This is a genomic window from Streptomyces sp. NPDC051555 (assembly GCF_044454405.1).
Classification (GTDB): Bacteria; Actinomycetota; Actinomycetes; order Streptomycetales; family Streptomycetaceae; genus Streptomyces.
Genome location: NZ_JBITDP010000001.1, coordinates 436,416 through 491,422, shown reverse-complemented (window position 1 = coordinate 491,422; position 55,007 = coordinate 436,416). Strand labels below are relative to the sequence as shown.

General features: G+C 74.9%; 50 protein-coding genes and 1 riboswitch (2 of these 51 cut by a window edge). Of the genes, 14 read left to right on the top strand and 36 right to left on the bottom strand.

Annotation, left to right across the window (positions count from 1 at the left end; all coding sequences use genetic code 11):
- On the top strand, positions 1 to 198 hold the 3' portion of the coding sequence (locus ACIBEA_RS02080; protein ID WP_399256918.1) for a chaplin. The gene continues 81 nt to the left of window position 1, outside the view; the window shows 198 of its 279 coding nt (coding positions 82-279); the start codon falls outside the window, past its left edge; the stop codon is at positions 196 to 198.
- A gap of 90 nt (positions 199 to 288) precedes the next feature.
- On the opposite strand, the gene ACIBEA_RS02075 is transcribed toward ACIBEA_RS02080, so the two are convergent.
- From ACIBEA_RS02075 to ACIBEA_RS02065, 3 genes are all read right to left on the bottom strand, one after another.
- Entirely contained in the window at positions 289 to 1,155 is an 867-nt protein-coding gene (locus ACIBEA_RS02075; protein ID WP_399256915.1) for a tyrosinase family protein, read from the bottom strand.
- Positions 1,156 to 1,221: 66 nt separating this feature from the next.
- Positions 1,222 to 1,596 (bottom strand): tyrosinase family oxidase copper chaperone, encoded by a 375-nt coding sequence (locus ACIBEA_RS02070; protein WP_399256913.1) that lies wholly within the window; start codon positions 1,594 to 1,596, stop codon positions 1,222 to 1,224.
- A 99-nt stretch (positions 1,597 to 1,695) separates the two neighbouring features.
- The gene (locus ACIBEA_RS02065; RefSeq protein WP_399256911.1) at positions 1,696 to 2,307 is read right to left on the bottom strand and encodes a trimeric intracellular cation channel family protein; all 612 of its coding nucleotides are present in this window, start codon (positions 2,305 to 2,307) and stop codon (positions 1,696 to 1,698) included.
- Positions 2,308 to 2,488: 181 nt separating this feature from the next.
- Here ACIBEA_RS02065 and ACIBEA_RS02060 point away from each other — a divergent pair, with 181 nt between their 5' ends.
- Both ACIBEA_RS02060 and ACIBEA_RS02055 read left to right on the top strand, forming a co-directional pair.
- Positions 2,489 to 2,908 (top strand): SRPBCC family protein, encoded by a 420-nt coding sequence (locus ACIBEA_RS02060; RefSeq protein WP_399256909.1) that lies wholly within the window; start codon positions 2,489 to 2,491, stop codon positions 2,906 to 2,908.
- A gap of 5 nt (positions 2,909 to 2,913) precedes the next feature.
- A complete protein-coding gene (locus ACIBEA_RS02055) occupies positions 2,914 to 3,333 on the top strand; it encodes a MarR family winged helix-turn-helix transcriptional regulator (RefSeq protein WP_399256907.1) in 420 nt (139 codons plus the stop codon).
- A 44-nt stretch (positions 3,334 to 3,377) separates the two neighbouring features.
- Here the strand turns inward: ACIBEA_RS02055 and ACIBEA_RS02050 are convergent, their stop codons facing one another.
- From ACIBEA_RS02050 to ACIBEA_RS02025, 6 genes are all read right to left on the bottom strand, one after another.
- Positions 3,378 to 4,277: a geranyl diphosphate 2-C-methyltransferase gene (locus ACIBEA_RS02050; RefSeq protein WP_399256905.1), complete on the bottom strand. Its 900-nt coding sequence runs from the start codon at positions 4,275 to 4,277 to the stop codon at positions 3,378 to 3,380.
- A gap of 14 nt (positions 4,278 to 4,291) precedes the next feature.
- A complete protein-coding gene (locus tag ACIBEA_RS02045) occupies positions 4,292 to 5,716 on the bottom strand; it encodes a family 2 encapsulin nanocompartment cargo protein terpene cyclase (protein WP_399256903.1) in 1,425 nt (474 codons plus the stop codon).
- A 137-nt stretch (positions 5,717 to 5,853) separates the two neighbouring features.
- The gene (locus ACIBEA_RS02040) at positions 5,854 to 7,266 is read right to left on the bottom strand and encodes a family 2B encapsulin nanocompartment shell protein (protein WP_399256901.1); all 1,413 of its coding nucleotides are present in this window, start codon (positions 7,264 to 7,266) and stop codon (positions 5,854 to 5,856) included.
- A 215-nt stretch (positions 7,267 to 7,481) separates the two neighbouring features.
- Positions 7,482 to 8,522: a tryptophan--tRNA ligase gene (trpS, locus tag ACIBEA_RS02035; RefSeq protein WP_399256899.1), complete on the bottom strand. Its 1,041-nt coding sequence runs from the start codon at positions 8,520 to 8,522 to the stop codon at positions 7,482 to 7,484.
- A gap of 235 nt (positions 8,523 to 8,757) precedes the next feature.
- On the bottom strand, positions 8,758 to 8,880 hold the full coding sequence (locus ACIBEA_RS02030; protein WP_399256897.1) for a hypothetical protein: 123 nt from the start codon (positions 8,878 to 8,880) through the stop codon (positions 8,758 to 8,760).
- Positions 8,881 to 9,058: 178 nt separating this feature from the next.
- Positions 9,059 to 9,949: a helix-turn-helix domain-containing protein gene (locus tag ACIBEA_RS02025; RefSeq protein ID WP_399256895.1), complete on the bottom strand. Its 891-nt coding sequence runs from the start codon at positions 9,947 to 9,949 to the stop codon at positions 9,059 to 9,061.
- 326 nt (positions 9,950 to 10,275) lie between these two features.
- Here ACIBEA_RS02025 and ACIBEA_RS02020 point away from each other — a divergent pair, with 326 nt between their 5' ends.
- Complete coding sequence (locus ACIBEA_RS02020) at positions 10,276 to 11,397, top strand: DUF5954 family protein (RefSeq protein WP_399256893.1); 1,122 nt, start codon at positions 10,276 to 10,278, stop codon at positions 11,395 to 11,397.
- 4 nt (positions 11,398 to 11,401) lie between these two features.
- Here ACIBEA_RS02020 and ACIBEA_RS02015 read toward each other — a convergent pair whose 3' ends face one another.
- Together ACIBEA_RS02015 and ACIBEA_RS02010 are read right to left on the bottom strand one after the other, a co-directional pair.
- Positions 11,402 to 13,003 carry a TROVE domain-containing protein gene (locus ACIBEA_RS02015; RefSeq protein WP_399256891.1) on the bottom strand — a complete coding sequence of 534 codons (1,602 nt, stop codon included), beginning with the start codon at positions 13,001 to 13,003 and terminating at the stop codon, positions 11,402 to 11,404.
- A 204-nt stretch (positions 13,004 to 13,207) separates the two neighbouring features.
- Positions 13,208 to 13,843, bottom strand: coding sequence for a TetR/AcrR family transcriptional regulator (locus tag ACIBEA_RS02010; RefSeq protein ID WP_399256889.1), 636 nt, complete (start codon positions 13,841 to 13,843; stop codon positions 13,208 to 13,210).
- A 93-nt stretch (positions 13,844 to 13,936) separates the two neighbouring features.
- On the opposite strand from ACIBEA_RS02010, the gene ACIBEA_RS02005 reads away from it, so the two are divergent.
- Complete coding sequence (locus ACIBEA_RS02005; RefSeq protein ID WP_399256887.1) at positions 13,937 to 15,163, top strand: alpha/beta fold hydrolase; 1,227 nt, start codon at positions 13,937 to 13,939, stop codon at positions 15,161 to 15,163.
- Between the two features lie 58 nt (positions 15,164 to 15,221).
- On the opposite strand, the gene ACIBEA_RS02000 is transcribed toward ACIBEA_RS02005, so the two are convergent.
- The 4 genes from ACIBEA_RS02000 to ACIBEA_RS01985 all read right to left on the bottom strand — a co-directional run bounded on the left by ACIBEA_RS02000 (position 15,222) and on the right by ACIBEA_RS01985 (position 18,928).
- On the bottom strand, positions 15,222 to 16,424 hold the full coding sequence (locus ACIBEA_RS02000) for a hypothetical protein (protein ID WP_399256885.1): 1,203 nt from the start codon (positions 16,422 to 16,424) through the stop codon (positions 15,222 to 15,224).
- A gap of 131 nt (positions 16,425 to 16,555) precedes the next feature.
- Positions 16,556 to 17,740 (bottom strand): RNA polymerase sigma factor, encoded by a 1,185-nt coding sequence (locus ACIBEA_RS01995; protein WP_399256883.1) that lies wholly within the window; start codon positions 17,738 to 17,740, stop codon positions 16,556 to 16,558.
- 7 nt (positions 17,741 to 17,747) lie between these two features.
- Positions 17,748 to 18,155 (bottom strand): YciI family protein, encoded by a 408-nt coding sequence (locus tag ACIBEA_RS01990; RefSeq protein WP_399256881.1) that lies wholly within the window; start codon positions 18,153 to 18,155, stop codon positions 17,748 to 17,750.
- A gap of 197 nt (positions 18,156 to 18,352) precedes the next feature.
- Positions 18,353 to 18,928 (bottom strand): TetR/AcrR family transcriptional regulator, encoded by a 576-nt coding sequence (locus ACIBEA_RS01985; protein ID WP_399256879.1) that lies wholly within the window; start codon positions 18,926 to 18,928, stop codon positions 18,353 to 18,355.
- A 70-nt stretch (positions 18,929 to 18,998) separates the two neighbouring features.
- Between ACIBEA_RS01985 and ACIBEA_RS01980 the strand changes: the two genes are divergently transcribed.
- The gene (locus ACIBEA_RS01980; protein WP_399256877.1) at positions 18,999 to 19,586 is read left to right on the top strand and encodes a dihydrofolate reductase family protein; all 588 of its coding nucleotides are present in this window, start codon (positions 18,999 to 19,001) and stop codon (positions 19,584 to 19,586) included.
- Positions 19,587 to 19,607: 21 nt separating this feature from the next.
- On the opposite strand, the gene ACIBEA_RS01975 is transcribed toward ACIBEA_RS01980, so the two are convergent.
- Positions 19,608 to 20,342 carry an RICIN domain-containing protein gene (locus ACIBEA_RS01975; RefSeq protein ID WP_399256875.1) on the bottom strand — a complete coding sequence of 245 codons (735 nt, stop codon included), beginning with the start codon at positions 20,340 to 20,342 and terminating at the stop codon, positions 19,608 to 19,610.
- Positions 20,339 to 20,782, bottom strand: coding sequence for a hypothetical protein (locus ACIBEA_RS01970; protein ID WP_399256873.1), 444 nt, complete (start codon positions 20,780 to 20,782; stop codon positions 20,339 to 20,341). Before ACIBEA_RS01970 ends, ACIBEA_RS01975 begins: the two co-directional genes overlap by 4 nt.
- 159 nt (positions 20,783 to 20,941) lie before the next feature.
- Between ACIBEA_RS01970 and ACIBEA_RS01965 the strand changes: the two genes are divergently transcribed.
- Together ACIBEA_RS01965 and ACIBEA_RS01960 are read left to right on the top strand one after the other, a co-directional pair.
- Positions 20,942 to 21,793 (top strand): LysR family transcriptional regulator, encoded by an 852-nt coding sequence (locus ACIBEA_RS01965; protein ID WP_399256871.1) that lies wholly within the window; start codon positions 20,942 to 20,944, stop codon positions 21,791 to 21,793.
- Positions 21,794 to 22,074: 281 nt separating this feature from the next.
- Complete coding sequence (locus ACIBEA_RS01960) at positions 22,075 to 22,419, top strand: hypothetical protein (protein ID WP_399256869.1); 345 nt, start codon at positions 22,075 to 22,077, stop codon at positions 22,417 to 22,419.
- A 33-nt stretch (positions 22,420 to 22,452) separates the two neighbouring features.
- Here the strand turns inward: ACIBEA_RS01960 and ACIBEA_RS01955 are convergent, their stop codons facing one another.
- From ACIBEA_RS01955 to ACIBEA_RS01945, 3 genes are read right to left on the bottom strand one after another with little or no spacing between them, the layout of a single operon-like run.
- The gene (locus ACIBEA_RS01955; protein WP_399256867.1) at positions 22,453 to 23,565 is read right to left on the bottom strand and encodes an acyl-CoA dehydrogenase family protein; all 1,113 of its coding nucleotides are present in this window, start codon (positions 23,563 to 23,565) and stop codon (positions 22,453 to 22,455) included.
- Positions 23,562 to 24,743: an acyl-CoA dehydrogenase family protein gene (locus tag ACIBEA_RS01950; RefSeq protein WP_399256865.1), complete on the bottom strand. Its 1,182-nt coding sequence runs from the start codon at positions 24,741 to 24,743 to the stop codon at positions 23,562 to 23,564. Before ACIBEA_RS01950 ends, ACIBEA_RS01955 begins: the two co-directional genes overlap by 4 nt.
- Positions 24,740 to 25,714, bottom strand: coding sequence for an NADPH:quinone oxidoreductase family protein (locus tag ACIBEA_RS01945; RefSeq protein ID WP_399256863.1), 975 nt, complete (start codon positions 25,712 to 25,714; stop codon positions 24,740 to 24,742). Before ACIBEA_RS01945 ends, ACIBEA_RS01950 begins: the two co-directional genes overlap by 4 nt.
- Before the next feature lie 250 nt (positions 25,715 to 25,964).
- On the opposite strand from ACIBEA_RS01945, the gene ACIBEA_RS01940 reads away from it, so the two are divergent.
- Complete coding sequence (locus ACIBEA_RS01940) at positions 25,965 to 26,906, top strand: SDR family oxidoreductase (protein WP_399256861.1); 942 nt, start codon at positions 25,965 to 25,967, stop codon at positions 26,904 to 26,906.
- Between the two features lie 12 nt (positions 26,907 to 26,918).
- On the opposite strand, the gene ACIBEA_RS01935 is transcribed toward ACIBEA_RS01940, so the two are convergent.
- Together ACIBEA_RS01935 and ACIBEA_RS01930 are read right to left on the bottom strand one after the other, a co-directional pair.
- Positions 26,919 to 27,752, bottom strand: coding sequence for an enoyl-CoA hydratase/isomerase family protein (locus ACIBEA_RS01935; RefSeq protein ID WP_399256859.1), 834 nt, complete (start codon positions 27,750 to 27,752; stop codon positions 26,919 to 26,921).
- 62 nt (positions 27,753 to 27,814) lie between these two features.
- Positions 27,815 to 28,582, bottom strand: coding sequence for a PIG-L deacetylase family protein (locus ACIBEA_RS01930; RefSeq protein ID WP_399256857.1), 768 nt, complete (start codon positions 28,580 to 28,582; stop codon positions 27,815 to 27,817).
- 62 nt (positions 28,583 to 28,644) lie between these two features.
- Here ACIBEA_RS01930 and ACIBEA_RS01925 point away from each other — a divergent pair, with 62 nt between their 5' ends.
- Complete coding sequence (locus ACIBEA_RS01925) at positions 28,645 to 29,637, top strand: MBL fold metallo-hydrolase (RefSeq protein ID WP_399256855.1); 993 nt, start codon at positions 28,645 to 28,647, stop codon at positions 29,635 to 29,637.
- On the opposite strand, the gene ACIBEA_RS01920 is transcribed toward ACIBEA_RS01925, so the two are convergent.
- The gene (locus ACIBEA_RS01920; protein WP_399256853.1) at positions 29,551 to 29,808 is read right to left on the bottom strand and encodes a hypothetical protein; all 258 of its coding nucleotides are present in this window, start codon (positions 29,806 to 29,808) and stop codon (positions 29,551 to 29,553) included. The two genes, ACIBEA_RS01925 and ACIBEA_RS01920, sit on opposite strands and share 87 nt — an antisense overlap.
- 159 nt (positions 29,809 to 29,967) lie before the next feature.
- Here ACIBEA_RS01920 and ACIBEA_RS01915 point away from each other — a divergent pair, with 159 nt between their 5' ends.
- Positions 29,968 to 30,231 carry a hypothetical protein gene (locus ACIBEA_RS01915; protein ID WP_399256851.1) on the top strand — a complete coding sequence of 88 codons (264 nt, stop codon included), beginning with the start codon at positions 29,968 to 29,970 and terminating at the stop codon, positions 30,229 to 30,231.
- Between the two features lie 59 nt (positions 30,232 to 30,290).
- Here the strand turns inward: ACIBEA_RS01915 and ACIBEA_RS01910 are convergent, their stop codons facing one another.
- The 3 genes from ACIBEA_RS01910 to ACIBEA_RS01900 form a co-directional block, all read right to left on the bottom strand.
- Positions 30,291 to 31,601 carry an alpha/beta fold hydrolase gene (locus ACIBEA_RS01910; protein WP_399256849.1) on the bottom strand — a complete coding sequence of 437 codons (1,311 nt, stop codon included), beginning with the start codon at positions 31,599 to 31,601 and terminating at the stop codon, positions 30,291 to 30,293.
- A 169-nt stretch (positions 31,602 to 31,770) separates the two neighbouring features.
- Positions 31,771 to 32,856, bottom strand: coding sequence for an S-(hydroxymethyl)mycothiol dehydrogenase (locus tag ACIBEA_RS01905; protein ID WP_399256848.1), 1,086 nt, complete (start codon positions 32,854 to 32,856; stop codon positions 31,771 to 31,773).
- 85 nt (positions 32,857 to 32,941) lie between these two features.
- Entirely contained in the window at positions 32,942 to 33,955 is a 1,014-nt protein-coding gene (locus ACIBEA_RS01900; RefSeq protein WP_399256846.1) for a LysR substrate-binding domain-containing protein, read from the bottom strand.
- Between the two features lie 71 nt (positions 33,956 to 34,026).
- Here ACIBEA_RS01900 and ACIBEA_RS01895 point away from each other — a divergent pair, with 71 nt between their 5' ends.
- Together ACIBEA_RS01895 and ACIBEA_RS01890 are read left to right on the top strand one after the other, a co-directional pair.
- Complete coding sequence (locus ACIBEA_RS01895) at positions 34,027 to 35,073, top strand: dihydrodipicolinate synthase family protein (RefSeq protein ID WP_399256844.1); 1,047 nt, start codon at positions 34,027 to 34,029, stop codon at positions 35,071 to 35,073.
- Between the two features lie 285 nt (positions 35,074 to 35,358).
- Positions 35,359 to 35,605, top strand: a riboswitch (cyclic di-AMP (ydaO/yuaA leader).
- A gap of 4 nt (positions 35,606 to 35,609) precedes the next feature.
- Entirely contained in the window at positions 35,610 to 36,413 is an 804-nt protein-coding gene (locus ACIBEA_RS01890) for a transglycosylase SLT domain-containing protein (RefSeq protein ID WP_399256842.1), read from the top strand.
- Here the strand turns inward: ACIBEA_RS01890 and ACIBEA_RS01885 are convergent.
- From ACIBEA_RS01885 to ACIBEA_RS01855, 7 genes are all read right to left on the bottom strand, one after another.
- Positions 36,407 to 38,287: a hypothetical protein gene (locus ACIBEA_RS01885; protein WP_399256841.1), complete on the bottom strand. Its 1,881-nt coding sequence runs from the start codon at positions 38,285 to 38,287 to the stop codon at positions 36,407 to 36,409. The genes ACIBEA_RS01890 and ACIBEA_RS01885 overlap by 7 nt on opposite strands.
- 41 nt (positions 38,288 to 38,328) lie before the next feature.
- Positions 38,329 to 42,210 (bottom strand): DUF5682 family protein, encoded by a 3,882-nt coding sequence (locus ACIBEA_RS01880; RefSeq protein ID WP_399256839.1) that lies wholly within the window; start codon positions 42,208 to 42,210, stop codon positions 38,329 to 38,331.
- Positions 42,207 to 43,382, bottom strand: coding sequence for an AAA family ATPase (locus ACIBEA_RS01875; protein WP_399256837.1), 1,176 nt, complete (start codon positions 43,380 to 43,382; stop codon positions 42,207 to 42,209). The genes ACIBEA_RS01880 and ACIBEA_RS01875 overlap by 4 nt, the downstream gene beginning before the upstream one ends.
- A gap of 29 nt (positions 43,383 to 43,411) precedes the next feature.
- Positions 43,412 to 48,562 (bottom strand): DNA-binding protein, encoded by a 5,151-nt coding sequence (locus tag ACIBEA_RS01870; protein ID WP_399256835.1) that lies wholly within the window; start codon positions 48,560 to 48,562, stop codon positions 43,412 to 43,414.
- Complete coding sequence (locus ACIBEA_RS01865; protein WP_399256833.1) at positions 48,559 to 49,464, bottom strand: DUF4132 domain-containing protein; 906 nt, start codon at positions 49,462 to 49,464, stop codon at positions 48,559 to 48,561. Before ACIBEA_RS01865 ends, ACIBEA_RS01870 begins: the two co-directional genes overlap by 4 nt.
- A 151-nt stretch (positions 49,465 to 49,615) precedes the next feature.
- A complete protein-coding gene (locus ACIBEA_RS01860; RefSeq protein WP_399256831.1) occupies positions 49,616 to 51,256 on the bottom strand; it encodes a glycoside hydrolase family 20 protein in 1,641 nt (546 codons plus the stop codon).
- A gap of 28 nt (positions 51,257 to 51,284) precedes the next feature.
- On the bottom strand, positions 51,285 to 52,502 hold the full coding sequence (locus ACIBEA_RS01855) for an MFS transporter (RefSeq protein ID WP_399256829.1): 1,218 nt from the start codon (positions 52,500 to 52,502) through the stop codon (positions 51,285 to 51,287).
- A 206-nt stretch (positions 52,503 to 52,708) separates the two neighbouring features.
- On the opposite strand from ACIBEA_RS01855, the gene ACIBEA_RS01850 reads away from it, so the two are divergent.
- A complete protein-coding gene (locus tag ACIBEA_RS01850; protein WP_399256827.1) occupies positions 52,709 to 53,164 on the top strand; it encodes a MarR family winged helix-turn-helix transcriptional regulator in 456 nt (151 codons plus the stop codon).
- Here ACIBEA_RS01850 and ACIBEA_RS01845 read toward each other — a convergent pair.
- The 3 genes in view from ACIBEA_RS01845 to ACIBEA_RS01835 are tightly spaced (at most 28 nt apart) and all read right to left on the bottom strand, a layout consistent with a single transcriptional unit that may run on beyond the window.
- Entirely contained in the window at positions 53,142 to 53,945 is an 804-nt protein-coding gene (locus ACIBEA_RS01845; RefSeq protein WP_399256825.1) for a hypothetical protein, read from the bottom strand. The two genes, ACIBEA_RS01850 and ACIBEA_RS01845, sit on opposite strands and share 23 nt — an antisense overlap.
- A complete protein-coding gene (locus ACIBEA_RS01840) occupies positions 53,942 to 54,670 on the bottom strand; it encodes an RNA polymerase sigma factor (RefSeq protein WP_399256823.1) in 729 nt (242 codons plus the stop codon). The genes ACIBEA_RS01845 and ACIBEA_RS01840 overlap by 4 nt, the downstream gene beginning before the upstream one ends.
- Positions 54,671 to 54,698: 28 nt before the next feature.
- Positions 54,699 to 55,007, bottom strand: partial view of an LAETG motif-containing sortase-dependent surface protein gene (locus ACIBEA_RS01835; RefSeq protein WP_399256821.1) — the 3' portion only. It continues 180 nt past the right edge of the window; only the last 309 of its 489 coding nucleotides appear in the window; its start codon lies off the right edge, out of view; it ends in the stop codon at positions 54,699 to 54,701.

The following is a 55,007-nucleotide window of genomic DNA, read 5'->3' as shown; positions in this document are numbered from 1 at the left end:
GATGCCGGAGCGCACGGTGCGGCGGTCGGCTCCCCCGGTGTCCTCTCGGGCAACCTGCTCCAGGTTCCGGTCCACGTTCCGATCAACGTCTGCGGCAACACCGTCAACGTGATCGCCCTGCTGAACCCGGCCTTCGGCTCCACCTGCGTCAACGCGTCGGGCGGCGGCCACCACACCGAGGGCGGCTACGGCGGCTGATCACCGGCCACCGCATGACGGCCGTTTCGTGAGGAGGGCCCCCGCCGACCGGCGGGGGCCCTCCTTCGTGTCGGGACGCGTAGCGGCGGGTCAGACCTCGTAGCGGTAGAGGCCGACGTGGCCCAACATCTCGCGCGGCGGGATGCCCCACGGCGGCATCGGCTCGTCCAGGGCGATCACCCGGCCGTGCTGGAGGTCGTACTCCGGCGGCGGGGTCGCGGGCAGGTAGCCGGAGTCGGGGTGGCGCTGCTGCCAGCGGTCCCAGACCAGGTCGACGAAGGCGTGGTGCAGCCAGAACACCGGGTCGTTGGGGGCCGTGCCGCCCGTCATGTGCCCGCCGACCCACTGGTGGACCTTGTTGTGGTTGCGCCAGCGCTCGCTCTTGGGCGCGGCCCAGCCCTCCAGCTTGTTGCGGAAGCCGCCCGCCCGCGCCGTGGAGTCCCAGGGGTCCGTGTCGTAGACCGGGTCGTCGAGCGCCGTCCGCAGTTCGGCGGCGGTGGGCAGCGTGATGGGGTTCTGCGGTCGGCCGAGGTTGCGGGTGAGGAAGCGGGACTCGGTGACGCCGACGGTGACCGTCCAGTTGCCGCCCGCGTGGGCGAAGGGGCCGGTCATCACCTGGTGGTCGCCGTCCCGGCCGGTGCCGCCGAGGAAGTCCTCGGCCCAGAGGGAGGAGACGGGACTGCTGTCGGCGGTCCAGTCCCAGTACGGGATGGAGACCCCGGAATCCACCTCCCGCAGTTGCTTCTCGAACTCCAGCAGGTAGCGCCGGTGCCACGGGAAGAACGACGGTGACATGTGGCCGACCCGCAGTTTGCGGTCCCGGTCCGGCACGAAGTACTTGTCGTGGGTGCGCACGAACGCGTCGTAGGTTCCGTTGCGCTTGAGCTCCAGCACGGCGGCCGTGAACCGCTTCTTCTGCGCGCTGGTGAGGTTCTTCTGGTTCTGCCGGGTGTACACGCCGGTGTCCTCCCCTTTCCCGTGGTCGGCGTCGGGTACGGCCGTCCGGTCCGGCCGCGCCGGGTCTCAGCCGTGGTGCGGGGCGCCGGCCGCGAGCGCCAGTTGGGCGGTGCCCAGCTCGTCGACGGCCGCCCGGGCCAGCTCGATGGGCGTCGCGAAGGACTCGAAGTGGTTGACCCCGCTGAGGTAGCTGCCGTCCGCGCGCCGCATGACATGCAGCGGGCGCCCGTCGATCCGGATCGCGGTCCGGCCGATCGCGATGTGCCGGCCCCGGTACGTCTCCTCCGCGAGCGGGGCGGGGGTCACCGTCTGCACCGGGCGCCGGGCGCGCAGTACGGGCGCCAGTGCGGCCGCGGTGGCGGCGACCACCGCGGCCGTGAAGACCGTGCGCAGGGCCGCGCGCCGCGTCGGCGGAGCGGTGGGGCCGGTGGCCGCGTGCATGCGTTCTCCCTCGATCGGTGGCTGCGTCACGGGGTCTAACGCCGCGCGGCGGGCGAGGTCACCGCCGCGGGGAGCGGCCCGCCGGAACGGCCGCCCGGATCAGCTGCCGACGCGCTGGAGGCGGGGCAGGTGGAGGTCGCCGAAGACCGCCGCCATGCGCAGGGCGAAGACCAGGCCCGCCGAGACCACGATCGCCACGGTGGCCGAGGCTCCGGTCCAGTGCAGGAGCAGGTAGCAGCCGGCTCCGGCGAGCGCCGCCGTCGCGTAGACCTCCTCGCGCAGCAGCAGCGGCGGGAACTCGCCGCACAGCACGTCCCGGACGACCTCGCCGGTGACCCCGGTCAGGACGGCGAGGATGAGGACGGCGACGGGGGTGACGTGGGCGTCGATGGCGGCGCGCGCCCCGATGACGGTGACCACGGCGAGGCCGACGGCATCGACCACCATCAGCGTCCGCTGGGGCAGTTCCCATCGGCGCAGGTAGAGCATGGTGGCCGCGGCGACCGACGCGATGAGGACGAGGAGCACCCAGTCGTGGGTCCAGTAGAGGGGGTGCCGGTCGAGGATCAGGTCCCGTAGGGTGCCGCCCGAGATGCTGGCGGCGAAGGCGAGTACGAAGCCGCCGAAGGGGTCCATGTTGGCGCGGTGCGCGGCCAGCACGCCGGAGGCCGCAAAAGAGGAAATGCCGAGCAGGTAGAGGGCGTGCAGCACGGCGCCTCCTTCACGGGGCGGGGGCGGGACGGGGTGATCCGTCGAGGATGCCGGAGCGTCGAGCCCCTGCGCATCGGCCGTTCGGCCACGCCACGGCTCGGCCCTCTCGACAGATAGTCTGCGCGCAGATAGTCTGTGCACAGATAAAAAACACGGCACGACGACGTCCGAGGAGACACCCATGTGGGACTACGAGCACAGCCTGGACACCGACGCCCCCGCCGAGGCGATCTGGGCGCTCTGGGCCGACGTACCGAACTGGGGGACCTGGAACGGCGAGATAGAGCGCATCGACTTCGAGGGTCCCTTCGCGGTCGGGGCCGGGATCACCATGACCCCGCCCGGGGACTGCCCCGTGGAACTGCGGGTCACCGACCTGGTCTCCGGCGAGTCCTTCACCGACGAGGCACGCGTGGGCGGGCTCGTCCTGCGCACGGCCCACACCCTCGCTCCGCTCCCCGAGGGCCGGACCCGTATCGTCTACCGGATGGAGATCACCGGTACGGGCGCCGACGAGGTCGGCCCGCAGATCGGCCCCGGCATCACGGCCGACTGGCCCGAGACGATGGCCGCGCTCACCGCGCTGGCCGCCCGGGGCTGAGGGCGGTGCAGCCCGGCGAGAGCCCCGGCTTCCTGCTCTGGCACGCCACGCTGCGCTGGCAGCGCGGCATCGCGGCGGCCCTGGCTCCGCTGGGCCTGACGCACGTCCAGTTCGTGCTGCTCGCCTGCACCTGGTGGATGAACGGCCAGGGCGAGCGCCCCAATCAGCAGGCACTCGCCCGGCAGGCGGGCACCGACGTGAAGATGACCTCGCAGGTGTTGCGGACCCTGGAACAGAAGGATCTGGTCGCCCGCGAGGTCGATCCGGCCGACAGCCGCGCCAAGCGACTGCACGTGACCGACCTCGGCGCCGAGCTGGCGCCGCGCGCGATCGCCGCCGTCGAGGAGGTGGACGCGGGCTTCTTCGGCCCGGTCCCGCTCGACGACACCCTCACGCTGCTCGGCCGCCTCGCCCACCCGGCCTAGCCGCGGCCCGGCCGGTCGGGCGCCGTCGGGCGGACGCGGGTCGCTCAGATGCGGTCGGCCGCGATCAGGACGTACTGGAAGGAACCGTCCCGGTAGGAGTTGATGAAGGCCTCCTCGATGCCGGTGACCAGCGAGGAGGTGGCCCTCAGCTCCCAGTACGGCAGGGTCTCGGGCGTCAGGTCGATCACGGCCTGGGGGACGAGGCGGTTGTCGGCCATCGCCTTGAGGTACTCCCGGCGGGAGTGGATGTTGCACTCGAAGTGGGCGTTGATCTGGGAGACCCACTTCGAGGGCTGGCCGTAGCGCGGGTTCCAGCAGCCGGTGATCGTCACGTACCGGCCGCCCACCCGCAGCACGCGGGAGTGCTCGGCGAAGAGGTCGTCCAGGTCGACGTACATGCTCGACTCGTTGTTCCACGAGGCCGCGGCGCTGCCGGTCTCGAAGGGGGTGCGGAGCATGTTGCAGACCCGGGCGCGGACGTGGTCCTGGATGCCGAGTTCGGCGGCGCGCTGGTTGCCGAACTCGGCCTGCTTCGCCGACAGGGTGACGCCCTCGACCTTGCAGCCGAAACGTTGATGCGCCATGACCATCGAGCCGCCGCGGCCGCAGCCGGCGTCCACGAGGGTGTCCTCGGAGCCGATGGCGCCGAGGTTGTCCAACAGGACCTCGGCCTGCGCCGACTCCAGCCGGTGCAGCTCGGCGATCAGCCGCTTCTCGTATGCGCTGTCACCCGTGTCCCCCAGGGCGGCGCGGTCGACGTCGCCGATGCCGTAGTGGTGGTGGTACAGGCCGTCGACGTCACCGAGGCGCAGGTTCACGGGCCTGGCCTCGTGGTCCCAGTAACGGGCGATGTCCCCCTGGTAGGCGGTCGCCGGAGACGGGATGAACACGGAGCCGCTGACGGAGGTCGCGGTCGTGGCGGTGGTGAAATCGGTACCGGTCATGAAGAGTTCCGTCCTTACCAGAAATCGGGCAGGCTGTAGCGGTAGGTGTTGGTCTGGTGCCAGTAGTGGTTGCCGTCGACCCACGCGGCCACGCCGCGCAGGAAGCGCAGCACGCTCGGCGCGGGGCAGCCGGCGGCCAGGGCGGCGGCTTCGGATTCGAAGTCGCGCATGAGGTCGTTGTGCACCTCGACCGCCTTGAGGTACGCGTCCCGCTCGGAGGCGCCCTCGCGGTCGGCGATCACCACGGGCAGGTTCAAGTGCCGCCCGGGACTGGCGAGTTCCTTGGTGTACGAGTACAGGTCGTTGACGATGGTGGTGGCGTTCCCGGCGAGTGCGATGACCCGCTGCATGGCGGGCTGCGCGTGGAGGTCCGCGGGCAGTTCGTAGCCGCCGACGGTGTCCGTGATGGTCGGGCAGGGGCGGAAGTTGTTGAACTGACGCATCGCCAGGTACTCCCACACCTCCGGCACGTGCTCCGTCTGGGCCCAGGCCGCCTCGGCGAGGTAGCCCATGTGCAGCCGGGCCATGTCGTGCCGGAACCGGTCGGCCTGGGACGGCGTGCACTGCCCCAGGAGGTACTGCATGGCGGAGCGGTAGGCGCGCCGCGGCGCGTCCGCCGAGAGGGAGTCCGCCCACTGCGGCTGGTACTCCTTCGTCGTGTGGAGGGGATCGAGTGCGGTGTGGGCCAGCAGGAGCCGTCCACCGAGGCCGATGGGCGAGCCGCCGTGGTCCTCGCAGTAGACGTCGTCGACCGCGTTCTCGGCGACCATCAGCCGCGTGGCGACCATCAGGTGTTCGACGGTGGGGGCGTCCGGGTGGCAGGCGACCATGTAGCGCCCGACGGAGAAGCCGTCGAACTGGTCCTCCCATTCGTCCGGGTAGAGATCGACCTCGTCCAGCGCCCACGCCTTGATCCGACGGCTGACCTCTGCCACGCGTGCCGGATCGGGCTCCGGCACGGGGTGGTGGTAGAGGCCGGGGATCGGCGTGCCGGCGACCGGGTCCGGGTGCGTTGCGGCCTCCGGCGTCGGTGTCAGGTACAGGCCCGCCGTGCCCAGGCCGCTCGGGCCGCGCAGGAGCCGCTCCAGGGCGGCCTCGACTCCGGCCACCGACCCGGCGGCGGAGACCTCCGGGGTCGGGTCCGGCCGCACGTCCGGGACCAGGTCCGGGGACGGGTCCACCGGGACGGGCACCGCCGCGGGCGCCGGCGCCGGTACGTCCCCTACGTCCACGGGTAGGGTCCCCGCGGACAGGCCGGGGACGGACGGCGGACCCGGGAGGGAGGGTTGCGTGGGAGTCGGGACGGCGGGCGCGGCGACGGGCGCGTCGGTGGTGGGATCCTGCGCGGACGCCAGGGCGGCTGCCAGGACGTGGGCGCCGAAGCGTGCCGCCGCACCGGGCAGGCTCGACTGCAGGGGGGAGAGCCCGGGCTCGGGCATCCGTAACTCCTTGGGTGACGTGGAGGGGCTGCCCGGGATCCGGGCATGCCGGTCCGGCCCGCGGGGGTCCGGGGCAGCTCGGGGATCCCGGGCAGCCGTGACCCTCGGGGGACGTCGGACGGGTGTTTCTGTCGCGCCTAGTCGCGCCGGCGCGCGATCTGCACGTTCTCCAGGACGCCGAGGGCGTCGGGGACCAGGATGGCGGCGGAGAAGTAGGTGGTGACCAGGTAGGAGATGATCGACCGCTCGTCGATGCCCATGAAGCGCACCGACAGACCCGGCTCGTACTCCTCCGGCAGGCCCGTCTGGTGCAGGCCGATGACGCCCTGATTGTCCTCGCCGGTGCGCATGCAGAGGATCGAGCTGGTGTTCTCCTTGGTGATCGGGATCTTGCCGCAGGGCAGGATCGGCACCCCGCGCCAGGCCGGGACCTGCTGACCGCCGAGGTCGACGTGGTCCGGGTAGAGCCCGCGCGCGTTCCACTCCCGCCCGATGGCGGCGATCGTCCGCGGGTGGGCGAGGAAGAACTTGGAGCCGCGGCGGCGACAGAGCAGGTCGTCGAGGTCGTCCGGGGTGGGAGGACCGGAGTGGGTCTGGATCCGCTGCTTGAAGGCCGCGTTGTGGAGCAGGCCGAACTCCCGGTTGTTGAGCAGCTCGTACTCCTGGCGCTCCCGCAACGCCTCGATGGTGAGCCGGAGTTGCTCCTTGGTCTGGTTCATCGGCTCGTTGTAGAGGTCGGCGACCCTGCTGTGCACCCGCAGCACCGTCTGCGCGAGGGACAGTTCGTACTCGCGCGGATGGGGCTCGTAGTCGACGAAGGTGCCGGGCAGTTCGGCCTCGCCGGTGTGGCCGGCCGACATCGCGATCTCGGCCTCGCCGTGCTTGTTCTGCCGCTGCAGGGGAAGCGCGCTGAAATGCCGTACGTGCGCCTGCAGGGCCGGCGCCAGCGACAGTACGGCGGCGAAGTCGGCGCGGGAGAGGGTGAGCAGGGTGCCCGCCGTCTCGGCGGTGGCGGTGCAGTCCCACACGGCGTCCGCGTCGAGCAGGGCGTCCTCGCCGAACTGCTCGCCGTCGGCCAGTACCGCGACGGCCACCACGTCCCCGTACTGGCCCACGGAGGTCTGACCGACCCGGCCGTGGGCGATCAGGTGGACCCGCTCCGCGGGAGCGCCGCGCTCGGCCAGCACCTCGCCCGCGCGGAAGTCGCGCTGCACGCACCGGTCGGCGATCGCGGTCAGCACGTCCACGTCGTCGAAGCCCCGCAGCAGGGCCAGTTCGCCCAGCTCGCGGGGGATGACCCGGACGTTGCCGCCGTCCTGGACGAACTCGATGCGCCCGTCGCCGACGGTGTAGCTCAGCCGCCGGTTCACCCGGTACGTGCCGCCCTTGGTCTCCACCCAGGGGAGCATCCGCAGCAGCCAGCGGGAGGTGATCTCCTGCATCTGCGGGGCCGACTTGGTGGTCGTGGCGAGGTTACGCGCAGCCGCCGTGCCCAGGCTGGACTGCCGGGGCGGCTCCAACTGGGCTTCGGGGCCGGTGTCAACGGTCATCAGCGAGGCTTCCTTAGCGAGGTAAAGGAATGGATATCCGGCAATGGGTCCAGAACCGTTCAGAACCGTAACGGCCTGCCGCCGTCCGCTTCGGCGGAGCCGGTCGGATTTACCTCGATGCAGTGATCTTGTGCGATAGGGGTTTGCCCGGGCCGTTGACGGTATCTGGACACCGACCAGATGGATTCGGCCGGGCGCGGGGGCGATGGAGACCGTCAGTACGCCATTTTCATGGCATTTCGGACCTCCGCGAGGGTGGCGTCGGCCTGCTCCCGGGCCCGTTCGTTGCCCTCCCGGAGCACGGCCCGTACGTGTGCGCGATCGCGGGACAGTTCGGCGCGACGGGCCCGCATCGGTGCGAGGTGGTCGTTGACGGCCTCGGTGACGGTCCGCTTCAACGCCGCCGACCCTCCGGCGCCGATCTCCCGCGCGACCTGCTCCGGGGCGCGGTCCTGGCAGAGGGCGGCGAGGAGCAGGAGGCTGGAAACCTCCGGCCGGGCGTCGGGATCGTAGGTGATGTGGCGTTCCGCGTCCGTCTTGGCGCCCTTGATCAGTCGGGCGGTCTCGTCCGCGGTGGCGGACAGGGCGATGGCGTTGCCGCGGGACTTGCTCATCTTGGCGCCGTCGGTTCCCAGCAGGACCGGCGCGGCCGACAGCAGGGCCGCCGGTTCGGGGAAGACGGTGGCGTAGCGGTCGTTGAAGCGGCGGGCCACGGTCCGGGTGAGCTCCAGGTGCGGGAGCTGGTCGCGGCCGACCGGTACCAGGTTGGCCTTGCAGAAGAGGATGTCGGCGGCCTGGTGCACGGGGTAGGTGAACATCAACCCGCTGACCGCGGCCTGCCTCGAATGCGCGATCTCGTCCTTCACGGTGGGGTTGCGGCCCAGTTCGGCGACGGAGACCAGCGAGAGGAAGGGCAGCATCAGCTGGTTGAGGGCCGGGACCGCGCTGTGGGCGAAGATCGTGGAGCGCCGTGGGTCGATCCCCGCCGCGAGGTAGTCCAGGACCAGGTCCTCCACGTGCTCCTGGAGCCGCTCGGCGACGTCCCGGTCGGTGAGGACCTGGTAGTCGGCGACGATCACGTAGGTCTCCACCCCGAGGTCCTGGAGCTCCACCCGTCCTTTGAGCGTCCCGAAGTAGTGCCCCAGGTGCAACCGGCCCGTCGGCCGGTCGCCCGTCAACACCCGGTACGCGCCGGGGTCGCGGCGGATCTCGCGGATCTCCTCGTGACGGTCCGGCCGCGTCGTCGTCTCTGCCATGGTCTGCTCCTGCCGCTCGGTTCGGGCGCTCCCCAGGGACCCGGCCGGCTCCGCACACCACGCACCGCGCATGCGAAAAGGGCCGTCCCATGGACGGCCCTTGGATGTGTCCAGTCTGTGGCCGTCCCTACAAGGGACGCCACCAGCACAGACGGGACAACGTAGACATGCCCCCAACATAGCCCGGATCACCCCGGTGATCCAGGGCCACACGTCCCACGGGAGGGGACTTCCGTCACCGGCCGTTCTGGTCTCCGTTCTCGCGACGACTGCGGTTGCGTCGGCTGAGGCTCCCCACCAGGGCGATCAAGCCGCCGGTGAGCGCGCCGGACACGAGGATGCGCAGCAGGTCTTCCATCGAGTACTCCCCTTCGGAACCGGTTCAGGTGGCCGTCGGTCCGCTCCGGCGACGGCCGGTAGAGGATCCCGGGCGCCCCGCGGGGGCGCCCATCGGCCACACAGGGGACGCTACTGAGCCACGGGCGGCCTGGCTTGGACGAATCCGACCTGGGCCGCCTCTTTCCGATCTTGCCCCCTCACAGCGCGACGGCCCCCTCGGTCACCCGCGCGGCGGCCAGCTGACCTGGGGTGGTCCCGCCCAGGACGCGGAACTCGCGGTTGAGGTGGGCCTGGTCGTAGAAGCCACAGGCGGCGCTGACTTCGGCGGGATGGGCGCGCTCGTGGGTGAGCAGTCGCACGGCCCGGTGGAAGCGCAGCACCCGGCCGGACGTCTTGGGCGTCAGGCCCACCTGCTCGGTGAACCGGCGGGTGAGGTAGCCCTGGCTCCAGCCCACTTCGGCCGCGATCCGGGCCACCGGGATCGCGCCGCCCGCGCGGGACAGCAGGTGCCAGGCGTGGCTCACCTCGGGAGCGGGCAGCGGGCCGCGGGCGAGCCGGGCCGTCAGCGCCAGGTCCAGCAGGTCGAACCGGGCCGCCCAGTCGCCGGTGGCCGCCAGCCGCTCCACCAGTACCGCGGCCTCGGGTCCCAGGACGTCGCCCAGCTCGACCACCCGGTCGGTCAGCTCGCTCATCGGCCGTGCGAACAGCCGGTACGCGCCCAGGGGGGTCAGCTCCAGTCGGATCGCCTCCTGGCCGCCGGGGTGGTCGCACACCCGGGGGCCGTTCTCCAGGCCGGCGACCAGCGAGCCGGTCACCTGGTGGTACGGGCTCGCGTGCCCTGGTCGGCCGACCCGGGCGAAGGGCTCCCCCAGGCTGATCACGACGACGGCCCGGCCCGTGGGGACCAGCCTGACCCGGAAGGGCGAGACCGACCCCTCCCAGTAGCCCGCGTAGCTGTGCACGATCGGGCGCAGGTGGGCCGGCCAGGGCCGGGTCACCCGCCACCGGCCGGCCACGCCGACCCGGGTCACCTCGATTCCCCGACCGGCCGCGCGAAGGCCTGGGCCCGCGCTCGTGAGCACCGTCATGTCCCGCTCCCTCCTGTGCTCCCTCCCGGGCTCCCTCCCGTGGCGACGGGGGCGCGGCTTCGGACCGGCCCCGTCGAGGGGGCGGACCCGTCCCCCCAGCACGGCCGGATCGGACATCAGCATCCCAGACCATGTCGGGCGGGTTGCCGGGCAGTTGGCTTGAACCCGCAGGCCGCGGCCGTGCGGGAGCCGCTCGGCGGCGCCGTCCGGGCCGGGCGGCACGGGCGGCACGGCGCCCTGGCCGGAACCGGCTGTCCCGGGACCCGGGAGGGGGAGGGTTCCTCGAATCGGCAGCGGGGCGGGGGTCCGGTCGTCAGGATGGGGACATGGAGCATGGGGATGCGGGACGGGGCGGGGCGCGGCCGATCGTGGTGCGGGTTCCCGTGGAGCCGGTGGAGGCCGCGGTGGAGGCCGATGCGGTCGACGCCGTGGCCAGGGCCGGCGAGGTCGTCGTGCGCGGTCCCCTGTTCGGGGTCGCGGCGCAGGGTCCCGAGGACGGGGCGCGGTGGCGGGTGGTCATCGCGGTCATCAACCCCTGCCCCCAGCTGGCGCGCGACAGCCTGAACTCGAAGCTCTGGTTCCGCGCGAAGGACGAGGCGAAGGACAGGGCCGAGCGGCGCGAACTGCTCGCCGCGGTGGCCCGGTTGGAGAGCGAGCGGGTCGACGATCTGGAGGCGGGCGGGACCCGGTACCGGGTCGTCCGCGCCGAGGAGTACGCGGGCTCGGGGCCGGACGGGATCGAACTGCCGCGCCCGACCGATCCGGAGCCCCTGGTGCCCGACTGGACCCGTGGTGCCAGGGGGCCGGACATCGACGACGCCCTGCTGCTGGACCCGGACGAGCCCGTCCCGCCGACCCGGGCGCTCGAACAGCTGGCCCTGCGCGGCCTGCGCTACAGCGGGGCGCGCTACCCCGAGGACGTGCTCGCCGACTCGCGGCGGGCCCTGGACAGCCACCCGGACGTGCTGCTGCTGCCGCCGACCTTCACCGTCGTGGAGCAGACGGGAGCCCGTAACTGGGAGCCGGTCAGCGGCCCGCACGTCAGCGCGCACGAAGCCCGCAAGTCGATGGACTTCACCCTGACGTGGGCGTGGCCCCGGATGCGGGGGCTCATCCCCGTCGACGCCGACATGAACGCGGACGCGCGGACCCGGGTCGCCGACGCCGTCGCCGCGGGTGCGCCGGAGCCGGAGCTGGCCGAGTACGCGGGGGCCGCCGACGCCCTGCGGGCCGGCCGCGTGAACCGGTTGGAGTTCCAGGGCACCGCCTACCAGATCGCCCGTACGCGGCGCCTGCTGCGGTGGGGGCCCGACGGGCCGGAGGGCCCGCGGCCCTCCGACTCCAACAGCCAGGAGCCCACCCGCATCCACCTCGCGCTGGACGAGGACGGGCGCGTCGTCCCCGAGGAGCACCCCGAGGAGGATCCCGAGGACCTTCCCGGGGACTGACGGGCTACGCCTCTCGCGTGGCCCACGGCCACACGGCCCGTTGGCCGGCCTCGACGAGGCCGATCATGCGGAACCCGGCGTCCGTGAGGCCGCCGTAGGTGTGTCGGTGGGGCCCCGTCGGACCGTGGGCGGGTCGGTACCCGGCGAGGTTCCAGGTGTGGACCGGGATCGAGGGCGGGACCGGGTACTCCGGCGCGCCGGGGCGGGGGCGCGCTTCCTGTTCGTCGGTGACGATCAGGACGCGGTCGTGGCCCTGGTAGTGGGTGCGCACCGCCGCCGTGGTCTCGGTGCCGCCGAGGTGGTGGAAGCGCTCCAGCACCTCCAGCACCCGCTCCCCCGCCCGGAAGGGGACGGCCGCGCTGGACCAGCCGAACTCGACCAGGTCCGCCTGCTCGGCGCGCATCGCGAGCGCGGCGCCGAAAACGGCCGCCGCGTCCGCCCTGGTCAGCCGGGACCGCTCGGAGACGGTGTCGTAGTACATGGAGCCGGACCGGTCGACCATGACGAGCGTCCGGCCGGGCAGCGAGGGCACGTTGGCCAGCGCGTGGCCCAGTGCCCGTTCCAGCGGGTCCGCCCAGCGCGCCGACGGGGCGTGCCGGTGGGCGGCGAGGTAGCGCAGGGGGAACTGTCGGGACCGGGCGACCTCGGCGGCGTCCGAGATCCGTGCGGCGACCCGGGCGGCGACCTCGTCCGAGACACCGGCCTCGTCGAAGTTCCGCAGGTTCCGCAGCAGCGCCATCGGCGCCATGGAGGGGATCACGGCCTCCCAGACGGCGGCGTCCATCGGCCCCTGGAGCCAGCCCGCCAGGGCCTCCCAGGTCAGGCCCGCCGCGGCCAGCCGCTCGGCGCCGCCGGGCCCGGTCACCGCGGCGCGCCGCTCGTCGACCGGCACCGTCATCAGCGCCCGGTGCGCGCCCAGCATCCGGTCCGAGGCCGGTGGCAGCGCGCCCTCCGGGTGGTGGCGGCGGTCCAGGGCGTGCCGGAACAGCGCGCCCTGCCAGGGCTTCTCGGGGTCCGGGGACGCGTGCACGAGGTTCAGCACGTCGCCGAAGCGGAAGGCGTGGGAGGCGGTGTCGTATGTGAGCAGCGAGCGGGAGGTGTACAGCCTGCGGACGGCGTCGGCGAGGCCGCGCTTCACGGGCTGGGGAACGTTGCGCCCGTAGGCGGCGATCCAGTGGGCGAGCAGTTCGCCGGGCTCGTCGGCGCGCTGGAGCACCGAGTCGATCACGGACCGGTGGGAGGGGTCCGCGGGCCCGGACGTGGACGGCCCGGCCGCCAGCCGGGCCCGGACGTACGCGGCGGCGCCCACCAGCGACGCCGTACGCATGGCGCCCTCGCCGCGGAGCCAGCGCAGCAGGCCCGCCGTCCACACCGGATCCTCGACGGCGAGTTCGCCCACGAGCTGGAGGTAGCGTTCGTCGCGCTCCTGGCCGCCCTCGTAGAAGGTGCGTTGGGCCACGAAGTTGCCGACGGCCAGCAGGAAGAGTTCCTCCCGGGGCTCGCGGGCGGCGACCGGGCCGCCCTCGTCGGCGTGGCGGGGCCGGTGGTGGATCCCCGGGTCGGACGGGGTGCGGGCGGCGATCGAGACGTGTGGGGCCGCGAGCATCCCGGACCAGACCTTGGAGACGTGCGGGGTGTGACGAGGCAGTGAATCCCCCAGGATCCGGAGCGAGCGGCAGGCGGCCGCGCTCCCGAGATCAAAGGGGCGGCGGCGTCACTTGGTTGTCAGAAGGAAGTAGCCGCAGCCGGGCGCATCGGGGCGCGGTCGCGGCGTCACCGTATGCGGCTCGGGCGACGGCGCGCCAGCGAATTACGACGGCGGTCGGCGCGCCGCGAGCAGCCGGTCGACGAGGGTGTCGACGTACTGCGGTGTCAGGGGTCCGACGCCGAACAGCATCCGCAGGTAGATCGGCGCGAGGACGACGTCGAGCACGTCCAGGACCTCGGGGGGCTCCTCGCCGCGGGCCCGGGCCCGGTCGAGCATGGCCTGGAGCTGTTCGGCGCGGGCGCCGAGGAAACGGTCGCGGGCGGCCTCGCCGGACGGGCCGGTGGCCAGCACGGTGACCACGGTCCGCAGGAGTGCCAGACCGTCCGGCCCCGAGACGTCCTCGGCGGCCTTTGCCGCGAAGGCGCGCAGGTCGTCGGCGAGGCTGTCGGTGTGGGGCACGGGCGAGCGCTCGGTCAGCCGGCTGACGACCACGTCCATCAGCAGGGCTTCGAGGGATCCCCAGCGGCGGTAGACGCTGCTGTCGGCCACGCCGGCCCGGGCGGCGACCTCGGCCACCCCGAAGGTGCCGTATCCGCGCTCGGCGATGAGGTCGGTGACGGCCTGGTGGACGGCGGCGCGGACCCGGGCGCTGCGCCCGCCCGGGCGGCGCGCGGCGGGCCGGTCCGGGGACGCGGGCTCGGGGGCGGGGCGGGTCGGCGCGTCGGGCTGCTCGTTCACGAGGAACATCTTAACGCAGCTCCTGATTGCGTTTGCGGGGTGCTCGGGCGTACGGTTTCCTAAAAGCAGGAATCCACTGCGTTAGGAGCCTCCATGAAGCCGCTCTTCTTCCCCGAGCACCCCTCGTTCTGGTTCGAGACCCTGCGGATGCTCGGCCACATCACCTACGGCGGCGCCGACTTCGGCGAGGTCGTGGTGACCGCGCAGCGCATCACCCCGGGCGACTACGACAGCTGGCACGACAACTGGCTCGCCACCGCCGAGCGGGTCGACGCCGAGGCCGCCGCTTCCCTGGCGGGCCGCCACCCGGTCAGTGCGCGCGACGGGTTCCTGCGCGCCTCGAACTACTACCGCTCCGCCGAGTTCTTCCTGCACGGAAACAGCGCCGATCCGCGCATCCGGCACGCTTACGACGCCTCCGTGCGCTGCTTCCGGCAGGCCGCCGCGCTGTTCACCCCCTCCGTCGAACCGATCGAGATCCCCTACGAGGGCACCACCCTCCCGGGGTACCTCTACCGCCCCGCGGGCGCCGGGGACGCGGCGCTGCCCACCCTCGTGATGTTCAACGGCTTCGACGGGACCGCCGAGGAGATGCACTTCTTCGGCGCGGCGGCCGCCGTGGAGCGCGGCTACGCCGTCGTCACCTTCGACGGGCCCGGTCAGCCCGGCACCCTGCACCGCCAGGGGCTCCACTTCAGGCCGGACTGGGAGAACGTCGTCACGCCGGTCCTCGACCACGTCCTGGCGCTCCCCGGGGTGGATCCGGAGCGCGTCGGCGTGCTCGGCGTCAGCATGGGCGGCTACCTCGCGCCCCGCGCCGCCGCCTTCGACCAGCGGATCGCGGCGGTCGTCGCCCTCGACGGCGTCTACGACCTCGGCGACATCAGCACCGCATCCATTCCCCTGCCCCGCAAGGAGGCCGAGGAACGCCTACGGGCCCCGTACGCGCCCGAGATCGACGCGGCGCTGGAGGCCGCCATGGCCGCTTCCCCCATCGCCAAGTGGGCCATGGAACAAGGCATGTTCACGATGGGCGTCGATTCACCGCGCGCGTTCTGCGCCGCCTACCTCGACTACCACCTGCGGGACGGCATCGCCGAGCGGATCAGCTGTCCGGTCCTAGTGTGCTGCGGCGAGGACGACGGCTTCTTCAAGGGGCAGCCGGAAGCGCTGTACGAGCACCTGACCTGCGAGAAGACCTTCCTGTCCTTCACCGCGGAGGAGGGCGCCGACGCTCACTGCCAGGCCGGCGCCCAGCGGCTGGCCTTCGCCCGGATCTACGACTGGCTGGACCGCACCATGACCGGACACGCCCGCTGACCGGTACGGGCCGGTGCCGTGCCGCGCGGTGTGCGCGGCACGACACGAGGCCGCCGCGTCAGAGGCGGGCGGTCAGCAACAGCGGCTGCGGACCCTGACTCCCGGGGGCCCTGGCCGAACCGCTGACCGTCACCTCGCGCCCGGCCGCGGAGACCGTCCAGGGTGCGTACGACCGCTCCGCCGTGCTCGCCGGGAAGCCGAGCGAGGTCACGCGCGAGCCGGAGACCCGCAGGGCGAATCCTCCGTCGGCGCCCAGGAGCCGACCGACGGCGACGACGCCGCCCGGCGCGGCGGCCACGCCGGTCAGGGACCCCGCCTCGGCGGGCCCGACCACCCGCGTCCACGTCCGTCCGTTCCAATGCATGATCAGCGCGTGCCCACGGTCGTTCTCGTCCAGGATGGTGCGGCCCACCGCCCACACGTCGGCCGGCCCGTTGGCGACGACGCTGTTGAACTCTCCGTACAGACCGCCGTAGGGCGGCGTCGGCAACTGCTTCCAGGAACGGCCGTCGTAGTGCAGGACGACCGGCCGGTCGTCGTCGCCGTAGCCGCTGCCGACCGCCCAGACGTCGTTCGGGCCGGACGCCGAGATCGCGTTCAGCCCCCAGTTCGCGTACCCCTTGGGCAGCTCCGCGCGCTTCCAGGCGCGCCCGTCCCAGTGCTGGACGAGCCCTTCCATGTGGTCGATGATCTGCGTCGACCCGTCCGGGTCGGGTATCCGCTCGTCGAGGGCCTGGGTCCAGCCCGCCGCCCACACGTCGTTGGGCGCCACCGCGGCGACGCCCAACAGGCCGCCGCCGAGCGAGTTGTCCGGCATCGCCGCCGGCTTCTCCCGCCACGCACGCCCGTCCCAGTGCTGTGTCATCGCGGGGCTGCCCTCGCCGTCGGCGTCGCCGACCAGCCAGGCGTCCCGGTCCGAGGTCGCCGCGATGGCGTTGACCCGGCCGCTCACCCCGGGCGCGGTCGGCCTTTCCGTCCAGGAACCGCCGCGCCGGTCGTCGTGCGCGTACAGGACGGGCTGGAACGAGACGCCGCCCCCGTCCTCGTTCACCCGGAAACCCGCCGCCCAGGTGGTGTGCGCGTCGGGCTTGACCGAAGCGCTCAGTACGGCGTCGCCGCCGGGCAGCGTGGCAGCACTCCAGCGCGGCGCCCCCGCGTCGGGCGCGGGGGCCGCCATTGCCGTTGCGGGCAGGAGCCCGCCGATCACGAGCGCCGATACCCCGCCCAACACCATCGATCTGGCGCGTGAGCCGACAGCCATTTCGTCTTCTCCAGACTCGGGGCGCGTTGCCCCGTCGCCCGCATGACGCCCCATCAGAGCGTCCCGGTTGCAGCGCGCGGCACTCCTGTTCACCCGGCGCCGTTCGAAGGGCTCCGCGGGCCTTCGGAAGGCTAACGTCCGCCCCGCAGGCGGGCGTTGAGCCGAGCCGCCTGACGGGTCAGGTGGTCGCGCTCGGCAAGGTTGGGCGCCGAGCGCGCCGCCTCGACGTACAGCCGGGCCGCCGCCGCCAGGTCGCCGTCGCGCTCGTGGAGGTACGCCGCCACCGCGGCCCTGCGGGGTACCGGAGCCCCCTTCGTCGCGGTGCCCGGCGGGGCGGCGTCCAGCGCCGCGAGCCCGGCGCGCGGTCCGTCGGCCTCGCCGACGGCCACCACGCGGTTCAGCCGCACGACCGGGCTGTCGGTCAGGCGCACGAGTTCGTCGTACCACTCGACGATCTGCACCCAGTCGGTCTCGCCGGCCGTGGGCGCGTCGGCGTGCAGGGCCGCGATGGCGGCCTGGACCTGGAACTCGCCCAGCCGGTCGCGGGCGAGGGCCGCCTGCAGGATTGCGACGCCCTCGGCGATGGCCCCGGTGTCCCACCGGGTCCGGTCCTGCTCCGCCAGCGGCACCAGGCTGCCGTCGGGTGCGGTGCGGCTGGCGCGCCGGGCGTGGTGCAGCAGCATGAGGGCGAGCAGCCCCGCCACCTCGGGGTGGTCGATCGCGTCCGCGAGCTGCCGGGTGAGCCGGACGGCCTCGGCCGCGAGGTCGACGTCGCCGGAGTAGCCCTCGTTGAAGACCAGGTAGAGGACGCGCAGCACGGTGGCCACGTCGCCGGGCCGGTCGAACCGCTCGCCGGAGACGGTCCGCTTGGCCCGGCTGATGCGCTGCGCCATGGTCGCCTCGGGCACCAGGTAGGCCGCGGCGATCTGGCGCGTGGTCAGCCCGCCCACGGCGCGCAGGGTGAGCGCGACCGCGGACGACGGCGTCAGCGAGGGGTGGGCGCACAGGAAGTAGAGCTGGAGCGTGTCGTCCCGCGCGGGCGCGGGACCGGGCGCCGGCTCCTCGTCCACGAGGTCCTCGCGGCGGCGGCGGGCGGTGTCCGACCGGTTCGCGTCGAGGAAGCGGCGCCAGGCCACGGTGACCAGCCAGCCCTTCGGGTCCCGCGGCGGCTCGGCCGGCCAGACCCGGACCGCCTCGACGAGCGCGTCCTGGACGGCGTCCTCGGCCGCCGCGAAATCGGCTCCGCGGCGGACGAGGATCCCGAGCACGCCCGGGGTGAGGCTCCGCATCAGGGCCCCGTCGATCGGAGTGCTCATCGGGGGGTCACTCCGTGATGGTGGGCGGCGCGGACAGGAAGGGGCGCAGCTCCAGCCATTCGTGGATCGGCTTGCCGCCCGCCCCGGGGGCGGCCGAGAGCTCGCCGGCCAGCTCGACGGCGCGGTCGTAGCTGTCGACGTCGATCACCATCCAGCCGGCGATGAGGTCCTTGGTCTCGGCGAACGGGCCGTCGGTGATCGGCGGGCGCCCCTCGCCGTCGTACCGGACGAAGGTCCCCTCGGGGGCGAGGGCCTGGCCGTCGACGAACTCCCCGGTCTTCTCCAGCCGGTCCGCGAAGTCCTGCATGTACTGCACGTGGTCCGTGATCTCCTGCGGGGTCCACCGGTCCATGGGGACGTCGTTGACCGCCTCCGGAGCGCCGCGGTAGTGCTTGAGCAGCAGGTACTTGGCCATGGGGTGCCTCCTCGGTGCTGGTGCGACTCATTGTGGCCGCCTTCACCACGGGGACGGAGCCGGGAGGGCGTTCTCGACATCACCGGGAGAAATTCTTTTCCGCCGTTCCCGTCGGCGCCGTCACCTGGGGACGGCCGCTGCTCCCACTACCTTCACTGCCTTCACCGCCTTCACCGCCTTCACTGCCTTCACTGCCTTCACTGCGGCACGATGCGCTCGATCGCCGCGTCGATGAGCCGTTCCCGCTCGGCCTCGGAGAAGACCCCCGGCAGGGTGAGCTGCTCGACGATGAGCCAGTTGAACGCCAGGTAGAGCAGCTTGACGGCGGTCGCGTCCCCGGTCAGGCCGGATTCCCGGTGGTAGGCCACGTTGGCGTCGACGTCGGCGCGGACCCGTTCGGTCAGCACGGCGCGCAGCTCGGGCCGCCGGGTCGCTTCGAGGCGCAGTTCGAGCAGGGCCAGGTAGCCGGCGCGGAAGGCGCTGATCCGGCCGATCAGCTCGCGCATGAGCACCGCGTAGGCCTCCCGGTCCGTGGCGCCCTCCCGCAGCCGGGCGACCGCCGCCTCATCGGGCTGGAGCCGCTCGTAGACCCGGGCGCCCGCCTGGGTGAGGAGGTCGTCGCGGTTGGCGAAGTAGTTGGAGGCCGTGCCGTTGGGGACGCCGGCCGCGGTGTCCACCGCGCGGAAGGTCAGACCCCGCGCGCCCTCGACGGCGAGCACCTCGATCGCGGCGTCGACGAGCGCCGCTCTTCGTTCGTCGTTCCTGCGGGCCATTGACACCACTCCAGCCGTAGTACTACATTCAAACCACTTCAATCAGAGTACTACGGATGAGGTCCCCTGCATGCGCAAGCTCGTGTACTACGTCGGAGTCACCCTCGACGGATACATGGCCGGCCCCGGCGGCCAATTCGACTTCTTCCCCTTCGGCGACGAACAGCAGGCCGCCGCCTACATCGAGTGGAGCGTCGCCCACTACCCCGACACGATCCCCACCTTCATGCGCGCGGCCAACGGTCTGGCGGACACCTCCGCCCAGCGGTTCGACACCGTACTGATGGGTCTCGGCAGCTACCGCCCCGGCCTGGACGCAGGCTTCACCAGCCCCTACGCCCACCTGAAGCAGTACGTGGTCTCCAGCACCCTCGCGCCCGACACCGACCCGGCCGTCACCGTGGTCGCCGAGGACCCGCTCGGCCTGGTCCGCCGCCTCAAGCGGGAGGAGGGCCGGGACATCTGGCTCTGCGGCGGTGGGGTCCTCGCCGGTCAGCTGCTGCCCGAGATCGACGAACTGATCATCAAGAGCTACCCCGTGGTCGCCGGATCCGGGATCTCGGTGTTCAACGGGACGTTCGACCCCACCGTCTTCGCGGTGACCGACCGCACCTCCTTCGACAACGACGTGACGATCACCTCCTTCACCCGCCGCTGACCGACCGGCCCGCCGGCCCGCTCACGGCACGAGGTGCCACCACTGGTCGGCGTACTGCTCGCCGCAGGACGTCTGCGCCGCAGGTCGGCCGGCCCCGGGGCCCTGCACCATCAGGCACTTGGCGTTGCCGTCCGCGCGCAGCACGAAGTGGCCCGAGCGGTCGCCGCTCCCCCACAGCAGCTGCCACCGCTGCCCGTCCGCCCGGGGGCCGCAGGTGCGCTGGACGGCGGGGGCGGAGTTCTCGGAGCCCGTCACCGTCAGGCACCGGCCGCCGAGCCCGTCGCGCAGCGTGCGGGTCGCACCGTCGTCCTGCGCGCGCAGGGTCCAGGTCCCGGCGGCGGCCCCGGTGCAGGAGTCCTGCACCGGTACGAGGTCGTCCCCGGTGCCCGCCGCCCGCAGGCACAGCCCGCTGCCGTCGTTCACCAGCCGCCCGACGAGCACCGACTGATCGGTGCCCGCCGCGCCCTTGTCCGCACCCGCACCCGTACTCGTACCCGCATCCGTGCCCGGGATCGCGGTGGGCGGGGCGGCGGAGCCGCCGCCCTCGTCTGCGCCCAGCCGGACGGCGATCACGGCGACCGCGCACACCAGCGCGACCGCACAGGCCGTGAGGATGATGCCCGTACGGTGCTCGTGCAGGTTGACCTGGAGGTTCCCGCTGCCGTGCTGCACCCCGGTCGGGCCGTGGAAGGCGTTCCCGGCGTGCTCGTCGGCCCGGGGGGCGTCGTCGCCCCCGCCGCTCCCTTTCCCGCTCACGGGCGCGCGTCGAACCGGTTCACCTGGACGTTCCCGTCCCCCGACACGATCGCCGCCGGGCCGTGGAACACGTTGTGCGCGACGGCCGCGCCGGCCGCGGGCGCCGCCTCGCCGAGCAGCGTCCGGAGTTCCGCCGCGACCACGGCCCGCTCGGCCGGGTCCAACTGCTCCAACAACACCTCGACCCGGGTCCGCCAGACCGTGCCGAGCCGGGCCCGTTCCGCGCTCCCGCCGTCCTGCGGCCCACCGTCCCCGGCCGCAGCCAGTTCGGCCGCGGTCCGGTCCAGGTGTTCCAACTGGATGCCCTCGCGATGCGCGTTCCTCCGGCCGAGCACCCGGGCCAACCGGTCGCGCAACGCCGTCCAGGCGTCCGTGCCCGCCGCCTGTACGACGCCCGATCCCACCGAAGCCGCCAACGCGACCATCGCCTCGTCCAACATGCCGCTCCCCCCTCGACCGCCCCCGCGGTGCCGCAACGGTAACTCCGACCGCCGGGGCCGCGACAGGCGTGCGGGCGCCGGATCCGGTCGGGTTCGGGGTCCGCCGCGGCCGGGGAGCTCGGTGCGGGGCCGCGCCGGCGCGGCGGTATCGTCGCCGACATGGAGCTACGCACGCTGCGCTACTTCGTGGCCGTCGCCGAAGAACTCCACTTCGGCCGCGCCGCCGCGCGGCTGCACATGAGCCAGCCGCCGCTGAGCCGGGCGGTCAAGCAGCTGGAGGGCGATGTCGGTGCGGCCCTGTTCCACCGCTCCGCCACCGGGGTCACGCTCACCGCGGCCGGGGCGGCGCTGCTGGAGGAGGCCCGCGCCCTGCTGGCCCGGGCGGACCGGGCACGGCTGCGCGTGGCCGCGGCGGCCGGCGCCACCACCCTCACCCTCGGTGTCCTGGGCGGCAGCACCGACCCGGGCGCGACGCGACTGGCCGCCGCGTTCCGCCGGCGCCACCCCGCCGCCGACGTCCGCATCCGTGAGAGCGACCTGACGGATCCGACCTGCGGGCTGCGCGCCGGACTGGTCGACGTCGCTCTGACCCGGGGGCCGTTCGACGGGAGCGGCCTGTCCGTGCACGCCCTGCGCGCCGACCCGGTGGGCGTGGTGCTGCGCTCGGACGATCCGCTCGCCCGCCGGGACCGCCTCGATCCGGCCGACCTCGCCGACCGGCGCTGGTTCCGCTTCCCGACCGGCACCGATCCGCTCTGGCAGGCGTACTGGCACGGCGGCGAGCCCCGCGAGGGGCCGGTGGTGCGCGGCGTCCAGGAGTGCCTGCAGGCCGTGCTCTGGAACGGCACGGTCGGGGTGATGCCGCTCGGCCACCACCTGCCCGAGGGGCTGGCCGTCGTCCCGCTGCCCGACATGGCGCCGAGCCGCGTGGTGGTCGCCTGGACCGGGGCCGACCCGGACCCGTTGGTCCGGTCGTTCGTCCGGATCGCGACGGCCGCCTACCGCGACTGACCGGGAGCTGATCGCCGCGGGCCGGGAACCGACCCCGGCGGGCGCCATCCGCACGATGAGCCACCGCACCACCGAACCGGCCACAGCACCAGGCAAGTCGCTGTCGGGTGCGAGCGGTGCGGCCGTAGGATCACGCAATGACCGCCGATGCCCCGCTCACCCGAGAGTCCTTCCGGCGCCTCCGGCCGATCAACACGCCCCGGCCCGTGTCCCGGTTGCCGGCACGTGTCTGGACCGACGAGGACTGGGGTCGGATCCGACGCGGGTATCACGCCCGGGACATGGATGAGAAGTGGAACGTCTTCGTCGAGGGCGATGTCCTGTTCATGCACCGGAGTTGGACCGGTCTCGGCGTCTACGAGACGTCCTTCACCACCGCGACCGGTGGAGGCAGGAGGATCTCCTCCGTGGTGGCGGAGGGCGATGTGGAGCGCTACCGGAGCATGGGTGACGCGTACGACTGCCTGATGGTGGAGCTGGTCATCAGCGCGATCGTCCTCGGTGAGCCCGCCGTCGACCTCCGGGCGGGTCTCGTGGCGTTGACCGCCCGGGCTGCCGGGAGGACCGATCTCCCCGCGGGCGTGGTGCAGCACAGCGTGCTGGGCCTGCGCTCATCGGGAGCGTAGGCTCCACGGCCCCGCGGGGGTCCGGTGGGCGCGCTACGGCGCCGGGAGTTCGGCGAAGTCGGCCACCAGGGCGCGGTGGTGACCCGCCGTACCCAGGGCCAGGGAGTCGGCCTTGGCCCGCTTGAGGTAAAGGTGGGCGGGGTGTTCCCAGGTCATGCCGATGCCGCCGTGCAGTTGGACGCACTCCTCGGCGGCGCGGACGGCGACCCCCGAGCAGTAGGCCTGCGCGACGGCCACGGCCAGGGGCGCGTCCGGGGCCGAGGTGGCCAGGGCGTCGGCGGCGGCCCGGGCCGCGGCGCGCGCCGAGGCGACGTCGAGCCAGAGCGCCGCGAGCCGGTGCTTGAGTGCCTGGAAGGAGCCGATGGGCCGGTTGAACTGGTGCCGGGTGCGGACGTGGGCCACCGTCTCCTCCAGGCACCACTGCGCCAGCCCGAGCTGTTCCGAGGCCAGCAGCCCCGCGCCGGAGAGCAACGCCCCGGCGAGGGCGGCGCGGGCGGTGGCCGGATCCGCGAGCCGGGTGCCGCGGGCCCCCTCCAGGGTGACGGACGCCAGCGGCCGGGTCAGGTCCAGCGGGACCTGGGCCCGGATCCGGGCCGCCGCGGCCGGGACGGCGTAGAGCCCGCTCTCGGCGAGCACCAGCAGCACGTCGGCGGCGGCCGCGTCCGCGACCGCGGTGACGGTACCGGTCAGCGTGCCGTCACCGGCGTCCCGCACCAGGACGGCGGGCTGCGCGCCGGGGCCGAGGGTGAGCGGCAGCACCGGTACGCACACGCGCGTCCCGGCGGCCAGCTCGGCGAGCAGCCCGGCGACGGCGGGGTGCTGGCAGTCGCAGTCGAGCAGGATCGCGGTGGCCAGGACGGAGCTGGTGAGGTACGGGACCGGGGCGACGGCCCGGCCCAGTTCCTCCAGGACGACGGCCACCTCGCGGTGTCCCGCGCCCTGCCCGCCGAGCTTCTCCGGTACCAGGAGTCCGGCCGCGCCGATGCCCGAGGCGAGGGTGCTCCAGAGCGCCGGGTCGTAGGGGTCGCCGCTCTCGATGCGCCCGAGGAGGGCTGCGGGGGCGCAACGGTCGGCGAGCAACGCCCGTACCGTCGCCCGCAGTTCTTCCTCGGTCTCGGAGTAGAGCAGGTCGAGGGAGGAGGTCATCGGGCCAGGTCCTTCCAGGCGAGGTCCTTGTCGTCGCGCGGCTCGGCGGGCAGGCCCAGGACGCGTTCGGCGACGATGTTGAGGAGGACCTCGCTGGTCCCGCCCTCGATGCTGTTGCCCTTGGCGCGCAGGTAGCGGTATCCGGCGTCGCGGCCGGTGAAGTCGACGAGCTCGGGCCGGCGCATGGTCCAGTCCTCGTACAACAGCCCTTCCTCGCCGAGGAGTTCCACTTCCAGGCCGCTGATCTCCTGGTTGAGGCGGGCGAAGGCGAGCTTCATGCCCGAGCCCTCCGGGCCGGGTACTCCCGCGGCGAGCTGCTGGCGCAGCCTTTCACCGGTGAGCCGGGCCACTTCGGCCTCGACCCACAGTTCGAGCAGCCGCTGGTGCAGGGCGTGGGTGCGCAGCTCGGGGCGCTCGCGCCAGGCGGCCGCGACGGGCGCGATCATGCCGCCCTCGCGCGGGATCCGCATGCCGCCGATGGAGACGCGTTCGTTCATGAGGGTGGTGCGGGCGACCTCCCAGCCCTGGCCGACGGCGCCGAGCCGGTGGGCGTCGGGGATCCGCACACCGGTGAGGAAGACCTCGTTGAACTCGGCCTCGCCGGTGATCTGGCGCAGCGGGCGGACCTCGACGCCGGGGGCGGTCATGTCGCACAGGAAGTAGGTGATGCCGCGGTGCTTGGGCACGGCCGGGTCGGTGCGGGCGATCAGGATGGCCCAGCGGGCGGTGTGCGCGCTGGAGGTCCACACCTTCTGGCCGTCCACGACCCAGTGGTCGCCGTCGCGCACGGCGCGGGTGCCGAGCGCGGCGAGGTCCGATCCGGCGCCGGGCTCGCTGAACAGCTGGCACCAGACCTCCTCCCCCACCCACAGGGGGCGCAGGAAGCGGCGCTTCTGTTCCTCGGTGCCGTAGGCGAGGATCGTGGGCGCGGCCATGCCGAGCCCGATGCCGATCCGCCGCGGGTCGTTGTCGGGCGCTCCGGCGGCCTCCAGTTCGGCGTCCACGGTCACCTGCAGGGTGCGCGGGGCGCCGAGGCCGCCGAGTCCCTCGGGGTAGTGCACCCAGGCGAGTCCGGCGTCGAAGCGGGCGCGCAGGAAACCGGTGCGGGAGGTGTCGGCGGGCGGGTGGGCCGCGAGCAGCGCCTGGGTGCGCGCGACCAGTTCCTCGGCGGTGGTCACCGGGCGCCCCCGTCCAGGGCCGGTACGACGACCAGGCGGCCGGTGGTGACCCCGTCGGCGAGACGCTGCACGGCCCCGGCCGCCCCGGCGAGCGGGACCCGCTCGCTGACCAGGGGCTTGATGGCCCCCTCGGCCGCGAGCCGGGTGAGTTCGGTGTGGCAGGCGAGGACGGCCGCCGGTTCCTTGCCGGCGTACAGGCCCCAGTGGAGGCCGACGATCGCGTAGTTCTTGACCAGGGCGTGGTTCAGGGCGGGGGTGGGGATGGTGCCGCTGGCGAAGCCGACGACCAGGATCCGGCCCTCGAAGGCCACGCACTTGGCGGAGGCGGTGTGGGCGTCGCCGCCGACCGGGTCGTAGACGACGTCGGCGCCGCGGCCGCCGGTGAACTCCTTGACCCGCGCGACCAGGTCCTCGGTGCGGCGGTCGATGACCAGGTCGCAGCCCAGCTCCTCGGCGGCGGCCGCCTTGGCCTTGCCTCCGACGACCCCGATGACGGTGGCCCCGGCGGCCTTGCCGAGCTGGACGGCGGCGCTGCCGACGCCACCCGCGGCGGCGTGCACGAGGAGCGTTTCGCCGGCCTGGAGCCGGGCCCTTCGGTGGAGGCCGAACCAGCCGGTCTGGTACCCGATGTGCAGGGCCGCCGCCTCGGCGTCGTCGAGGCTCTCGGGCGCGGGCAGCAGGGCGCGCGCGTTCGCCGTGACGTACTCGGCGAAGCCGCCGTGCGGCAGGCTCGGGTTGGCGATCACGCGGCGGCCGTCCTCGGTCTCGCCGCAGATCTCGACGCCCGGGGTGAAGGGGAGCGGCGGCCTGATCTGGTACTGGCCGCGGCAGAGCAGCGCGTCGGGGAAGTTGACGTTGGCCGCGAGCACCTTGAGTTTCACCTCGCCCTCACCGGGCACCGGTTCGGGAATCTCTTCGAGGCGCATGGCCTCACGGGGCTCACCCGGGGTATGTACTCGCCATGCCTGCATCCGGGGCCTCCAGCCGCCGTCGATGAACCACGCTCCGCCCGGCATACTAAGCGGTCGCTTGTCGCGTTGGGAACCAGTTCGTCCGGACCGAACCAAACGGGCGGGAACCGCTCGCCGCCGGGCCGGCGGATGCACGCAGTGGCCGCCTCCCCCCGTCCCGACATCCGGAAACATCCCCGGGGACGTCCTCGCCGCGCATACCTGCCCGCGCCCATGGCGATCTCGGGCCGGGCGCGCTATCGATGCCCCCATGGAATCCATGGAGTCCCCCGAGCACGCCCCGCCCGCACCGGGTTCCCCGCCCGTCCCCGGCGGCCTCCCCGGGCCGCCGCCGCCCGGCGCCGCGGCCCTCCCGCCCGGTACCTTCGCGGGCCAGGTGGTCCTGGTCACCGGCGGCGGGACCGGGCTGGGCAAGGCCATCGCGACCGAGTTCGCCCGGCTCGGCGCCGACCTGGTGATCGCGGGCCGCCGGGCCGAGCAGCTGCAGGCGGCGCGCGTGGAGCTGGCCGCGGTCCCCGGCGCGGGGCGGGTGACGGCGGCCGTGTGCGACATCCGGGACCCGGAGCGGATCGCGGAGGTCTTCGACGCCGCCGCGGCCGCGCTCGGGCTGCCGGACGTCCTCGTCAACAACGCGGCCGCCAACTTCCCCTGCCCCGCCGAGGACCTCTCCCCCAACGCCTGGCGGGCGGTCGTCGACATCACCCTGACCGGGACCTGGTTCATGACCCGCGAGTTCGGCCGCCGCCACCTCGCCGCCGGCACACCGGGGTCGATCGTGAACATCGGCGCCTCCTACGCCTGGACGGGCGGTCCGGGCTTCGCGCACAGCGCGGCCGCCAAGGCCGGGGTGAAGAACCTGGTGGAGACCCTCGCCGTCGAGTGGGGCCCGTACGGCATCCAGATCAACGGCCTGGTCCCGGGCCTCTTCCCGCACGGCGACATGAGCGCGGACATCCGCGACGGCCTCGACCGGGCGGGCCCCGACGCCAAGGACGCCCGCCAGCCCGCGCTGCGGGTCGGCCGCCCCCGCGAACTGGGCTGGGCCGCCACCTTCCTGGCCTCGCCCTACGCCCGCTTCGTCACGGGGCACACCTTGGTGGTGGACGGCGCGAACTGGCAGCGCCGCTCCCTGGTCAACCCGGAGGTGGTCCCGGTCCGCGCCCAACTGGGCCGCGGCCCCTTCGAGGGGTGAGCGGCGCCCGGCCTACCGCCCCTCGAAGTGCGGGGGGCGGCGGGCCGCCTTGGCCGCGTAGCCCTCGCGACTGTCCTCGGAGGTCAGCGTCAGGGCCGCCGTCATCGCGACCCGGTCCAGGGCGCTCGCCAGGGCCGCGTCGGCGTAGGCGTCGACCGCCCGCTTGATGCCCTGGACCGCGAGCGGAGCGTTCGCCGCGACCTCCGTCGCCACCGCCCGTGCCCGCGCGTCCAGTTCCTCGCGCGTGGTCACCAGTTGGACGAGGTTCAACCGCTCGGCCGTGGGCGCGTCGATCCGGCGGCCGGTCAGCGCCAGCAGCTTCGCCCACCCCGCGCCGGCCTCGCGGGCGATCCGCAGGTCGCCGCCCGCGTCCACGGCCACGCCCAGCGCGGCTTCCGGCAGTGCGAAGACGGCGTCGTCCGCCGCGATCCGGATGTCCGCCATCAGCGCCAGCTCGAAGCCGAAGCCGAGGCAGTAGCCCTGGACGGCGGCGACCACCGGCTGCGGAAGGCGGGCGAGGACCGCGAAGCGCTCGTGCACCCACCGGATGCCCTCGTAGTAGTTGCGGGTCCGCTCCGCGGCCGAGGCGCCGGTGATCGCTCCGCCGGGGGCGGTGACGTCGATGCCCGCGCAGAAGGCCCGCCCCTCGGCCCGCAGCAGGACGGCCCGGACGGAGCCGTCGAAGCGGATCCGGTCCGCGAGCAGGCCGAGCTGCCGCGTCGACTCCCAGCTCCAGCCGTTCAGCTTCTCCGGGCGGCACAGGGTGAGGACCGCGAGACCGTCGGCGACCTCCAGCCCGATGCGTTCCTCACCCTTCCCGATCTCCGTGGACAGAGTGTCGATCACGCCCGGCTCCCTCACATCTGACGATGCGTCAGGATAGGGCGCGGTCCGGCCCGGTGGAAGGGTCAGCGCGGGAAGACCTCGAAGGCCACCGCGGGGCGGCCGCCGAACCGGGGCGCCGCCCGCTCGACGTTCATCGTCAGGAAGCCGCGCGCGTAGCTCTCGGGGTCCTCGTCCGTCAATCCCTCGATGTACGCGCGGTGCTCCAACAGGGACGCGACGGACCGCTCGAACCCGGGACCCGCGTCCACCGCGTGCGTCGGCGTGCTGGTGCCGGCCACCGCCACCCACCGCACCCCGTTCCAGGGCTCCAGCTCCTCCTCGGTGATGAGGTCGGGGAAGATCCAGCGGTTGCCCGCGTCAGCGGCCGCGTCCAGCGTGGCCCGGCCGACCGCCCGGTGGTCGGGGGTGTTCCAGTAACCGCCGCCGCCCTCCCCGCCCCAGGTGTCCCGGTGGTTCAGCGTGACGACGAGTTCGGGGCGGTGGCGACGGATCGCGGCGGCGATGTCGCGGCGCAGGCCGAGGCCGTACTCGACCACGCCGTCGCGGTGGTCCAGGAACTCCACCGCGTGCACGCCGACGACGGCCGCGCCGGCGCGCTGCTCGGCCTCGCGCAGCGGGGCGCACTCCTCGGGCGCGATGCCGTCGATGCCGGCCTCGCCGCGCGTGGCGAGCAGGTACACGACCTCACGGCCGGCATCGGTCCAGGCCGCGACCGCGGCCGCGCCGCCGTACTCCAGGTCGTCGGGGTGGGCCACCACGGCCAGGGCGCGCTGCCAGTCGGTGGGCATGGGGTCGAGCTGATTCGGTTCGCGGATCGTGTCGTCGGTCATGATGCGCACGATAGGCGACGGGTTGCCGGACGACCCGTCAACCACGGAGGAACGGGGGCGGCATGGGGGATCACGACGGATCGGCGGCGGCCGCGGCGAAGGCGGCGGGAGCGGCGGCGCCCGAGCGCTACGGACGGGTGACGGCCCTGCTGGACGCCACCGGGACCTTCTTCGAGCCGGCGCGGCTGGCGTTCCCGGACGCCCGCGCCGCGGACTGGGCGCGCGCCGCCCGGATCGACCCGGGGGCGGTGGGACCCGGCGGCAGCTGGCGGCTGGACTTCCGGTGTTTCGCGATCGCCCGGCCCGGTGGTCGCTGGGTGCTCGTGGACGCGGGGGTCGGTCCGGCCGACGGACCGGCCGCGGGCTGGGCGCCCGTACCGGGCCGGCTGCCCGAGGCGATGGCCCGGGCGCGGATCGCCCCCGCCGAGGTGGACACGGTGGTGCTGACGCACCTGCACGAGGACCACACGGGCTGGTCGGTCGACGCGGCGGGCGAGCCCCTCTTCCCGGCCGCGCGGTACGTCGTCCAGCGCGCCGAGGTCGCCGCCCTGGACCCGGCGGATCCGGTGCGCCGCTGGGCCGTGGACCCGCTGCGGGCCACCGGGCAGCTGCACGAGGTGGAGGGGCGCCACCGGCTGGGCGACGGGCTGACCCTGTTGCCCACCCCGGGGCACACACCGGGCCACCAGTCGGTGCTGGTGGCGGCGGCCGGTGGGCGGGGGCAGGGGCGGGACGTGGTCGTCACCGGGGACGTGTGGGTGCACGCCGTCCAACTGGCCGATCCCGCGGTGGCGTACGCCCATGAGCGGGACCCGGCCGCGGCCCGCGCCTCCCGTGTGGACCTGCTGGCACGGGCCGTGGGACGCGGGGCGTTGCTGGCCACGGCCCACCTGACCCGCGCCTTCGTCGAGCCGACGGCCGACGGGTCCGCCGGGTCCGACCGGGCCGGCGGGGCGGTGGAGCGGCTGTCAGGCGAGTTCCAGGAGGCCGCCGAGGGTGAAGACGAGCCCTCCGAAGCCGATGAGGGTGGCGAGGTACCGGTAGAACTGCGCTGACGGGACCCGCTCGGGCGGCCCGAGGTCTCCCCGGGCGTGCATCGCGCGCTGCTGGTTGCCGGTGGCCCAGCGCTCCAGCCCGTCGGCGCTCCCCCGGACGTTCAGCGCGACCGTGGCACCGGCCACGAGCGCGACGGGACCGATGGTCAGTAGGACGGTGGCCAGGCTCAAGGAATGCCCCCCAGGCAGTGTGATGATCGACTGGAGGCTACTCGCAGTGGGGTACCGGCGCCACGTCCTCCTCCGGGGCCGGAAGGGCCGGGCCCCCCGCGCGGGCCGGCCCGGACGTGGCTCCGCGGGGGCCCGGAGCCGGGCTGTTAGCGTCGGCTCATGACGACCGCACCGCAGCGCTTCGAGGTCCTGCTGGTTCCCGAACACATCGAGGGCGAGGACGCCGGCCCCGCCGCGCGGCACGCCGTACGCTCCGCCGTCGTCGGGGCGACCGGGCAGACCGGGGCCTCGGGCTACCCCCGGTACGAGGGGGAGGGCATGGCGGCGGACATCGACCCCGCGACGGGGGCGGTCGAGGCCCTCCTCGTCGACGGCGCCGAACTGGACTACGGGCTGCGGGCGGTGACCTCGCCGGTGGAGTGACCGGCTCACCGTGTGAGGGCACCGCACGGGGGCACCGCCCGCCGCCGGACGACCTGGTGTCAGACCTCGTCCCGGACCAGGGCGAGGAGTCGGTCCAGGACCCGCGGGCCGCCCGCGCGGACGCCGTCGTGCTCGAACTCGTCCGTCACCCAGGTGCGCAGGCCCCGGATCGCGCGGGCGGTGGCCAGGGAGTGGGCGGTGTCCACGTACATGTCGTCGTGGTAGACGGCGGCGGCCACCGGCACCTCGTTCACCGCGAGGCGCGCCGGGTCGTAGAGGGGTTGCCAGCCCGTGCGGGCGGCGAGGGCCTCGGCGGTCGCGCGCACCGGGACGAGGGACGGGTCGGTGGTGAAGTGCCAGGGGTGGATGCTCTCGCCGGTGAAGAGCAGCGGCTCGTCCCCGGCCAGGGTCTTGGCCGCGTCGAAGCGCGGGTGCCCTACGCGGGCCCGCTCCGCGGCCCAGGCGGTGGGGACCGCCGGGTCCTGTGCGTAGATCGCCTCGTGGAGGAGCGCGTACAGGGGGTGTCCGGCGAAGGACAGCAGGGACCGTGCGCCGTCCAGGAAGGCGTCGGAGAGGCGGGGTCCGGCGGGGGTGGGGACGAAGGCGTCCTCCAGCAGGTAGTGCAGCTGGTGACTGCCGTCGCCGGTGCCGAGGAGGATGCCCAGCGACTGGAACGCCTCGGGGGTGAACGGGTGCCCGCCGGGGAGTTCGGTGGGGTGCTCGGCGAGGTGGGCGGCGACGGCACGGGCGCGTTCGACGTCCATCGGGTAACGGGCGTAGTGCGCCGCGTTCTTCCGCTCGATCCGCGGGGTCGCCGCCGCATAGACCTCGTCCGCGCTCGCGGCGAGGGCGGGCAGACCTCCGGTGATCAGCGCGGCGGTGAGTCCCTCGGGCGCGGTGGACAGGTAGTGGGTGACGCAGAAGCCGCCGAAGCTCTGGCCGAGCACGGTCCACGGCGCGCCGCCGGTCAGCGCCGCACGGATGGTCTCGCAGTCGCGGACGATCGCGTCGGAGCGGAAGTGCGCGAGGTACTCGGCCTGCTCCGCGGGGCCGCCGCGCAGCGGGAGGGTCTGCCGGTTCGCCGGGGTGGAGCGGCCGGTGCCGCGCTGGTCCAGGAGGAGCACCCGGAACTCGGTGAGCGCCCGCTCCAGCCAGGCCTGGCGGCCGGTGAAGCGGCGGGCGCCGAAGCCGGGTCCGCCCTCCAGGTAGAGCAGCCAGGGCAGCGCGGCCGGGTCCTTGCCCGTGGCCACGACCTCCCGGGCGTACAGCTCGATGCGCTCGCCGTCCGGACGGGCATGGTCGAGCGGGACCGTGAAGTGGTGGTCGGTCAGGACGACACCGGGCTGACGGTAGCTGTGGCTGTTGGTCACGGACGGATCCCAAGGTCGGTGCGGGCGCTGGTCGGTCCCCCGTGCTCCGTCACCGGCGCCGAGGCCGCGTCCCGGGCCGCGACGGAAACGGCGGCCGGGCCGAGTCTAGTGCTGTGACCGGCCGCCGGCGCGCCCCGGGCCGCGGGGGTCCGCGGCCCGGGGCGGCGGTTCAGAACAGGACGACCGAGCGCAGCACTTCGCCGCGCTCCATCCGCGCGAAGGCTTCCTCGACGTCGTCGAGCGCGATGGTCTCGGAGACGAAGGCGTCGAGGTCGAGGCGGCCCTGTAGGTAGAGGTCGATCAGCAGCGGGAAGTCCCGCTCGGGCAGGCAGTCCCCGTACCAGGAGGACTTGAGCGAGCCGCCGCGGCCGAAGACGTCGAGCAGCGGGAGTTCGAGCTGCATCTCCGGGGTGGGTACGCCGACCAGCACGACGGTGCCGGCCAGGTCGCGGGCGTAGAAGGCCTGGCGGTAGGTCTCCGGGCGGCCGACGGCGTCGATGACCACGTCCGCGCCGTTGCCGCCGGTCAGGGCCTTGACGGCCTCGACCACGTCCTCGGTGCGACCGTTGACGGTGTGGGTGGCGCCCAGCCCCTTGGCCTGTTCGAGCTTGCGGTCGTCCAGGTCCACGGCGATGATCCGGCCCGCACCGGCGAGCCGGGCGCCGGCGACGGCCGCGTTGCCCACTCCCCCGCAGCCGATGACGGCCACCGAGTCGCCGCGGCCGACGTTGCCCGTGTTGAGGGCCGCGCCGAGGCCCGCCATCACCCCGCAGCCCAGCAGTCCGGCGGCGGCGGCCGAGGCGGCCGGGTCGACCTTGGTGCACTGTCCGGCGGCGACCAGGGTCTTCTCGGCGAAGGCGCCGATGCCCAGGGCCGGGGAGAGCGGGGTGCCGTCCTCCAGGGTCATGGACTGGGTCGCGTTGTGCGTGTCGAAGCAGTACCACGGGCGCCCGCGCTTACAGGCACGACAACGCCCGCACACCGCACGCCAGTTGAGGATGACGAAATCGCCGGGCGCGACGCCGGTGACGTCGGGGCCGACGGCCTCGACCACACCCGCCGCCTCGTGGCCGAGGAGGAAGGGGAACTCGTCGTTGATGCCGCCCTCGCGGTAGTGCAGGTCGGTGTGGCAGACCCCGCAGGCCTGGACCTTGACGAGGGCCTCGCCGGGGCCCGGGTCGGGCACGAGGATCGTCGCCATCTCCACCGGTGCGCCCTTGCTCCGTGCGATGACCCCTCGTACGCGATGCGTCACGTCGTACCCCGTTCTCGTGTGATCCGTGCCGTACCGCGAACGTACACGGCGGGGCATGCGCGGGTGGCCCGGTGCGGGAGTTGTGTCACGTTTCCGGCCGCGGCGAGGGCGTGGGCTTCGGCGGTGACGACGGCGCGAGCTCCGGCGGTACGGCCTCGCGCAGCGCGGCGGCGAAGGCGGCCACGGCCGGGTGCGCCGCGGCCCCGCTGCGGAAGGCGATCTTCGTGCGCCGCTCCATCGGCAGCCGGGTGAGGCGCACCCCGGGCACGCTCGGCCCACCCGCTTCCCCCGCCTCACCCGCCTCCCCCACCGGCGCGGCGGATCCGGCCACGCCGAGCTGCGGTACGACGGCCACCCCCTGCCCCGCCGCGACCAGGGCGAGCACGGTCGCGAACTCGTCCACGCGGTGGCGCTCCCGCGGACTGAAACCGGCGGCCTGGCAGGCGCGCACGGTCATGGCGTGGCAGAGGGTTCCCGGGGTCGCGGTGATCCAGGGCGCGTCGCGGTGGGCGCGCAGCGCGACGCCCTGACCGAGGGCGAGGTCCGGGGCCGCGGAGCCGGGCGGCGGGGTCGGCTCCGCGAGGTACATCGCCTCCCGGCACAGCGGCTCGGTCTCCAGGCCCGGTTCCACGGGCGCGGGCACGAAGTCGTACTCGTGGACCAGCGCCACGTCCAGGTCACCGGCCCGCAGGGCGTGCGCGACGGCGGCGGGGTCGGTTTCGGACACCATCGCCTCCAGGGCCGGATGGCGCCGGGCGAGGGTGACGAGGGCGGCGGGGACGATGGCCCGGGTCGCGGACGGGAAGGCGCCGACCCGCAGGGCTCCCGCCAGCCCGTCGCGGGCCTCGGCGAGGTCCGCCTCGGCCCGTTCCAGGCGCTCCAGCACCGCTTCCGCGTGCCCGACCAGGTGCTGGCCGGCGGGGGTGAGTCGGACCCGGCGGCCGGTGCGCTCCAGGAGCGGCAGGCCCGCCTCGCGTTCGAGGACGGAGAGCTGTTGGGAGACGGCGGAGGGGCTGAAGGCCAGCGCCTCGGCGACGGCGGCGATGGTGCCGCGGCGGGCGAGTTCGCGCAGCAGGCGCAGGCGGCGTACATCGAGCATCGGCTCAGCTTACGGGTCAGGACGGAAATGCGAACTGGACCCGGGGCTCGGAAGGGGGCCACCCTCGACCCATGGCGCAGAACACCACACAGGACATGTCCCGGAGCGACACCTCCACGCTCCCCGCCCTCCCCGCTCCTCCCCCGCCCCCCATCTCTCCCCCGCTCCCCGGCCTCCACGGGCTGGAGGGGCTGCACGTCCCGCTCATCACCCCCTTCGACGCGTCCGGCGCGGTCGCCCTGGACGCCCTGGAGTCGCTCGCCCACGAGGTGCTCGCGGCGGACGCCACCGGCATCGCCGCCCTCGGCACGACCGGCGAGACCGCCTCCCTCGACGCGGCGGAACGGGACGCGGTGACCGAGGTGTGCGCACGGGTCTGCCGCGAGCGCGGGGCGTTCCTGAGCGTCGGCGCGGGGGGCAGCAGCACGCGGGCGAGCGAGGTCGCCCTGGCGGGGCTGCGGCGGTGGCCCGAGGTGCGGGCCGCGCTGGTGACCGTGCCGTCCTTCGTGCGGCCCTCGGCGGCGGGGGTGCTGGCGCACTTCGAGCGGCTCGCGGAGGTCGCTCCCGTACCGCTGGTCGTCTACCACATCCCCTACCGGACCGGTCAGCCGCTGGACGCCGGGGCGCTGCGGGCCCTCGGGGCGCTGCCCGGGGTCGCGGGGGTCAAGTACGCGGCGGGCGGCATCGACCAGGACACGGTGGAGCTGCTGGGCGATCTGCCGGACGGGTTCACGGTCCTGGCGGGCGACGACGCCTTCGCCTCGCCCCTGCTCGCCCTCGGGGCGGGCGGCGCGATCCTGGCCTCGGCGCATCTGGCCACGGAGCGGTTCGCCGCGCTCGTGCGGGCCTGGCGGACGGGCGACGTGTCCGGCGCACGGGCGCTGGGGCACGCGCTGGCCCGGCTGTCGGCGGCCGTGTTCGCCGAGCCGAATCCGGTGGTGCTGAAGGGGGTGCTGCACGCGCAGGGGCGCATTCCGACCCCCGACGTGCGGCTGCCGCTGCTGCCCGCCGGCGCCGCCTCGGTACGGGAGACGCTGCGCAGGCTGGAGGAGCTGGCGGAAGTGGAGGAACTGACGGAGGTGGAGGAAGTGGAGGAGCTGGCGGACCGCACCGCGTAGGCGGGCGCGCGGCCCCGCAAGAAATCCCCAAGAAGCACTAATGGGCGATTTGCCCTTGAATGCCGTACGGGCCGCTCGCCGGTGACGTCAGTCACGCGGGAGCGGCCTTCACGGCCGCCCCCGCGGGGGTAGCGGAAGGATGGATTCCGGGCGCCGCAATGAAATACGGCAATTCCCGACCCGGCCGGGTGAGATCAATTTCCCGGCCGCTTCCGATATACCGATCACTGCGCGGAATTCAAGCCCTTGTTCCACTCCTCTTCTCTCCTCTACGGTCACCGCAATCCGGGTGGAACGCCGAATCCTGCCGCTACCCGCGAACCCATCCCACTCACGTACGGCAGGAGCGGGGGAACCAGGTAGGCCGCTGGTCCGGACACATGGTCCGGCCCGGCTCGGGGTGAAGTCGCACCGCTGACACGCACGTCCTCGTCATGCCTCGGGCATGTCCGCGGGCGAGCCGCGTCACGGTGCGGCCGGACAGCTCCCGTCCGAACCCGACAGCTCACCTCGCAGGCGACGGAGAGGAATTCGCCATGTCCGCATCGGGCAAGCACCGCCGTCCCAAGACCAGCCCCCTCGCCCGCCTCCTCGCCGTCGCGGGTACCGGCGGCATGGCACTCGCCCTCCCCCTGATCAGCGCCTCCGGCGCCGATGCCGCACAGCCGGCCGCCGCCACGGCCGCGGCCCCCGCCGTCGCGGCATCCGTGGCCGCCACCGCTCCCGCGCTCTCCGTGCGGGCCGCGGCGTCCACCACCTATTCCGTGGTCGCGGGCGACACCCTTTCCACGATCGCCCAATCGCATTCCGTGAGCGGCGGCTGGAAGAAGCTCTACGCGGACAACCGGGCGGCGATCGGCAACGACCCGTCGGTGATCCGGCCGGGGACCGAGCTGACGATCGGCGGCGCGGCGAAGGCGGGTTCGGCGGCGGCGGCCGTGGCGGCCGTGGCGGCCGGGCGCGATGCGGGGGCCGCCCCCGCGCGGGCCGACCGTTCCGTGCGGGCCACGACCCTGTACGCCAACAACCTCGACGGCTGGATCCGGCAGTCGCTGGACGTCATGGCCCAGCACGGAATTCCGGGCACCTACGACGGAATTCGCCGCAACGTCCTGCGCGAGTCCTCGGGCAATCCCCTCGCCATCAACAACTGGGACTCCAACGCCGCGGCGGGCATCCCCTCGAAGGGCCTCCTCCAGGTCATCGACCCCACCTTCCGGGCGTACCACGTGCCCGGCACCGCGACCGACTCCTACGACCCGGTAGCGAACATCACCGCCGCCTGCAACTACGCCGCCGACCGCTACGGCTCGATCGACAACGTGAACGGCGCCTACTGAGCGGACCAGGACGCGGCCACCAACGACCGCCGCGCGGCGTGCAGATGGGTGGCCGCGGCCAGCCAGGCCCACGCGTAGCGGTCGGCGGCGGGATCGACGAGACGACCGAAGACGTCCCGGGGCCGCCGGTCGGCCTCGGCGGCCAGCGCGGCGGCCAACTCCGCGGCCCCCGCGAAGCCGGCCCGACGCAGCGGCCCCCGGCCGCCGTTCGGCGCGAACTCGCCGCGGGCCGCCTCCGCCACCGCCCGACGGCCCCCCGCGACCCCGGATTCCAACAGCCGCCGCACCCGCCACAGCGGTGACCCGCCCAGCGCGTCCGGTACCGGCTCCCGGTCCCGTACGTCGGCCGCCTCGGGTGCGTCGGCCCCGGCCGGGAGGTGGGACCCCTGGAGCAGGTCGTAGCCGAGGTCGGCCCGGCCCAGCCACTGCGGCGGCAGCCGCAGGGTGTACGCCGACCCCGGCACCGGCCCGACGGCCAGCGGGCGCAGGGTCGCGCTCCGGTCCGGGTCGGGGCGGCCGAGCACGCGCAGCGCCAGCCCGGGGCGGTCGGCCAGGCGGCGGAGGTTCGCGGTGTGCGCCAGGTCCGGATGCGGGTGGGCGGGGACCAGGGCGATCAGCGGCGCGTCGGGACGTACCGCGCCGTCCGACGACAGCTCGCGGACCAGCAACCGGTCGCCGGCCGCGGCCACCACCAGCACGTCGCACCCGAGCAGGCCCGGGTCGGCGGCCGGGTCGGCCAGGGCCCGCGCCACGGCTTCGGCCGCCGGGCGGGCGAAGAGCGCGGCGGCCGGTCCCTCGCTCCAGTCGATCCCGCGCAGCGGCGTCGCCCGTACGCCCCGGCCCGACCCGAGGCGGCCGTCGGCGGACACGGTCGCCCCGACCACGTGCAGTGCGCCCCGGGCCAGGCCGGCGTGGTCGAGGACGGCGCCGCCGAGGGACACGGAGGCGCTCGCGGCGCCCCGGGCCCGGCCGATCCCGCCGGGGCGGACGTCGGCGAGGGTGAACCGGTCGCCATCGGCGTCGACGAGGTGCGTGACCACTCCCGCGTGTCCGGTGGCCGAGAGCACCGGCTCCCGGCAGAGGCCGTACACGCGCAGGCTGCCGCCGGACCGGTAGGCGCGCCGGGAGCCGCCGGCGGACGGGAGCGCGGCGGTGTGCAACAGCTCGCGGAAGGCCTCCGTCAGCTCGGTCAGCCGCTGGGCGGCGCTGCGGTCGCGGGCGGCGCGCAGCCCGCGGACCACCCGGAGGGCGGCCGCCTCGGCGTGCGGCAGGCCCGCCAGGCGCGCGGTGTGCGCGGCCCGCAGCAGCTCGGCCTGTACGACGGCGCCGCCCGCGGGCACTCCCGCCGCCAGCGCGGCGGCGGCCGCCTCCCACAGGGCCGCGGCGGCGGCCACCTGCTCCGGGGACGGGGAGGGGGACAGGGACGGTGGCGCGCCGTCGGTCGCGGTCCCGCTCCCCGGTTCCGGCTCGGCGGGGGCGGTGGTCGCCCGGCCGCGGGCGGGCTCCGGCTCGGGCTCCGGGTCGATCACCAGGTCGGCCGTAGGGTCGGTCCCCGGTGGCTCCGCGATCGGGGACACCGCGAGGACGGCGGTGCGGTGGAGGCAGCGGGGGCTCAGGAGGCAGCTGCATACGGCCTGGTCGGGGGTGGTGATCGCACCCGAGGGGCCGGGGCGCAGGGTGACCAGGGCGTCCTCGCCGAAGCGGTGGGTGACCTCCCCGTCGGCCGCCACGACGGCCGGCGGATCGCCCGCCGCGCAGGCCTCGATGGTGGCGTCGAGCTTCTTGCGCAACCGCGCGGAGAGTCCGCCGACGGCCTCGGCCAACAGCTCCGGAGCCACCGGAGGAAGCGCGGTCGCGGGTACGTTCGCGGGCACGGTTGCGGTTGCGGTTGCGGGCACGGTTTCGGTTACGGGAATCACGCGCGCTCTCCACGGAGGCGGTCGCCGACCCAGCGGGCCAGGGCGAGGGGGCTGAGGGCGGCCACCGGCATTCCGGCGGCGACGAGTTGCTGCGCGACCGGGACGCTGTAGCGGGGCGCACCGGTGTCGTCGAGGGCCGCGCAGCCCAGCAGTCGGGCCCCCGAGTCGGCCAGTGCGCGGACCTCGCCGAGCAGCCCGCCGAGCGCGTGGCCCTCCTCGAAGTCGCTGACCACGACGACCAGCGTCCGGCTCGGCACCGTGATCAGGGACCGTGCGTGCGCCAGCCCTGCCGCGATGTGCGTACCCCCGCCGACCCGTACTTCGAGCAGCAGGGACAGGGGGTCCTCGACCCGGCCCGTGAGGTCGACCACTTCCGTGGAGAAGGCCAGGAAGTGGGTCGAGAGGGTGGGGACCCCCGCCAGGACCGCGGCGGTCAGCGCGGACCACACGACCGAGGCCTCCATCGAGCCGGAGACGTCGACGACGAGGATCAGCCGCCAGTCGGCCTCGCGGCCGACCCGGGTGCTGAACACCGGTCGCCGCGGCACGACGACCACGCGCCCGTCGTCCGTCCGGCGGGTGTGCGCGAGGTTGGCCCGCAGGGTCCGGGGCAGGTCGAGCACACCGCCGGGGCGGCGGGTGGGGCGCGGGGTGGACAGCCCCGAGAGGGCGGGGCGCAGCCGGGTGGCCAGCTCCCGGCGCAGTTCGTCGACCAGTCGCTTGACCAGGGGGCGCAGCCGGGCGAGTTGCCGCTCGGGCAGTCCCCCGGCGAGGGAGAGCACCGAGGCGAGCAGCTCCACGGAGGGGCGTACGGAGGCGGGGTCGAGCTGGGTCAGTACGTCGGTGCGGCCCGCTCCGGCGGCCTCGGCGAGCACTTCTTCCCGTACGTCGGCCCCGAACAGGTCTTCCAGTTCCTCGGCCCACTCGCGGGCCGTGGGGAAGGACGCCTCCCGGCCGCCGCCGGCCCCGGACCCGCCGCCGTCGAGGTCGCCCGCGCCCTCGCCCCGCCCGGCGCCGTACAGCTCGTCCAGGGCGTGCGCGTAGCGGCGGGCGCCGGCGGAGAGCCGGTCCCGGTGGCGTCCCAGGAGCAGCCGCCACCGGTCGTCCGGGGCGATCCGCCGCGGGTCCGCCGCCCCGGGCCCGGCCGGCGGGAGCGGTGCTACGGGCGCTTCGGCGACCGGGGCCGCGGGCCCGGGCGGGAGCACGGAGGCCGGGGGGAGCGGGAGGGACCGCAGGGCCGCGAGCCCTGCGGCATCCGCCGCCGCCCAGAGGGACAGGAGGGCGGGCGGTGCGTCCAGGGAGAGGTCGATCCGGTCACCGAGCCGCTCCGCGACGGTGTCCAGGAGCCGGTCCCGGGCAGCCGGGGCGAGGGTGTCGAACCCGCCGCGCAGGGCCGGGAGCCGGTCCAGGAACTCCTGGTCGGTGAGGTGGTCGACGCGGTCCAGGACCGGGGCGAGCGCATCCGCGCAGGCGTCGAGGAGCGGCCCCGCGGCGGTGAACAGGCCCGCCAGCCGGCGGGTCAGCGTGCGGCGGCCCTCGGCGGCGGTGGCGCCGTCGATCCATCCGGCGGCGCGGGCACCGAGGTCGGCGGCGCGGTCCAGATCGAGCAGGACCCGTACGGCGAAGGCCGCGCCCTGCATCAGCGGGGAGACCGCGGGGCTGCGACCCGTACCGGTCAGGGCCGCGAGGGCGCCCTCCAGCCGTAGCCCCAGCTGCTGGGCGGCGGCCCGGTCCGCGAGGGCCACCAGGGCGGCCGCGTCGGCCGGGTCCTCACTGCCGGCGAGTCCGGGCAGCGCGCGGACGCAGGCGTCCAGCAAGGCGGCGGCGAGCTCGGTCGTGTCGGGCCGGACCCCGGGGAAGTGCCCGCGCCGCAGAGCTTCCAACAGGTCGAGAGCGCTGAGGAGTTCGGGGAGGGTGGCAGCCGAGGGCAGCACCTGCGCGGCCTGCTCCAGTCGGGCCGCGACGAGGGCGGGCAGGTCACAACGGGCCGCGGCGGACAGGCCGGTGAGGACCTGGGCGCTCGTCGGTCCGCCTTCGGCGACGGCGCGCCGGGCGGTGTCGCGCAAGGTGCCGGCGGCGGCCTGCTCGGCCGTGACCCCGCGCACGCCCGCGAGGTCGAGGCGCGCCGGGACCGAAGGCGTCCAGGAGAGCCGCCACTTGGTGCCGAGGGCCGACCCGTCGCCGGTCGCGGCGACGGCGAGCGGCTCGCCGTACGCCGCCCCGCACACCAGCAGCCGTTGCAGCAGCACCTCGCGGCGGGCGTCCAGCGCGGAGCGCAGCGGGTCGAGGCGGACCTCGCGGGGCGCCGGGTCCTCGGGGGACGGCAGGCGCAGCGCGGCCAGTTCGGCCTCGACGCTGGGGCCGAGGCCGGACCGGGGGGTGTGCGGGGCGATCCGGCCGCGGGCGGCGCCGACGAGCACGACCTCCAGGGCCCGGGCCAGCGCCCGGCCCCGGCCGAGCGGTTCGCCCTGGCCCAGGACGCTCGTGACGGCCTCCAGCAGCTCGCCGCGGCCGGGGGCGGGCAGCCCGCGCAGCCGGGCCAGGTCGCAGGCGACGCGCAGGGTCTCCGCGGCCTCACCGGTGCCGGCGGTGTGCCCGGCCCGGCGCAGCTCGCGGCAGACGCCGGTCACCGCGGTGGAGGCCGCCGCGCGCAGCCGGGCGGGGTCGCCCGCCGCGGCCAGCACGGCCTGCTGCCACAGCGGGTCCCGGATCCCTGCGGGGTAGCCGGAGCGCGAGTCGAGCAGGTCGAAGGAGTACGGCACGAGCGAGGTCACGACGCCGTCGGGGGCGTCGGGGCCGTCACCGGTGCGCGGTGTGGCGGATCCCGTGTCCGGGGTGGCCGCCGGGGCGGTCGGGGCGGTCGTGCCGGGCAGGAGGGCCGGGGCGTGGAAGGCGCCGATCACGGCGGCCACGCGGCGGCCTCCGGCGGTGAGGGTCGTGATCACCTGCCGCATGTGGGCCTCGCGGGTCAGGTCCGTGGCCGCGACGGAGCGGGTGTCCTCCCGTAGGGCCCAGCCCACGCCGAGGGCGGCGCGGCGGATCGCCTCGGGGGTGCAGCCGGGGGCGAGCACCTCCACGGAGCGGTCCCAGAGGTCGTCCCCTGCGCGGCCGGTGCCGGTGCCGGTGGCCGGGGCCCCGGTCGCCAGGCCGTCGGCGTAGCCGGGCCGGGGGACGTCCGACCCGTCCGTCGTCCCCTCCGGGGGCGCCTCAAACGCCGGCGGGGCTGAATCGGGGGCCCCTGCCGGCAGCGCGGTGGGAACGGGGGCCACAGCGGGCAGTGCGGCAGGAGTCGCGGCCTCCGGGGCCGGCGCCGACGGAGCTTCGGAGATCAGCAGGGCCGGATCGGCACCCTCCGGGGGCGCCTCAAACGCCAGCGGGGCTGAATCGGGGGCCCCTGCCGGCAGCGCGGCGGGAACACGGGCCCCCGCCGGCAGCTCGGCGGGAACGGGGGGACCAGCCGGTAGCGCGGCGGGAACGGGGGGCGCGGGGGCCGGATCGGTTGTGGCGGGGGCCGGTCCGAGGGGGAGGTCGCAGCAGATGAGGTCGATGTCTCGGGTTCGGGCCCAGCGGATCGCGGCCAGTTCCGGGGAGAAGTCCGCGAAGGGGTAGAAGGCCAGTCGGCCGTCGGCGCCCGCGGCCGCCAGGGCGACGGGGGCCACGGTCTCCGGGTCGGCCAGGTGCTCCAGCCACGGCTGGAAGTCGGCGGGCAGCTCCACGCAGACCACGTCCGCGCCGGAGGCGTCCAGCAGGGCGGGCACGACGGCGGCCAGGGCGGGGCTGTGGTGGCGCACGCCCAGCAGGTACGGCTCCCGGCACGCGGCCAGCGCCGCCACCCGCCCGCGGGGGTCCCCGGGATCCCGGGGCTCGGGGATCGTCATCGCAGCGAACCCCGCAGGTCCCACAGGCGGCGCCACATCGCCGAGCCGTCCTCGGCCCGGCGGCGGACCGGGCCGTCCCAGTACCCCAACAGGCGCCCGTGATCGGCGGGGTCGTCCTTGCGGACGACGCCCAGGAGGTGACCGGGCAGCAGGTCCAGCACGTCCCCACCGGGCAGGTAGGCGGCGGCCACCCCGAGGGACGCGGCCACCTGGACGGCTTCGGCGGTGGACATGACCGTTCCCGGGCGTTCCACGTCCCAGCCTTCGGCGGAGCGTCCGCACCGCAGGTCGCGGAAGACGGTGACCAGGGCGTCGAGCACCGCGTCGTCGACCTCGAAGGCCGCGCCCGCCCGCTGGACGGCGGCCACCGCCTGGCGGCGGATCAGGGCGGCCTCGGCGTCGGCGTCGGCGATCGGCTCGACCGTCTCGAAGTTGAAGCGGCGCTTGAGGGCCGCGGACATCTCCGAGACGCCCCGGTCGCGCAGGTTGGCGGTGGCGATGACGGTGAAGCCGGGCGCGGCGGCGACCTGCGCGTCCTCGGTGGCGGTGAGTTCCGGCACGCTGATGCGACGGTCGGAGAGCAGCGAGACCAACGCGTCCTGCACCTCGGGCAGGCAGCGGGTGATCTCCTCGACCCGGACGACCCGTCCGGTCCGCATGGCGGCGAGCACCGGGGAGTCGACCAGGGCCTGCGGGGTGGGGCCCTGGGCCAGCAGGAGGGCGTAGTTCCAGCCGTACCGGAAGGCGTCCTCGGTGGTGCCCGCGGTGCCCTGCACGGTGAGCGCGCTGGTGCCGCTGACCGCGGCGGCCAGCAGTTCCGAGAGCATCGACTTGGCGGTTCCGGGCTCGCCGGTGAGGAGCAGGCCGCGCTCGCCGGCCAGGGTGACCACGCAGCGTTCGACGAGGGCCCGTTCCCCGACGAACTTCGGGGCGATGACCAGCTTGGCGGGCAGGCCGGTCCGGCGCCCGGGCAGGGCGAGTGCGGCCCCGTCGCTGCCGCAGACGAAGGTGACGACGGCGCGCGGGGTCAGGAGCCAGCCGGGCGGGCGGGGGCCGGTGTCCTGGGCGGCGAGGAAGGCGAGTTCGGCGGCGTGGCGCTCCTCGGCCGGGAGGCTCCGGCGGGCGCCGCCATCAGCGGGTTCGGCGGCGGTGGGGGCAGCGGTGACGGTCATCGTGCTTCTTTCGCGAAAGGGGTCGGTGGTCAACGGCGGCGGGTGCGCTTGACCTTGAGGGTGTCGAAGCGCGGCGCGTCGCCCGCGCGCACCCGCTGCCAGGCGCGCCGGTAGAGGTCGGCGGCCGGTTCGGAGGGGACCAGGGCGCCCAGGCCCGGCTGCCCGTCGACGAGCGGCTCGTACAGCGGGAGCTTCCACTCCTCCAGCGGCAGGGCCGGGGCGGCGGGCTCGGTCCAGCCGCCGGGGAGGAAGAGGGTGCGCCCGGCGCGGGCCCGGGTGGCGCTCACCACGAGCTCGGTCGCGGCCAGTTCGGCCCGGGCGGCCTTCAGTCGGGCGGGCTTCCACCCGGTCCAGCGGGCGGTGTTGCGGTCGGTGGGGTCGGGCATGGCGAGCAGTGCGAGGTAGAGGGCGCTCGCGTCGGCGCCCAGCCCGAGGGCGGTGGATGCCTCGGCGACCAGGTCCGGCACCGAGCGGCTCGGGTCCTGCGGCCACCAGGTGCCGTCCGCCGCGGCGGAGCCCGCCGCCGGGGCTCCCGGGTCGGCGAGCAGCGCGGCGAAGTGCGGGGCCTGCACCACCCGTAGGGCGGTCTCCACCCGGGTGGGCTGCTGCTGGACGCCGCGCAGCAGCGGCAGGTAGGGGTCGGTGCCGGCCGAGTCGAGGAGGGCGGGGCGCAGCGCGGCCGCGGCCTGGGTGTGGACGGTGGGCAGCACGACCGCGCCGTAGCGTTCGTGGTCCTCGGCGGTCTCGGTCGGCGTACCGGCCGCGGCGCGGAACTCCTCGCGCCCGCAGTACCCGACGGACAGCAGCAGTTCGGGGGCGGCGAGCCGTTGGCGCAGGGCGGTGAGGGCGGGCGGCAGCGCGGCCCGGACGGGGTCGCCCGCGGGGAGTCGGTGGGCGAGCCACGCGGCGAGGGCCAGGGACCCGGTCAGGACGGCCGTGGTGAAGGGGCGGGCGGCCTGCTCGCGGGGTTCGGGCTGGTTCCCGTTGATGGTCCAGGGCACGTCGGTGGAGAGTTCCGGTGCGCTCGAGGGGTCGAGGAGCGCGGGCAGTGCGTGGTGCACCGCCCATCCGGCGCGCACCTCCCGGACCGCGTCGGCGAGCAGTTGCTCGGGGACGGGCGTACGACGGCCCACGCGCCGGTTCCACACCTCGGCGGCCGCGGCCGCGTCCGGGCCGGTGGTCCACAGCGCGGCGGGGTCGCGGGGCAGCAGCGCACCGGTCAGGGCGCGGCGCAGCTCGGGGGCGAGGCCGCGCAGTTCGGTGCGGGCGACGGCGGCTTCGGCGACCTTGACGTCGAGCAGGGTGCGCAGTGGGGTGGGCAGGAAGTTGTTCTCGTAGGCGTCGATGCGGGGCAGTCCGGCGACGACCAGCTTGGCGAGGGCGGCCGGTACGCCGGTGAGCCGGGCGAATTCACCGGCGGCCTCGGGGAACCAGGGCGCCGCGCCACGGGCTTCGGCTTCGCTGCGCAGCCGTGTGGCCCAGTCGGGGTCGCGGTCCCGGTCGCGGTCGCGTCCGGCGAGGGGGGCCGCGGTGCGCAGGGTGTAGGGCGCGGGCACGGCGAAGCCGCCGGTCGGGTCGTGCAGGAGGGCGTCGAACTCGTGGCCGTCGGGGACGGCGCGGTCGGCGCCGGTGAGGGCCAGGACGGCTCCGCCGCCCAGCGGCAGGACGGTGCGGTCCTGGAAGTGGCGTCGCGGGCCGGCGCCGGCGCCGCGGATCCGGTCCGCCGCGAGGTGGACCACGACCCGGCGCCAGTGGCCTGCGGATCCTTCGGCCGTGGCGAGGCCCAGGTCCTCGACCGCGGCGAGCAGGGCGAGCAGCGCCTCGCGCTGGGGTGCGGTGGTGCCCGGTGCGACGGCGCGCAGCGCGAGGGCGGCGGGCCGGTCCAGGAGTCCGCTCCAGGGCAGGCCGGAGTGGGCCGGCGCGGACAGGTCGAGGTGGACCCGGCCGGGTACGGCCGGGGCGGTGGTGTCGGCGCGGGCCGCCGCGAGCGCGTGCAGGTACTGGTGGAGCAGGTCCTGTTCGCCGTTCCAGCGGTAGTAGCCGGATCCCAGGAGCCCGCCGAGCGCCTCGTGGAACAGCTCGTCGGTGGGGCCGGGGGCGCAGGTGCGGTCGGTGGCGGCGGGTTCGAGCCGGGCGGCGGCGCGGTCCAGGACGTCCTGCTGGGCGAGGGCGAGGGTGAGGGCCTCGACGACGCCGCCGATCATCTTCGGCTCGGTGACGGTGGGCAGGGCCACCGCGACCAGGGCGGGCAGGTCGGCGTTGCGGCCGGCCGCGGCGGCCGCCTTCAGGAGCGCTCCGATGCCTTCGCGGTCGGCGGTGCGCAGCGCGGCCGAGGACTCGGGGTCGCGCGGGCGCAGGGCGTACCAGTGGGCGAGGGGCGGCAGTTCGACGCTGCCGGTGGAGAGGGACGTGTGGTATCCGCCGCGGGATTCGACGGTGACGACGCCGTCGGGGTCGGTGAGGCTGAGCTGGCGCCAGTGGTGGGTGAGGACGCGGGGGCGGTCGTCGCCGGGGAAGACGAGGGCGGCGACCGGCATCTCCCGCTCCTCGGGGGCCGTGACGTGGCGGCCGGCCGTGTCGCGCGCGCTCCAGCCCTGGCCGGGGGTGCGGACGGCGCACCAGCCGAGCAGGCCGTCCGCGGGGGCGCCGAGGACGGAGCCCACGACGGTGGGCGCCGGGCGCAGCCAGTTGCCCTGGCAGGAGCAGTTCCCGCTGCAGGGGCCCGCGGGGACGCCGTCGGCGCTCCGGTCGCGCAGGGCGTCGGTGAAGAACGCGGGCAGGGAACGCCGTCCGTGGGCGCCGCTCGCGGGGTCGTATTCGCACCAGCCGCCGTGGTCCTCGCCCTGCGCGCCCTCGGTGTGCTGCCACACCCAGTAGGAGGAGCCGTCGTGGAGGACCGGGCGTTCGGTGGGCAGCCGGGTGTCGCCCGGGTGCAGGACTCCGCCGCCGAGAACGCGGCCGCCGCCGGACAGGGGCAGCGAGACGTGTTCGGAGCGCATGTTCCAGTAGCCGCGGTCGTTCCCGTCCTTGTCGAAGGCGACGGTGAAGACCCGGTCGGGGGTGCGGTGCCAGTAGCCCTCGGTGGCGCCGCCGTACGTGCCCCAGAGCACCAGGAGTTCGCCGTCGACGTAGTGGAAGCCGTACCGGCGGTGACCGCCCTTCGGTGCGCGCAGGTCGTGGACGAGGACGGTGGACTCGGCGTCGATGACACGGACCTGGGCGGTGCTCGCCACGATCAGGTGGGGCCAGGCGTCGACGACGGTCAAGCCGTCCTGGCTCCCGCCGGCGGACAGGGCGGCGAGGGCCTCCTCCCAGGCGGGCCAGTGCAGTTCCTCGAAGAGTCCGCCGCGCAGGGTACGGGCGAGGGTCTCGCCGAGGTCGGCGGCCACGGCGGCGGCGACCTCGGCCGGAGCCAGCTCCAGGGCCTCGGCGGGCAGCCAGCCCAGCCGCGCGGTGGCCGCGGGCAGACCGGGCAGGCCGGCGGAGGAGGACTGCCCGGCGACGCCGCGCATCCACTCGGCCAGCATGGTCCGGCCGCCGGGGGCCGCGGCGAGGCTGCGGATGACCTGCGGGCCGGGGGCGCCCTCGCCGAGCGCGTTGACGGCGCGCTCGAAGGCGGGCCGGAACCGCTGGTCGGCGGCGAGCGCGAGGAGGTCGCGCCGCTGCTCGTGCTGGGCCCAGTCGCGCAGGCCCAGTTGGGCGTTGGCGTCGTGGCGCGGGTCCGGGTCGGCGACCGGGAGGTCGAGCGAGAGCAGCAGGTCGAGCAGGTCCGCGTCCTGCACGCCGAGGGCGAGGCCCCCCGCCCGGTCCGGGTGCGCGAGTTCGGCGCGCAGTCGGTCGGCGGCGCGGGTGACGAGGTCGAGCAGCAACGGCGCGGTGGGGCGGGATCCCCAGCCGCCGTGCCGGGCCGCGTGGAAGCGCTCCAGCCAGCCCGCGGCGCCGTCGGGGGCGCGCTCCTCGGCGGGCAGGTCCGCGGAGCACAGGCCGGCGGTGGCGCCGGATTCCTCCAGGATCTCCAGCCAGAGGGTGGTGAAGGCGGCGCCCTGGTCGGAGGTGACCGGCGGGGTCAGGCCGAGCAGCGCTCCGCGCACGGCCGGGACCCGGCGGGCGAGCGCGACGAGTGCGCCGCGGTGCGCCTTCCACCAGCCGTGGGCGGCGCGCAGGGTGGCCGGCAGGGGCAGGAGTTCGGCGAGGTGGTCCTGTTCGGCTTCGGTCCCGGTGTGTCCTGCGGCCTTGGCGAGACGGCGCAGTTCGGTGGCGGCCTGTGCGGAGGGGGCCAGTCCGCCGGCGGTGCGCCGCAGGCACAGGCGGCGGAAGCGTTCGTACGCCTCGACTGGGCTCACCCGGGCGGCCAGTTCACGGCCGTAGCCGGTGAGGACCTTCACGGGGAGGGCGCCGGCCAGGGCGAATTCGAGGAAGACGGCGTCGAGACGGTCCTCGTCGACGGTGAGGCCGTGCTGGGCCTCGCTGGTGCGGGCCCGGCCGAACAGCTGGGAGGCGTAGGTGGTGTTGTCGACCGCGAGGAAGATCCGGGCGGCCTGTTCGTAGAAGACGGGCAGGAAGTGCGGGACGGACGCGGCCAGTCGGCCGGCCAGGGCGAGGCACCCGTCGAGGGTCGCCTTGGGCCGGTTCGTCGCCTGGCGGGCCAGCCGGTCCAGTTCGGGGACGACGGCGAGGGCGTGGTGGCCGTCCTCGGGGTGGTGGACGAGCACCCAGGCGGGGAAGCCGAGGGCCTGGCGGCGGCCGATGCCGACCACGGCCGGTTCGCCGTCGGGGACCAGTCCGAGGAATCCGGCGGCGAGGTCCTCGGCCGCGCCGAGTTCGGCGGCGGCGAGCCGCACCACGACCCGGTCGCCGCCGAGGGCGGGGTGACGGTAGGTGCGCGCGGTCAGGTCGACCGCGCCGGGCCCGGCGCCGGGGGTGCCGCAGGGCAGCACCGCGCCCGCTCTCAGCAGCGGTTCGGCCTCCCCGACGGCCCCTCCCCCCTCGGCGCCGGCGCTCGGGGCGCCGTCCGTGCCCGTACCCGGGCCATCGCTGTCGATGTCGATGTCGATGCCCTGCACGTCAGCGTCGATGGTGTCGCTGGTGCCGCTGGTGCCGCTGGTGTCGATGTCCTGCACGTCGCCCCCGCTCATGTCCTGGTGTTCCCGCCCGCTCGTCGTCCCGACCGTGGTGCTCACGCGTTCCCGCCCTCGTCGATCCGGCGCCCCGCGTACAGCGCGGCGGCCATCCGCATCCCCTCGGACCAGGCCACCGGCCCGACCTGGGCCAGGCGCACGCCCTGGCCGTCCGCGTCGCTCCAGGTCAGTGCGCCGGTGCTCTGCTCGGACTCCCAGTACGGTTCGCCGACCCACACGGCGGCGGAGGTGGCGCGGCCCGCGTCGCGGACGGCGCAGGTCGCGTAGCCCCCGGAGACCCGGTAGCCGAGGGCGGTCGCCCGGGCGGTGAGGCTGAAGCGGCTCGGGAACACCCCGCCCGCGAAGTCCTGGACCTCGAAGCCGTCGCCCCGCTGGGCGCCGGAGCCGGTCGCCCCGGGGCCACCCGCCGCGGGGACACCGGTGCGCTGCCAGGTGGCGCGGTGGATCTGCTCGATCCGCTGCTCGATGCCGAGTTCGGCCGCGAAGTCCCGTACGTCGTCCAGGTCCGGCAGCAGCACCGGGTGCGGCAGGGTCACCGTGCGCGGGGCCAGCCGTACGGTCTCGCCGTCGAGGTCGACCACGCGCAGTTCACCGGAGTCGGTGACGTCGCGCAGGAAGCCCGGCTCGTCCGGGTCCTCGCCGATCACCACGAGGTCGCGCAGGGCGCTGCGCCAGGCCTCGTCCGGCCAGACCCGGGCGATCAGAGCGGTCGGCACGGGCAGCGAGGACACCATCCAGGTGTCCACCTGCGCCAGGCACGCGGCCGCGTGCCGGTCGAGCCATTCGGAGAACTGCCGCAGCCGCTCCACCTCGGGGTGCTCCCGCAGCGCCTTGGGCAGGGTCTTCAACTGCCGTCCCGCCGAGCGCCCGGCCGTCGGCCGCGCCGCCACCCGCCCCTCCACCAGGGCGATTTCATACCCTTCGCCCGCTGCCAGCCATGCCATCAGCCCGTACCCCTCCGCCTGTCCGATCAGGATGCGCGCAGCCTGGACAGGAGGGGTTGGAGCCCCCCTGAGCTGCGGCATGTCGGGAACAGTAGGGGTGGCCACTGACAACGCGCCCGGCAGGGTGGGCCCAGCCGGTCAGCCCAGCCGGTCAGCGCAGTCGGTCGACCAGGTCGGTGAACTGACTCCACGTCGGCTGCGGCGGGCGCGGGTCCCAGACCTTCTGCGCGAGGGCGGCGAGCGGCAGCCGGATCCCGGCGGCGACCTGGTCCTGGGTCTGCGAGGCGGCCAGGTCGCACCAGACGGCAAGGCGGGCGCCCAGGACCTGCCCGGCGTAACGGGCGGGCACGGCTTCGGTTCCGCGCAGGACGAGCGGGGTCCACTGTTCGTAGATGCGCCGCCCGGTCGGGTAGGTGAAGTCGTTGGGTTCGCCGAGGACGTAGTACAGGTACTCGTCGTTGAGGTTGACCACCGGGCGGCCCTCGCGCAGGTACTCCAGGGGTGGGCGGGCCCCGATCTCCTTGCCCGTCCAGTACTCGACCTCGATGTCCCGCGCGGCGGTGGCGGCGCCCCCGGCGAAGAAGCCGTCGTTCCACGCCTTGGGCGTCCGTCCGGCGCCGCGGACGACCGCGGCCCGGTCGTTCAGCCAGCCGGTGGCCAGGTCCGACACGCGCGCCCCGGCGCCGTAGCGCTGCCGGGCGGCGGCGGCGAGCTGGGGGAAGGAGGCCTGCGGGTCCTTGACCACGAGGGCCTGGTACTCGTCGGCGCCGACGTGCCAGTGCGCACCGGGGAAGAGCGGCAGGTACTCGCGCAGCAGCTCGTCGACGAGCCGGGCGGCCGCCGGGTCGGATATGTCCACGGCGCCCTTGACGGCCCGACCGGCCGCGTCGCGCAGTTGGAGGGCGGGGTGGGCGCGCAGGACGGCGCCGAGGTGTCCGGGCGAGTCGATCTCGGGGACCACTTCGATGTGCAGGCTGCGGGCGAGGGCCACGATCCGGCGCACCTCGGCCTGGGTGAGGTGCGGGTCGGAGACGATCTCGGGGTGGCTGACGGAGGCGATGCGGAAGGCCTGGTCGTCCGAGAAGTGCAGGCCCAGCTGGTTGAGCTTGAGGTCGGCCATCTCGCGCAGCCGGTCCTCGATCCAGGGCGCGGTGAAGTTCTTGCGGGCGATGTCGAGGTTCAGCCCGCGCTGGGGGCGGTCCGGCGCGTCCTTGACCGTGCCCTCGCCGATGGATCCGGCGGCGCGGACGGCCTGTTCGAGGGTGCGGGTGCCGTAGAAGACCCCGGCGTCGTCGGGGCCCGTGATGCGGACGCCGCCGCCGCGGACGGTGAGCGTGTACGACTCGGGGACGGCCTTGGCCGCGCCGCCGGGGGCGTCGTCGAGGGCGAGTTCCACGTCGCCGGGCCGCACCGCCGCGCCGTCCTCGGCGTAGCCGAGCTTCAGGTCGCGGGCGAGCGCCCTGCCCTCGTCGGCGAGGGCGGCCCTGTGGGCGGGGGCGACGACGACCCGGGCCTGCGGGGCGGGTTTCCAGCCGGGGCCGCGGGCGGGTTCGAAGGTGCGCACGGCCGGGATGGTCCGGGGCGCGGTGGAGAGCGGGAAGCTGCGGCTCGGCGAAGGGGCGCTGGTGCTGGGGGGCGCCGGATCCGGGCTGCCCGGGGCCGCCGGCGAGCTGGCGGCGCCGGAGTCCGCGCGGCCGCTCGCGGGGGCCGACGTACAGCCCGGCAGTGCGAGCGCGGCCACCGCGACGGCCACGGCCGTCGCGGTGGTGCGTATGTTCCCGGTTCGCCCCATGGTCACCAACCTCCCACCGGGCGGCGCGCTACGCGACCCGAACCGGCGCCCGCTCCCCTTCGGGGACCCCCGCGCCCGACGCGACCAGGCGTCCGGTACGTGCGGTGCGCCGCTCCAGCGCTCCGGAGACCAGGGCGAGGACCAGCGCGGATGCGGCGAGGGCGGCGCCGACCCAGTTGGGCGCGGTCCAGCCCATGCCGCCCGCGATGACCAGTCCGCCGAGCCAGGCGGCGAGGGCGTTGCCGAGGTTGAAGGCGCCGATGTTCACGGCGGAGGCCAGCGTGGGGGCGCCGGCGGCCTGGTCGAGGACCCGCTTCTGGAGCGGGGGTACCGTGGCGAAGCCGAGGGCGCCGATCAGGGTGACGGTGACCGCGGCGGCGGCCTTGTGGTGCGCGGTCACGGTGAACAGGGCCAGTACGAGCGCCAGCGCGCCCAGGGTCCCGTACAGCATCGGCATCAGGCGGCGGTCGGCGAAGCGGCCGCCGAGCAGGTTGCCGCCGACCATGCCGAGGCCGAAGAGGACGAGCAGCCAGGTGACGGAGGTGTCGGCGAAGCCCGCGACGTTCGTCATCATCGGCGTGATGTAGGTGATCGCGGCGAAGACCCCGCCGAAGCCGAGGACGGTCATCGCCATGGCGAGCAGGACCTGGACGTTGCGGAAGGCGGCCAGTTCGTCGCGGATCCGTACGCCCTCGGGACGCGGCAGGTCGGGGACGAGCCGGGCGATGCCGAGCAGGCCGAGGACGCCGAGCCCGGCGACGATGACGAAGGTGACGCGCCAGCCGAGGTGCTGGCCGACGAGGGTGCCGAGCGGTACGCCGACGACGTTGGCGACGGTGAGGCCGGTGAACATCATGGCGATCGCGCCCGCCTTCTTCTCGGGGGCGACGAGCTCGGCGGCGACGACGGCGCCGATGCCGAAGAACGCGCCGTGGGCGAGGGAGGCGAGCACCCGGCCGGCGAGCATCACGCCGAAGGTGGGGGCCAGCGCGGAGAGCAGGTTGCCGGCGATGAACAGGCCCATGAGCAGCATCAGCATGCGCTTGCGGGGGATCCGGGTGCCGAGGACGGTCATCAGCGGCGCGCCGAGCACGACGCCGAGGGCGTAGCCGGTGACCAGGAAGCCGGCGGTGGGGATCGTGACGCCGTAGCCGGCGGCGACCTCGGGCAGCAGGCCCATGATCACGAACTCGGTGGTGCCGATCCCGAAGGCCCCGATGGCGAGGGCGAGCAGTGCGAGTGGCATGGGGGGAGGCCCTTCAGGGGGTGCGCTGTCTGTGTGCGGGGGCGCCGCGGCGCCCCCGGGAAGGATCCGGCGCCGATGGTTGCGCCAACGCCTTACGAGCGTCCACATTAATTGCAGACGCGGGATATTTGCAAGCGCGGGCTATTGCAGACGTGTCCTATCCTGAGGGGGTACGCGTGCCCCGCGCGTCCCGCGAGGAGGACCCCATGACCGCCACGGACGGCGCGCCGACCGCCCTCTCCCAGGGCTGGTGCGCCCTCTCCCTGCTGCACGGCAGGATCGAGACCCACATCGAAAGGGCGCTCCAGGCGGGCCACGGGCTCAGCGTCCGGGAGTACTCGCTCCTCGACGTCCTCAGCCGGCAGCACGACGGGCCCGGCGGGCACCTGCGCATGCACCAGGTCGCCGAATCGGTGGTGCTCAGCCAGAGCGCGACCACGCGCCTGGTCACCCGCCTCGAAGACCGCGGGCTGCTCAGCCGCTACCTCTGCGACACCGACCGCCGGGGCATCTACACCGACGTCAGCGGGGCCGGGCTGGCGCTGCTGGAGGCCGCCCGGCCCACGAACGACCGCGCCCTGCGCGAGGCCCTGGACGCGGCTGCCGCGAACCCGGACCTCGCGCCGCTGGTCGCGGCCGTCACCGGCCCGGCGGGGCGCTGACCTGGGAGCTCATCGACGGGGAGCGCTGCGGCGACGGGGATCCGCTGGCGGAGGCCGCGGAGCTCGGCACACCGCCCGTGGCCGGCGGACGCGGCGACTGCGTGCCCTGCGTGCCGCGCGAGGGCGTGGGGCTCGGGGGCAGCGGCGAGGACGGAGCGGTGGACGGGACCGCCGAGGGAGAGACCGAGGGCTGCGGGGGCGACTGCGAGCCCCCGGGCGAGGGGGTCGGTGATGGCGCGGGCAGCGAGGGCGGGGACGCGGGCGGCACCGGACGCGGGGCCTGATCGGGCGCGAGGGCGACGTATCCGAGCGCGATCGCGGCGGCCGCCGCCAGCCCGGCCAGCGGCAGGGCGAACCGGCGCGGCGGGAGGACCGACAGCCGTCGCAGGTGCCGGCCGGGGGGATCCGCGGGCCGTAGCTCGCGCACGGTGACCTGCTCGGCCCGCGCGGACAGCGCCGCGCGCAGCCGTCGTTCGACGGGCCGCTCCCCGTCACCTCCGCCGTCACCTCCGCCGTCACCACCGTCGGCGCCGCCGCCGGATCCGCCGTCCCCGCCGAAGCCGGGCAGCACGGCGAAGGGCCCGGCCGGCCGGCCGTCGGGGCCGGCGGCGCGCGGGCCGTGCGCGCCGGGGGCGTGACCCGGCCGGTCGGCGCCGCCGGCGCCCCGGTCGAAGGCCCGGCCGACGTGCGCGCCGGCTCCGGCGCCCCGCGAGGCCCGCGAGGCGGGGAAGCGCGCGGCGGGGCCTTCGGTCGCGACGGGGGGCGGGGTGGGCGTGGTCATATCCGGCCTTCCAGGATGCGCTCCAGCGCGTCCAGGGCGCGGCTCGCGTTCGACTTCACCGCGCCCCGGCTGATCCCGAGGGTGGCGGCTATCTCCGCCTCGCTCAGGTCGGCCCAGTAGCGCAGGACGAGCACCTCGCGGCGGCGCGGGGTCAGGCGGCCGAGGGCGGCCAGTACTTCGCGGTGTTCCTCGTCGATGACGACGTACTCCTCCGCGGAGGGTACGTCGGCCGCGGCGGGCGGGGTCCAGGAACGGACCGTGCGCCGACGGCGCAGCACGGAGCGGGCGGTGTTGACCACCGCCGTCCGGAGGTAGCCGAGCGCGTTGTCGATCTCGGTGATGTGCTCGCCGTGGCGCCGGTACAGGGCCGTGAAGGCGTCCTGGACCACGTCCTCGGCGGTGGCCGGGTCGTCGACGAGGAGCACCGCCAGCCGCACCATCCGCAGCCGGTGCGCGTGGTAGAGCTCGGTGACCGTCGGCGGGCGCTCGAAGGCGTCGCCGTCCGCGCCGGCGTGCGCCCCCATGTACGCCCCCGGGGAGGCGGCGGCGATCCGGGGGACACCCGGCCCGTCGCGCAGCAGGAGCCGTTCGCTCGCCAGCGGCCCGCGCCACACGCGCAGCGCGCGCAAGGTGCGCAGGACGCGGGCGCCCCGCCCCGCCCGGCCGGAGCCGGGCAGGACGAGGCGTACGTGTGGTGCGGGCCGCAGCGCGGCGGGGTACGACATGAGCAGGGTGTCCCTCGGGTGGAGCACGTCAGCCGTTCGCGCGGCGGCGTACGGCGTACAGGGTGCCGGCACCTGCGACGACGAGCACCGCCGCGCCCGCACCGATCGCCATGGTGGCGGGGTTGCCGCCAGTATGCGCGAGCTCCGGACCCGCGGGCGAAGAGGGTTCGGCGGACGGCTTCGGGCTGGAGGCGGGGGCGGAGGCCGAGGGGCTGGAACCGGGGGTCACCACCGACGGGGCGGTGCTGGGCACCGCGGTCGGGCGCGGCGGGTTCGAGGCGGAGCTGCTGGGCCGGGGGGACGCGCTCGGGGAGCCCGAGGAGCTCGGGAGCGCACT

Bases quoted from the DNA above. Each gene is read 5' to 3' on its own strand.
- ACIBEA_RS02070 (WP_399256913.1), bottom strand. From the start codon at position 1,596: ATGCACGCGGCCACCGGCCCCACCGCTCCGCCGACGCGGCGCGCGGCC.
- ACIBEA_RS02060 (WP_399256909.1), top strand. From the start codon at position 2,489: ATGTGGGACTACGAGCACAGCCTGGACACCGACGCCCCCGCCGAGGCG.
- ACIBEA_RS02050 (WP_399256905.1), bottom strand. From the start codon at position 4,277: ATGACCGGTACCGATTTCACCACCGCCACGACCGCGACCTCCGTCAGC.
- ACIBEA_RS02045 (WP_399256903.1), bottom strand. From the start codon at position 5,716: ATGCCCGAGCCCGGGCTCTCCCCCCTGCAGTCGAGCCTGCCCGGTGCG.
- ACIBEA_RS02040 (WP_399256901.1), bottom strand. From the start codon at position 7,266: ATGACCGTTGACACCGGCCCCGAAGCCCAGTTGGAGCCGCCCCGGCAG.
- trpS (WP_399256899.1), bottom strand. From the start codon at position 8,522: ATGGCAGAGACGACGACGCGGCCGGACCGTCACGAGGAGATCCGCGAG.
- ACIBEA_RS02030 (WP_399256897.1), bottom strand. From the start codon at position 8,880: ATGGAAGACCTGCTGCGCATCCTCGTGTCCGGCGCGCTCACCGGCGGC.
- ACIBEA_RS02025 (WP_399256895.1), bottom strand. From the start codon at position 9,949: ATGACGGTGCTCACGAGCGCGGGCCCAGGCCTTCGCGCGGCCGGTCGG.
- ACIBEA_RS02020 (WP_399256893.1), top strand. From the start codon at position 10,276: ATGGAGCATGGGGATGCGGGACGGGGCGGGGCGCGGCCGATCGTGGTG.
- ACIBEA_RS02015 (WP_399256891.1), bottom strand. From the start codon at position 13,003: ATGCTCGCGGCCCCACACGTCTCGATCGCCGCCCGCACCCCGTCCGAC.
- ACIBEA_RS02005 (WP_399256887.1), top strand. From the start codon at position 13,937: ATGAAGCCGCTCTTCTTCCCCGAGCACCCCTCGTTCTGGTTCGAGACC.
- ACIBEA_RS02000 (WP_399256885.1), bottom strand. From the start codon at position 16,424: ATGGCTGTCGGCTCACGCGCCAGATCGATGGTGTTGGGCGGGGTATCG.
- ACIBEA_RS01995 (WP_399256883.1), bottom strand. From the start codon at position 17,740: ATGAGCACTCCGATCGACGGGGCCCTGATGCGGAGCCTCACCCCGGGC.
- ACIBEA_RS01990 (WP_399256881.1), bottom strand. From the start codon at position 18,155: ATGGCCAAGTACCTGCTGCTCAAGCACTACCGCGGCGCTCCGGAGGCG.
- ACIBEA_RS01985 (WP_399256879.1), bottom strand. From the start codon at position 18,928: ATGGCCCGCAGGAACGACGAACGAAGAGCGGCGCTCGTCGACGCCGCG.
- ACIBEA_RS01980 (WP_399256877.1), top strand. From the start codon at position 18,999: ATGCGCAAGCTCGTGTACTACGTCGGAGTCACCCTCGACGGATACATG.
- ACIBEA_RS01970 (WP_399256873.1), bottom strand. From the start codon at position 20,782: ATGTTGGACGAGGCGATGGTCGCGTTGGCGGCTTCGGTGGGATCGGGC.
- ACIBEA_RS01965 (WP_399256871.1), top strand. From the start codon at position 20,942: ATGGAGCTACGCACGCTGCGCTACTTCGTGGCCGTCGCCGAAGAACTC.
- ACIBEA_RS01960 (WP_399256869.1), top strand. From the start codon at position 22,075: ATGGATGAGAAGTGGAACGTCTTCGTCGAGGGCGATGTCCTGTTCATG.
- ACIBEA_RS01955 (WP_399256867.1), bottom strand. From the start codon at position 23,565: ATGACCTCCTCCCTCGACCTGCTCTACTCCGAGACCGAGGAAGAACTG.
- ACIBEA_RS01945 (WP_399256863.1), bottom strand. From the start codon at position 25,714: ATGCAGGCATGGCGAGTACATACCCCGGGTGAGCCCCGTGAGGCCATG.
- ACIBEA_RS01940 (WP_399256861.1), top strand. From the start codon at position 25,965: ATGGAATCCATGGAGTCCCCCGAGCACGCCCCGCCCGCACCGGGTTCC.
- ACIBEA_RS01930 (WP_399256857.1), bottom strand. From the start codon at position 28,582: ATGACCGACGACACGATCCGCGAACCGAATCAGCTCGACCCCATGCCC.
- ACIBEA_RS01925 (WP_399256855.1), top strand. From the start codon at position 28,645: ATGGGGGATCACGACGGATCGGCGGCGGCCGCGGCGAAGGCGGCGGGA.
- ACIBEA_RS01915 (WP_399256851.1), top strand. From the start codon at position 29,968: ATGACGACCGCACCGCAGCGCTTCGAGGTCCTGCTGGTTCCCGAACAC.
- ACIBEA_RS01900 (WP_399256846.1), bottom strand. From the start codon at position 33,955: ATGCTCGATGTACGCCGCCTGCGCCTGCTGCGCGAACTCGCCCGCCGC.
- ACIBEA_RS01895 (WP_399256844.1), top strand. From the start codon at position 34,027: ATGGCGCAGAACACCACACAGGACATGTCCCGGAGCGACACCTCCACG.
- ACIBEA_RS01890 (WP_399256842.1), top strand. From the start codon at position 35,610: ATGTCCGCATCGGGCAAGCACCGCCGTCCCAAGACCAGCCCCCTCGCC.
- ACIBEA_RS01880 (WP_399256839.1), bottom strand. From the start codon at position 42,210: ATGACGATCCCCGAGCCCCGGGATCCCGGGGACCCCCGCGGGCGGGTG.
- ACIBEA_RS01875 (WP_399256837.1), bottom strand. From the start codon at position 43,382: ATGACCGTCACCGCTGCCCCCACCGCCGCCGAACCCGCTGATGGCGGC.
- ACIBEA_RS01865 (WP_399256833.1), bottom strand. From the start codon at position 49,464: ATGGCATGGCTGGCAGCGGGCGAAGGGTATGAAATCGCCCTGGTGGAG.
- ACIBEA_RS01860 (WP_399256831.1), bottom strand. From the start codon at position 51,256: ATGGGGCGAACCGGGAACATACGCACCACCGCGACGGCCGTGGCCGTC.
- ACIBEA_RS01855 (WP_399256829.1), bottom strand. From the start codon at position 52,502: ATGCCACTCGCACTGCTCGCCCTCGCCATCGGGGCCTTCGGGATCGGC.
- ACIBEA_RS01850 (WP_399256827.1), top strand. From the start codon at position 52,709: ATGACCGCCACGGACGGCGCGCCGACCGCCCTCTCCCAGGGCTGGTGC.
- ACIBEA_RS01845 (WP_399256825.1), bottom strand. From the start codon at position 53,945: ATGACCACGCCCACCCCGCCCCCCGTCGCGACCGAAGGCCCCGCCGCG.
- ACIBEA_RS01840 (WP_399256823.1), bottom strand. From the start codon at position 54,670: ATGTCGTACCCCGCCGCGCTGCGGCCCGCACCACACGTACGCCTCGTC.